57 protein-coding genes and 2 tRNA genes (1 of these 59 only partly in view) are annotated in these 54,865 nt (G+C 70.8%); 36 read left to right on the forward strand and 23 right to left on the reverse strand.

Features of this window, described 5'->3' with window-relative positions; translation table 11 throughout:
* The 8 genes from ACWD38_RS04605 to ACWD38_RS04640 all read right to left on the reverse strand — a co-directional run.
* Window positions 1-929: the beginning of a type VII secretion system-associated protein gene (locus tag ACWD38_RS04605; RefSeq protein ID WP_450123358.1), read on the reverse strand. 4,330 nt of this gene lie to the left of the window's left edge; 929 of the gene's 5,259 nt are visible here — the first part of the coding sequence; it begins with the start codon at window positions 927-929; the stop codon falls past the left edge of the window.
* 473 nt (window positions 930-1,402) lie between these two features.
* The gene (locus tag ACWD38_RS04610; protein WP_184477704.1) at window positions 1,403-2,164 is read right to left on the reverse strand and encodes a CbiX/SirB N-terminal domain-containing protein; all 762 of its coding nucleotides are present in this window, start codon (window positions 2,162-2,164) and stop codon (window positions 1,403-1,405) included.
* A gap of 4 nt (window positions 2,165-2,168) precedes the next feature.
* Window positions 2,169-3,515, reverse strand: coding sequence for a sulfate adenylyltransferase subunit 1 (locus ACWD38_RS04615; protein ID WP_450123359.1), 1,347 nt, complete (start codon window positions 3,513-3,515; stop codon window positions 2,169-2,171).
* Window positions 3,515-4,465 (reverse strand): sulfate adenylyltransferase subunit CysD, encoded by a 951-nt coding sequence (gene cysD, locus ACWD38_RS04620; protein WP_246456684.1) that lies wholly within the window; start codon window positions 4,463-4,465, stop codon window positions 3,515-3,517. The genes ACWD38_RS04615 and cysD overlap by 1 nt, the downstream gene beginning before the upstream one ends.
* A 135-nt stretch (window positions 4,466-4,600) precedes the next feature.
* Window positions 4,601-5,341 (reverse strand): phosphoadenylyl-sulfate reductase, encoded by a 741-nt coding sequence (locus ACWD38_RS04625; RefSeq protein ID WP_184477706.1) that lies wholly within the window; start codon window positions 5,339-5,341, stop codon window positions 4,601-4,603.
* Between the two features lie 14 nt (window positions 5,342-5,355).
* Window positions 5,356-5,523 (reverse strand): hypothetical protein, encoded by a 168-nt coding sequence (locus ACWD38_RS04630; protein ID WP_425503525.1) that lies wholly within the window; start codon window positions 5,521-5,523, stop codon window positions 5,356-5,358.
* The gene (locus ACWD38_RS04635; RefSeq protein WP_184477707.1) at window positions 5,520-7,232 is read right to left on the reverse strand and encodes a nitrite/sulfite reductase; all 1,713 of its coding nucleotides are present in this window, start codon (window positions 7,230-7,232) and stop codon (window positions 5,520-5,522) included. Before ACWD38_RS04635 ends, ACWD38_RS04630 begins: the two co-directional genes overlap by 4 nt.
* Window positions 7,233-7,354: 122 nt before the next feature.
* The gene (locus ACWD38_RS04640; protein ID WP_416309439.1) at window positions 7,355-7,447 is read right to left on the reverse strand and encodes a putative leader peptide; all 93 of its coding nucleotides are present in this window, start codon (window positions 7,445-7,447) and stop codon (window positions 7,355-7,357) included.
* A 114-nt stretch (window positions 7,448-7,561) separates the two neighbouring features.
* On the opposite strand from ACWD38_RS04640, the gene hemW reads away from it, so the two are divergent.
* On the forward strand, window positions 7,562-8,788 hold the full coding sequence (gene hemW, locus ACWD38_RS04645; protein WP_450123360.1) for a radical SAM family heme chaperone HemW: 1,227 nt from the start codon (window positions 7,562-7,564) through the stop codon (window positions 8,786-8,788).
* Window positions 8,789-8,814: 26 nt separating this feature from the next.
* Here the strand turns inward: hemW and ACWD38_RS04650 are convergent, their stop codons facing one another.
* Window positions 8,815-9,222 (reverse strand): PIN domain-containing protein, encoded by a 408-nt coding sequence (locus ACWD38_RS04650; RefSeq protein WP_450123361.1) that lies wholly within the window; start codon window positions 9,220-9,222, stop codon window positions 8,815-8,817.
* On the reverse strand, window positions 9,222-9,497 hold the full coding sequence (locus ACWD38_RS04655) for a ribbon-helix-helix protein, CopG family (protein ID WP_184477710.1): 276 nt from the start codon (window positions 9,495-9,497) through the stop codon (window positions 9,222-9,224). Before ACWD38_RS04655 ends, ACWD38_RS04650 begins: the two co-directional genes overlap by 1 nt.
* Window positions 9,498-9,687: 190 nt before the next feature.
* Between ACWD38_RS04655 and hrcA the strand changes: the two genes are divergently transcribed.
* The 17 genes from hrcA (at window position 9,688) to ACWD38_RS04740 (ending at window position 23,894) form a co-directional block, all read left to right on the forward strand.
* The gene (hrcA, locus tag ACWD38_RS04660) at window positions 9,688-10,713 is read left to right on the forward strand and encodes a heat-inducible transcriptional repressor HrcA (protein WP_184477711.1); all 1,026 of its coding nucleotides are present in this window, start codon (window positions 9,688-9,690) and stop codon (window positions 10,711-10,713) included.
* Window positions 10,714-10,776: 63 nt separating this feature from the next.
* Window positions 10,777-11,955 carry a molecular chaperone DnaJ gene (dnaJ, locus tag ACWD38_RS04665; protein WP_184477712.1) on the forward strand — a complete coding sequence of 393 codons (1,179 nt, stop codon included), beginning with the start codon at window positions 10,777-10,779 and terminating at the stop codon, window positions 11,953-11,955.
* 432 nt (window positions 11,956-12,387) lie between these two features.
* On the forward strand, window positions 12,388-12,759 hold the full coding sequence (locus ACWD38_RS04670) for a histidine triad nucleotide-binding protein (protein ID WP_184477713.1): 372 nt from the start codon (window positions 12,388-12,390) through the stop codon (window positions 12,757-12,759).
* Window positions 12,760-13,016: 257 nt separating this feature from the next.
* Window positions 13,017-14,063, forward strand: a complete 1,047-nt coding sequence (locus ACWD38_RS04675; RefSeq protein ID WP_184484826.1) for a PhoH family protein — start codon at window positions 13,017-13,019, stop codon at window positions 14,061-14,063.
* Window positions 14,060-14,617: an rRNA maturation RNase YbeY gene (gene ybeY / locus ACWD38_RS04680; RefSeq protein ID WP_184477714.1), complete on the forward strand. Its 558-nt coding sequence runs from the start codon at window positions 14,060-14,062 to the stop codon at window positions 14,615-14,617. Before ACWD38_RS04675 ends, ybeY begins: the two co-directional genes overlap by 4 nt.
* A gap of 105 nt (window positions 14,618-14,722) precedes the next feature.
* On the forward strand, window positions 14,723-16,048 hold the full coding sequence (locus tag ACWD38_RS04685; RefSeq protein ID WP_184477715.1) for a hemolysin family protein: 1,326 nt from the start codon (window positions 14,723-14,725) through the stop codon (window positions 16,046-16,048).
* Window positions 16,041-16,406 carry a cytidine deaminase gene (locus tag ACWD38_RS04690; protein ID WP_450123362.1) on the forward strand — a complete coding sequence of 122 codons (366 nt, stop codon included), beginning with the start codon at window positions 16,041-16,043 and terminating at the stop codon, window positions 16,404-16,406. Before ACWD38_RS04685 ends, ACWD38_RS04690 begins: the two co-directional genes overlap by 8 nt.
* A 47-nt stretch (window positions 16,407-16,453) precedes the next feature.
* On the forward strand, window positions 16,454-17,377 hold the full coding sequence (gene era / locus ACWD38_RS04695) for a GTPase Era (protein ID WP_184477717.1): 924 nt from the start codon (window positions 16,454-16,456) through the stop codon (window positions 17,375-17,377).
* Between the two features lie 129 nt (window positions 17,378-17,506).
* Complete coding sequence (locus ACWD38_RS04700; RefSeq protein ID WP_450123363.1) at window positions 17,507-17,974, forward strand: CD225/dispanin family protein; 468 nt, start codon at window positions 17,507-17,509, stop codon at window positions 17,972-17,974.
* A gap of 67 nt (window positions 17,975-18,041) precedes the next feature.
* Window positions 18,042-18,518, forward strand: coding sequence for a CD225/dispanin family protein (locus ACWD38_RS04705; protein ID WP_343071237.1), 477 nt, complete (start codon window positions 18,042-18,044; stop codon window positions 18,516-18,518).
* Window positions 18,515-18,934 carry a DUF2752 domain-containing protein gene (locus ACWD38_RS04710; RefSeq protein ID WP_450123364.1) on the forward strand — a complete coding sequence of 140 codons (420 nt, stop codon included), beginning with the start codon at window positions 18,515-18,517 and terminating at the stop codon, window positions 18,932-18,934. Before ACWD38_RS04705 ends, ACWD38_RS04710 begins: the two co-directional genes overlap by 4 nt.
* A 103-nt stretch (window positions 18,935-19,037) precedes the next feature.
* Complete coding sequence (gene recO / locus ACWD38_RS04715) at window positions 19,038-19,859, forward strand: DNA repair protein RecO (protein WP_184477720.1); 822 nt, start codon at window positions 19,038-19,040, stop codon at window positions 19,857-19,859.
* A 2-nt stretch (window positions 19,860-19,861) separates the two neighbouring features.
* Entirely contained in the window at window positions 19,862-20,461 is a 600-nt protein-coding gene (locus ACWD38_RS04720) for a GNAT family N-acetyltransferase (protein ID WP_343071687.1), read from the forward strand.
* 54 nt (window positions 20,462-20,515) lie between these two features.
* Window positions 20,516-21,361, forward strand: a complete 846-nt coding sequence (locus tag ACWD38_RS04725) for an isoprenyl transferase (protein WP_184477721.1) — start codon at window positions 20,516-20,518, stop codon at window positions 21,359-21,361.
* Entirely contained in the window at window positions 21,361-21,795 is a 435-nt protein-coding gene (locus ACWD38_RS04730; RefSeq protein ID WP_184477722.1) for a hypothetical protein, read from the forward strand. The genes ACWD38_RS04725 and ACWD38_RS04730 overlap by 1 nt, the downstream gene beginning before the upstream one ends.
* Before the next feature lie 294 nt (window positions 21,796-22,089).
* A complete protein-coding gene (locus ACWD38_RS04735; RefSeq protein ID WP_184477723.1) occupies window positions 22,090-23,115 on the forward strand; it encodes a permease in 1,026 nt (341 codons plus the stop codon).
* A complete protein-coding gene (locus ACWD38_RS04740; protein WP_184477724.1) occupies window positions 23,115-23,894 on the forward strand; it encodes a TIGR03943 family putative permease subunit in 780 nt (259 codons plus the stop codon). Before ACWD38_RS04735 ends, ACWD38_RS04740 begins: the two co-directional genes overlap by 1 nt.
* Before the next feature lie 66 nt (window positions 23,895-23,960).
* On the opposite strand, the gene ACWD38_RS04745 is transcribed toward ACWD38_RS04740, so the two are convergent.
* The gene (locus ACWD38_RS04745) at window positions 23,961-24,383 is read right to left on the reverse strand and encodes a Fur family transcriptional regulator (RefSeq protein WP_184477725.1); all 423 of its coding nucleotides are present in this window, start codon (window positions 24,381-24,383) and stop codon (window positions 23,961-23,963) included.
* Complete coding sequence (locus ACWD38_RS04750) at window positions 24,380-24,889, reverse strand: ArsR/SmtB family transcription factor (RefSeq protein ID WP_246456685.1); 510 nt, start codon at window positions 24,887-24,889, stop codon at window positions 24,380-24,382. The genes ACWD38_RS04745 and ACWD38_RS04750 overlap by 4 nt, the downstream gene beginning before the upstream one ends.
* Window positions 24,890-25,434: 545 nt before the next feature.
* Between ACWD38_RS04750 and ACWD38_RS04755 the strand changes: the two genes are divergently transcribed.
* From ACWD38_RS04755 to ACWD38_RS04780, 6 genes are all read left to right on the forward strand, one after another.
* A complete protein-coding gene (locus tag ACWD38_RS04755; RefSeq protein ID WP_184477726.1) occupies window positions 25,435-26,820 on the forward strand; it encodes a glycine--tRNA ligase in 1,386 nt (461 codons plus the stop codon).
* 248 nt (window positions 26,821-27,068) lie between these two features.
* Complete coding sequence (locus tag ACWD38_RS04760; RefSeq protein WP_184477727.1) at window positions 27,069-27,725, forward strand: YdcF family protein; 657 nt, start codon at window positions 27,069-27,071, stop codon at window positions 27,723-27,725.
* 91 nt (window positions 27,726-27,816) lie between these two features.
* Window positions 27,817-29,088 carry a deoxyguanosinetriphosphate triphosphohydrolase gene (locus ACWD38_RS04765; protein ID WP_450123370.1) on the forward strand — a complete coding sequence of 424 codons (1,272 nt, stop codon included), beginning with the start codon at window positions 27,817-27,819 and terminating at the stop codon, window positions 29,086-29,088.
* A gap of 150 nt (window positions 29,089-29,238) precedes the next feature.
* A complete protein-coding gene (locus tag ACWD38_RS04770; RefSeq protein WP_184477728.1) occupies window positions 29,239-29,424 on the forward strand; it encodes a hypothetical protein in 186 nt (61 codons plus the stop codon).
* A gap of 137 nt (window positions 29,425-29,561) precedes the next feature.
* Entirely contained in the window at window positions 29,562-30,659 is a 1,098-nt protein-coding gene (locus ACWD38_RS04775; protein ID WP_184477729.1) for a serpin family protein, read from the forward strand.
* Between the two features lie 83 nt (window positions 30,660-30,742).
* Entirely contained in the window at window positions 30,743-31,309 is a 567-nt protein-coding gene (locus ACWD38_RS04780; RefSeq protein WP_184477730.1) for a carboxymuconolactone decarboxylase family protein, read from the forward strand.
* 244 nt (window positions 31,310-31,553) lie between these two features.
* On the opposite strand, the gene sigJ is transcribed toward ACWD38_RS04780, so the two are convergent.
* Entirely contained in the window at window positions 31,554-32,456 is a 903-nt protein-coding gene (gene sigJ / locus ACWD38_RS04785) for an RNA polymerase sigma factor SigJ (RefSeq protein ID WP_184477731.1), read from the reverse strand.
* A 65-nt stretch (window positions 32,457-32,521) separates the two neighbouring features.
* Here sigJ and dnaG point away from each other — a divergent pair, with 65 nt between their 5' ends.
* The 5 genes from dnaG (at window position 32,522) to ACWD38_RS04810 (ending at window position 36,725) form a co-directional block, all read left to right on the forward strand.
* The gene (dnaG, locus tag ACWD38_RS04790) at window positions 32,522-34,417 is read left to right on the forward strand and encodes a DNA primase (protein ID WP_184477732.1); all 1,896 of its coding nucleotides are present in this window, start codon (window positions 32,522-32,524) and stop codon (window positions 34,415-34,417) included.
* Window positions 34,417-34,941: a hypothetical protein gene (locus tag ACWD38_RS04795; RefSeq protein WP_450123365.1), complete on the forward strand. Its 525-nt coding sequence runs from the start codon at window positions 34,417-34,419 to the stop codon at window positions 34,939-34,941. The genes dnaG and ACWD38_RS04795 overlap by 1 nt, the downstream gene beginning before the upstream one ends.
* Before the next feature lie 40 nt (window positions 34,942-34,981).
* On the forward strand, window positions 34,982-35,734 hold the full coding sequence (locus ACWD38_RS04800; RefSeq protein WP_184477734.1) for a trans-aconitate 2-methyltransferase: 753 nt from the start codon (window positions 34,982-34,984) through the stop codon (window positions 35,732-35,734).
* Between the two features lie 116 nt (window positions 35,735-35,850).
* Window positions 35,851-35,923: transfer RNA gene (locus ACWD38_RS04805), tRNA-Asn, on the forward strand.
* Window positions 35,924-36,086: 163 nt separating this feature from the next.
* Window positions 36,087-36,725 carry an HD domain-containing protein gene (locus ACWD38_RS04810; RefSeq protein WP_450123366.1) on the forward strand — a complete coding sequence of 213 codons (639 nt, stop codon included), beginning with the start codon at window positions 36,087-36,089 and terminating at the stop codon, window positions 36,723-36,725.
* A gap of 82 nt (window positions 36,726-36,807) precedes the next feature.
* Here the strand turns inward: ACWD38_RS04810 and argG are convergent, their stop codons facing one another.
* Window positions 36,808-38,229 carry an argininosuccinate synthase gene (argG, locus tag ACWD38_RS04815; RefSeq protein ID WP_184477736.1) on the reverse strand — a complete coding sequence of 474 codons (1,422 nt, stop codon included), beginning with the start codon at window positions 38,227-38,229 and terminating at the stop codon, window positions 36,808-36,810.
* Between the two features lie 261 nt (window positions 38,230-38,490).
* On the opposite strand from argG, the gene ACWD38_RS04820 reads away from it, so the two are divergent.
* Complete coding sequence (locus tag ACWD38_RS04820) at window positions 38,491-40,773, forward strand: prolyl oligopeptidase family serine peptidase (protein ID WP_450123367.1); 2,283 nt, start codon at window positions 38,491-38,493, stop codon at window positions 40,771-40,773.
* A 52-nt stretch (window positions 40,774-40,825) separates the two neighbouring features.
* On the opposite strand, the gene ACWD38_RS04825 is transcribed toward ACWD38_RS04820, so the two are convergent.
* Window positions 40,826-41,431: a TetR/AcrR family transcriptional regulator gene (locus tag ACWD38_RS04825; protein WP_184477738.1), complete on the reverse strand. Its 606-nt coding sequence runs from the start codon at window positions 41,429-41,431 to the stop codon at window positions 40,826-40,828.
* A gap of 25 nt (window positions 41,432-41,456) precedes the next feature.
* Window positions 41,457-42,473, reverse strand: a complete 1,017-nt coding sequence (locus ACWD38_RS04830; RefSeq protein WP_184477739.1) for an extracellular catalytic domain type 1 short-chain-length polyhydroxyalkanoate depolymerase — start codon at window positions 42,471-42,473, stop codon at window positions 41,457-41,459.
* A 710-nt stretch (window positions 42,474-43,183) separates the two neighbouring features.
* Between ACWD38_RS04830 and ACWD38_RS04835 the strand changes: the two genes are divergently transcribed.
* Window positions 43,184-43,387, forward strand: a complete 204-nt coding sequence (locus ACWD38_RS04835) for a hypothetical protein (RefSeq protein ID WP_184477740.1) — start codon at window positions 43,184-43,186, stop codon at window positions 43,385-43,387.
* A gap of 189 nt (window positions 43,388-43,576) precedes the next feature.
* Window positions 43,577-43,653: transfer RNA gene (locus ACWD38_RS04840), tRNA-Ile, on the forward strand.
* Between the two features lie 394 nt (window positions 43,654-44,047).
* On the opposite strand, the gene ACWD38_RS04845 is transcribed toward ACWD38_RS04840, so the two are convergent.
* Window positions 44,048-44,374: an FKBP-type peptidyl-prolyl cis-trans isomerase gene (locus ACWD38_RS04845; RefSeq protein WP_343071238.1), complete on the reverse strand. Its 327-nt coding sequence runs from the start codon at window positions 44,372-44,374 to the stop codon at window positions 44,048-44,050.
* A gap of 238 nt (window positions 44,375-44,612) precedes the next feature.
* Here ACWD38_RS04845 and ACWD38_RS04850 point away from each other — a divergent pair, with 238 nt between their 5' ends.
* The gene (locus ACWD38_RS04850) at window positions 44,613-45,245 is read left to right on the forward strand and encodes a pyridoxamine 5'-phosphate oxidase family protein (RefSeq protein WP_184477741.1); all 633 of its coding nucleotides are present in this window, start codon (window positions 44,613-44,615) and stop codon (window positions 45,243-45,245) included.
* Between the two features lie 63 nt (window positions 45,246-45,308).
* Here the strand turns inward: ACWD38_RS04850 and ACWD38_RS04855 are convergent, their stop codons facing one another.
* The 5 genes from ACWD38_RS04855 to ACWD38_RS04875 form a co-directional block, all read right to left on the reverse strand.
* A complete protein-coding gene (locus ACWD38_RS04855; protein WP_450123368.1) occupies window positions 45,309-45,776 on the reverse strand; it encodes a VOC family protein in 468 nt (155 codons plus the stop codon).
* Between the two features lie 109 nt (window positions 45,777-45,885).
* The gene (locus tag ACWD38_RS04860; RefSeq protein WP_184477742.1) at window positions 45,886-46,746 is read right to left on the reverse strand and encodes a DUF3592 domain-containing protein; all 861 of its coding nucleotides are present in this window, start codon (window positions 46,744-46,746) and stop codon (window positions 45,886-45,888) included.
* 108 nt (window positions 46,747-46,854) lie between these two features.
* Window positions 46,855-47,079 carry a YbdD/YjiX family protein gene (locus ACWD38_RS04865; RefSeq protein ID WP_343071239.1) on the reverse strand — a complete coding sequence of 75 codons (225 nt, stop codon included), beginning with the start codon at window positions 47,077-47,079 and terminating at the stop codon, window positions 46,855-46,857.
* The gene (locus ACWD38_RS04870) at window positions 47,076-49,214 is read right to left on the reverse strand and encodes a carbon starvation CstA family protein (protein WP_450123371.1); all 2,139 of its coding nucleotides are present in this window, start codon (window positions 49,212-49,214) and stop codon (window positions 47,076-47,078) included. Before ACWD38_RS04870 ends, ACWD38_RS04865 begins: the two co-directional genes overlap by 4 nt.
* Window positions 49,215-49,459: 245 nt before the next feature.
* Entirely contained in the window at window positions 49,460-50,281 is an 822-nt protein-coding gene (locus tag ACWD38_RS04875) for an LLM class F420-dependent oxidoreductase (protein ID WP_184477744.1), read from the reverse strand.
* Window positions 50,282-50,788: 507 nt separating this feature from the next.
* On the opposite strand from ACWD38_RS04875, the gene ACWD38_RS04880 reads away from it, so the two are divergent.
* The gene (locus tag ACWD38_RS04880; RefSeq protein WP_343071240.1) at window positions 50,789-51,313 is read left to right on the forward strand and encodes a SigE family RNA polymerase sigma factor; all 525 of its coding nucleotides are present in this window, start codon (window positions 50,789-50,791) and stop codon (window positions 51,311-51,313) included.
* On the forward strand, window positions 51,310-52,344 hold the full coding sequence (locus ACWD38_RS04885) for a hypothetical protein (protein ID WP_184477745.1): 1,035 nt from the start codon (window positions 51,310-51,312) through the stop codon (window positions 52,342-52,344). Before ACWD38_RS04880 ends, ACWD38_RS04885 begins: the two co-directional genes overlap by 4 nt.
* Window positions 52,345-52,401: 57 nt before the next feature.
* On the opposite strand, the gene ACWD38_RS04890 is transcribed toward ACWD38_RS04885, so the two are convergent.
* On the reverse strand, window positions 52,402-53,667 hold the full coding sequence (locus ACWD38_RS04890) for a hypothetical protein (RefSeq protein ID WP_450123369.1): 1,266 nt from the start codon (window positions 53,665-53,667) through the stop codon (window positions 52,402-52,404).
* 406 nt (window positions 53,668-54,073) lie between these two features.
* On the opposite strand from ACWD38_RS04890, the gene ACWD38_RS04895 reads away from it, so the two are divergent.
* The gene (locus ACWD38_RS04895; protein WP_184477747.1) at window positions 54,074-54,577 is read left to right on the forward strand and encodes a DUF3145 family protein; all 504 of its coding nucleotides are present in this window, start codon (window positions 54,074-54,076) and stop codon (window positions 54,575-54,577) included.
* Window positions 54,578-54,865 lie beyond the last annotated feature (288 nt).

The raw sequence follows: 54,865 nt of genomic DNA on the forward strand, positions 1-54,865 counted from the left end.
ACGGCGGCCAGCGGGCCGCCGGTGGCGCCGCCCCGCGCCGCGACGTGGCCGCGGATGAGGCCTTCCAGCGTGAACAGGATCAGCTGCGTGTCGTCGGTGAACTCGCCGGGGTGGTCGCCGCCGCGCTCGTAGTCGGTGACGCCGCGCTCGCCGAAGCGGCTGCGGATCTGCTCCACCGGGTACGTCTCGATCGGTGCGCCCAGCGCGTCGCCCGCGGCGGCGGCCAGCACGCTGCCGAGGAAGCGCTGCCCCCGGTCGCTGGTGATGGGGTCCGGGGCCTGCTGCTCGGCGGTCGGCACCTTCGCGGGCTGCGTGACGTCCGGAGCGGGGTTCGCGGGTGCGGGGGTCGGAGCGCCGCGGGTACCGGCCGACTTGATCAGGTCTTCGCCGGGGATGCGTGCCTTGACCTGGCTCGTCGGGTTGATCTGCAGGTCCATGCCGGTGGGGTTGCGCTCGACGAGCTGCCTGCCGGTCATGCGCTGCCAGGTCGTCCAGTTCGCCGGGAGGTAGGCGTCCGAGGTGAACAGCTGCAGCTGCCGGCGCCCCGAGTCGTGGTCCATGGTGAACAGGCCGCTGCCCTGAGGCTGTGCGAACAGGATCAGCTCGGCGTCCAGCAGCGCCGCGAGCAGGGTGGGGGCCTGCGCGTAGCCGGTGGTGGTCAGCTGCAGCGCGCGCTCGACGTCGTTGGTCGGTGCGGGCAGCCGCAGCGCGACGGGGGAGGGGCGGTAGTTCGGGTTCGGGGAGAAGTCGTCGGTGAGCTCGCCGCGTTCGTCGACCCGGTAGCCGCCGATGAAGCCCCAGGGCGGCACTTCCGCGTTCGGGTCGCTGAAGATCGGATCCACCACGTACAGCCAGGTGTTCGGCTGTTTGGCGGCCTGCTCCCGCATGGCCGGCGTGATCACCGGCCGGCTCGGCTGCTGGGTGTTCATCTCCCGCACTCGCCCCCGACTTGTCGTTGCACCTTGATCCTTGCCGCCGAGGTTCACTGGCTCACCCGAAAGTGTGGTTTCGCGCCGCGATACCGCTCGGCTGCGCTGCGACGCGCCACCGTCGCGTAGTTGATCCGCACTCTCTCATGGCCACTTGGGGTGAAGTTTAGTGTTCCACAAAAACACCCTGCGTCAGCGAGGGTGATCTCAGCCGGAGGGGTGAGGAACCGGGCGGCTCCGGACGAACCGGGCCACCCGGCGGCGACCCGAAGTCGGGGTAACCGGGCCGCCGCCGGGCGTCGGTGCGCCCATGTCGGGGCCGCACGAACCGCATCTTGCCCGGATGGTTGCGCACCTGGGCGAACTTGTCGGAATTCCGCAAGAACGGCCCAATCCGCTGCCCCGCTCGGCGCCGCGCGCTGGGCCGAACGTCGAACCGTGAATCCGGGGATTCCGCCATGTGAGTGGCCGGATCACGCGACGCCGGTGGTGTCCTCGTCGCGGTCCAGGGCCTGCGCGTGGCGGGTGAGGACGAGCTCGGCGACGGCGGGGGAGTCGGCCATCGGCGCGGCGATCAGCGGGGAATCCCCCGCGGCGTGGGTTTCGACGGCGTCGATGACGCGGTCGGTGAGCAGGCCGGGAGCGAGGAACCAGAACGCCACCGCGATCCGGCGGGCACCGCGTTCCCGCAGCAGGGAGATCGCGGCGGGCACGTCGGGTTCGGCGGCGGTCGCGAACGCGGCGACCGCGCCCGCCCACGAAGTCCGCTGCTGCCACCGCTCGGCGACCCGCGCGACGAGCCGGTTGGCCGGGGCGTGCGCCGAGCCGACCCCGGCGAGCACCACGCCCAGCTCGGAATCCGCCGTGGTGGCACCGGTTTCGGCGAGCCGGTCCAGCGCCGCCGACTCCAGCAGCGGGTCCGGACCGAGCACGTCCGCGGTGCGCAGCCGCAACCCCGGCAGCCGCGCGCCCGCCTCGGCGACGACGGCGGGCAGGTCCACCTTCGCGTGGAAGGCGCTGCCCAGCAGCAGCGGCACGATCACCGCTTCGCGGTGCCCGTCGGCGTGCACCGCGCTGAGCACGTCGCCCACCCGCGGCGCGGACAGGTCCAGGAAGGCGGCGCGCACGTCCAGGTCGGGGCGCTCGGCGCGCACCACGTCCAGCAGGGCGTGGACGGTGCGCGCCGAGCGAGGGTCCCGGCTGCCGTGCGCGACGGCGATCAGGGCGGGCCGCACCGCGTCAGCTCGCGACGGCCGCCGCGAGCGGAGCCAGCGGCAGCCCGATCAGGCCGGCGGCCAGCGTGGTGCCGTCCGCCGGGTCGATCACCAGGAACGAGCCGGTGCGCCGGGACTCGGCGTACTCGTCCACCGGCAGCGGCTCGGCGGTGCGCAGCTGCACGCGACCGATCTCGTTGAGCTGCAACGCATCCGGAGTGTCCACACTGGCCAGTTCCTGCTCGTCGAAGCGCGCCGACAGCTCCGTCACCATGGCCTGCACGGTCCGGGTGCCGTGCTTGACCAGCACCCGCGCGCCCGGCTGCAACGGCTTCTCGGCCAGCCAGCAGACGGTGGCGTCGAGCTCGTCGATGACCCGCGGCGCGGAGTCCGCCGCGGCGATCAGATCGCCCCGGGACAGGTCCACGTCGTCTTCCAGCAGCAACGTCACCGAACGCCCTGCCGCAGCGCGCGGCACCGGCCCGTCCGGAGTGTCCACTTGGGACACTCGAGTGCGGATGCCCGCGGGCAGCACGACGACCTCGTCGCCCCGCGCGATCACGCCCGCCGACACCTGGCCCGCGTAGCCGCGGTAGTCCGGGAGCTCGGCCGTGCGCGGCCGGATCACGTACTGCACCGGCATCCGGAACGGCGCGTCGAACGGGTCCGGCGCGACCGGCACCGTCTCCAAGTGCTCCAGCAGCGCGGGCCCCGAGTACCACGGGGTGCGCTCCGAGCGCTCCACCACGTTGTCGCCGTGCAGCGCCGACACCGGGATCGTGACCACGTCGTCGTCGGCGTAGCCGAGCGCGCGGGCGTGCCCGGCGAACTCCGCGGCGATGCGCTCGTAGATCGCGCCGTCGTAGTCCACCATGTCGATCTTGTTGACGGCGAGCACCAGCTGCGGCACGCCCAGCAGCGCCAGCACCGCCGCGTGCCTGCGGGTCTGCTCGATGACGCCCTTGCGCGCGTCCACCAGCAGGATCGCCAGCTGCGCCGTGGACGCGCCGGTCACCGTGTTGCGGGTGTACTGCACGTGCCCCGGGGTGTCGGCGAGCACGAACGTCCGCTTCGGCGTCGCGAAGTACCGGTAGGCCACGTCGATCGTGATGCCCTGCTCGCGCTCCGCGCGCAGGCCGTCCACCAGCAGCGACAGGTCCGGCGTCTGCAGGCCCCGGTCCGCGCTGGCGCGGTGCACCGCGTCCAGCTGGTCGGCCAGCACCGACTTCGTGTCGTGCAGCAACCGGCCCACCAGGGTCGACTTGCCGTCGTCGACCGAACCGGCAGTGGCCAACCGCAGCAGGTCCGTGTGCACCGGCAGCACCACTTCGGCACCGGAATCCGGTGCGGTGCGGGTCGTGGTCTCGGTCATCAGAAGTAGCCCTCCCGCTTGCGGTCCTCCATCGCGGCCTCCGACATCCGGTCGTCGGCCCGCGTCGCGCCGCGCTCGGTGAGCCGGCTCGCGGCGACCTCGGCGATCACGTCGTCCACCGTGTACGCCTCGGACTCCACGGCGCCCGTGCAGGAGCCGTCGCCGACGGTGCGGTAGCGGACGATCTTCTCCTCGACGGTCTCGCCGTCGCGGGCGCCGCCCCACGGTCCCGAGGTCAGCCACATGCCGTCGCGCTGGTACACCTCGCGGCGGTGCGCGTAGTAGATGTCCGGCAGCTCGATCTTCTCGCGCTGGATGTAGCGCCAGATGTCGAGTTCCGTCCAGTTCGACAGCGGGAACACCCGCACGTGCTCACCGGGACGGTGCCTGCCGTTGTAGAGGTTCCACAGCTCCGGGCGCTGGCGGCGCGGATCCCACTGGCCGAAGGCGTTGCGCAGGCTGAAGATGCGCTCCTTCGCCCGCGCCCGCTCCTCGTCGCGCCTGCCGCCGCCGAAGACCGCGTCGAACTTGTTCTCCGTGATCCCGTCCAGCAGCGGCGTGGTCTGCAGCGGGTTGCGGATGCCGTCGGGGCGCTCGGTGAGCCTGCCGTCGTCGATGTAGTCCTGCACCGAGGCCACCACGAGCCGCAGGTCGTGCTTCGCGACGAGCCGGTCGCGGAACGCGATGACCTCGTCGAAGTTGTGCCCGGTGTCCACGTGCAGCAGCGGGAACGGCACCGCCGCCGGGCGGAACGCCTTGATCGCCAGGTGCGCCAGCACCGTCGAGTCCTTGCCGCCGGAGAACAGGATCACCGGCCGGTCGAACTCCCCTGCCACCTCGCGGAAGATGTGGATGGCCTCGGACTCCAGGGCGTCGAGGTTGTCGACCTGCGGCGGTGCCCCCGTGGACACCGGGTCCTCCGGCAGGTCGAGCTGTTGCTCGGCGGTCATACCCATCCTCTCCGGGTGTGCGTGCAGGCGAGTCCTTGCACGGTGGTCCTAGTCCTGTGGCTCGTCAGCGAGGAAGCCGCTGCGGTTCCGCTGATCGATCCGCCGCGCGACTCGATCCGCAAGGACTCCTTCTGATCAGCCGTGCAGGCCGCATTCGGTCTTCGACGTTCCCGCCCAGCGCCCGCTGCGCGGGTCGGCGCCCGGCGCGGGCTTCGCCGTGCACGGCGCGCAGCCGATCGACGGGTAGCCGGCGGGCACCAGCGGGTTCACCAGCACGCCGTGCTGCTCGATGTAGGCGTTCATCTCGTCGTCGCTCCACGCCGCGACCGGGTTGATCTTGACGAGGCCGTTGCGGTCGTCCCAGGTCACGATCGGCGTGTTCGCCCGCGTCGGGGCCTCAACCCGGCGCACCCCGGTCACCCAGGCCTCGTAGCGGGCCAAGGTGTCGCGCAGCGGCACGACCTTGCGCAGGAAGCAGCAGCGCCCCGGATCGCGGTCGTGCAGCTTCGGGCCCTCCGCCGCGTCCTGCTCGGCCACCGACTGCGCGGCCTGCGCGTTGACGATGTTCACGTCGTAGACCTGCGCCACCGCGTCGCGGGTGCCGATGGTCTCGGCGAAGTGGTAGCCGGTCTCCAGGAACAGCACGTCCACGCCCGGCTGCTGCTTCGCCGCCAGGTCGACCAGCGCGGCGTCCTGCATGTTGGAGGCGACGATCAAGCCGTCGCCGAAGGTCTCGGCGGCCCAGCGCAGCGCCTCCTCGGCGCTCGCCTCGGCCAGGCGGGGAGCGGCCTCCTCGACCAGCGCGCGCAGCTCCTCGTCGCTGCGGCGCACGCCGATGCCGGTGGCGGGGATGTCCGTGGTGGTCTCAGCAGTCATGAGTCTCCGTCTCCTCAGCCGCTCGCCAGTCCGACGAGCCGTACGGTGAACACCCGCAGGCAGGCCGTGCATTTCCAGGCGCCCGCGGGTTCCGCCTCCGGAACCAGTTCCTCGTCGCCGCAGTAAGGGCAGTAGAACGGCACCATCCGGCCTTCCGGCGCGGCACCGCCGTCGGCACTCACTTGAGCGAGTCCTCTTCGGCGCGGCCCACCCACTGCGCGAACCGCTCGTCCTGCTCGCGCTGGGCGAGGTAGTTGCGCACCAGGCGCTCCACGTAGTCGCCGAGATCGGTCGAGGTCACCTTGTGCCCGCGGATCTTGCGGCCGAACCCGGCGTCGAGGCCGAGCCCGCCACCGAGGTGCACCTGGAAGCCCTCGACCTGGTTGCCCTCGTCATCGCGCACCATCTGGCCCTTGAGTCCGATGTCGGCGGTCTGCGTGCGGGCGCAGGCGTTCGGGCAGCCGTTGAGGTTGATCGTCACCGGGTCCTTGACGTCGCCCTGGACGTCGTCCAGCCGCCGCTCCAGGTCGTTGATCAGGTCGATGGCGCGCTGCTTGGTCTCGACGATCGCGAGCTTGCAGAACTCGATGCCGGTGCAGGCCATCACGTTGCGCCGCCACGGCGTCGGCGTGCTGTGCAGGCCGAGCCCGGCCAGGTCCGCGACCAGGCCCTCGACCTGCTGCTGCGGCACGTCCAGCACCAGCAGGTTCTGCTCCACGGTGGTTCGCACGCGGGCGGATCCGACGCGCTCGGCGGCCTTCGCGACCTCCACCAGCGTCGAACCGCTGACCCGACCGGCCTGCGACTTCACGCCGACGTAGAAGTTGCCGTCGACCTGCGGGTTCACCCCGAGGTGGTCGCGGTGCCCGCTCGGCGTCTCCGGCTTGGGACCGTCGAGCAGCTTGCGGCCGAGGTACTCGTCCTCGATGACCTGCCGCGTCTTCTCGGCGCCCCAGTCGTCGACGAGGAACTTCAACCGGGCCCGGTGCCGCAGCCTGCGGTAGCCGTAGTCGCGGAACAGGGAGGTCACCGCGTGCCACACCTCGGCGGCCTCCTCGATCGGCACCCAGGCGCCCAGCCGCACGGCCAGCTTCGGGTTCGTCGACAGGCCGCCGCCGACCCACAGGTCGAAACCGGGGCCGTGCTCCGGGTGCTCCACGCCGACCAGCGAGATGTCGTTGATCTCCGGCACGGTGTCCCAGCGCGGGGAACCGCTGATCGCGGTCTTGAACTTGCGGGGCAGGTTCGACAGCGACCTGTCACCGATGTAGCGCTCGGTGATCTCCTTGATCGCAGGGGTGGCGTCGATGATCTCGTCCGCCGCGACCCCCGCGACGGGGGAGCCCAGCAGCACTCGCGGGCAGTCGCCGCAGGCCTCGGTGGTGTAGAGGCCGACCGACTCCAGCTTCTCCCAGATCGTCGGCATGTCCTCGACCCGGATCCAGTGCAGCTGCACGTTCTGCCGGTCGGTGATGTCCGCGGTGTCGCGGGCGTAGGTCTGCGAGATCTCACCGACGACGCGCAGCTGCTCGGTGGTCATCGCGCCGCCGTCGACGCGGACTCGGAGCATGAAGTAGGAGGCGTCGAGCTCTTCCGGCTCGATGGTGCCGGTGCGGGCCCCGGGGATCCCGGCGGCGCGCTGCGTGTAGAGACCCCACCAGCGGAAACGTCCGCGCAGGTCGGCGGGGTCGATGGAGTCGAAGCCGCCGTGCGCGTAGATCGTCTCGATCCGGTGGCGGACGTTGAGCGGGTTGTCGTCCTTCTTCGACCGCTCGTTCGCGTTCAGCGGTTCGCGGTAGCCGAGCGCCCACTGACCCTCACCACGCGTCTTGCCCTTGCGGGCTGGGGCGCGGCGCTCGGTACGGCTTTGAGCTTCCGTCGGGGGGACCATGGCCCGACCTCCGTGGTGGTGGACGAGGCACTCGGGTCGACGCCGCGCGGAGGCCAGTCAGGAGGTCTCGCAGTCGGCGTGTCCCCGGCGCCGACTGGACAGTTCGGAACGCGACGGCGGGTTCAGCCCGTAAGACGGCACAGTGCGCTGGAGACCCGTCGCAGATCCAGGTAGCGACGAGCGACCAACAGCAGCCTTGTTGCGGGCGCACCCATGACGGCCAGCGTGCCACGCGTCCACCCTGTGGTCCAACGTCAACCGGATAGTGAGACGAGGGTCAAACTCCGGCGCGCTCCGGCTGCTCACGCGCACTTTGGGACACTGGACGGGTGCCTTCGCAGCCACCACCAGGTGAACCGGCTCCGCCGGACGGATCACTGCCCGCGAGCGCCCTGACCGGGCTCGGCGAGCGCCCCTTCGGCGTGTACGTGCACGTCCCGTTCTGCGCCACGCGCTGCGGCTACTGCGACTTCAACACCTACACCGCCGATGAGCTGGGCTCTTCGGGTGGTTTCGCGGACTGGCTGGACGGGCTGCGCGCCGAACTCGACCTCGGCGCGCGGGCGCTGGCCGCCGGCGGCGGGACGGTTCCGGCGGCCCGCACCGTGTTCGTCGGCGGCGGCACGCCGTCACTGCTCGGCGCGGAGCGGCTCTCCTCCGTGGTGTCCGCCATCCGGGATTCGTTCGGCCTCACCGCCGACGCCGAGATCACGACCGAGTCCAACCCCGAGTCGACCTCGCCGGAGTTCTTCGCCGGCATCCGCGAGGGCGGCTACAACCGGGTCTCGCTGGGCATGCAGTCCGCCGCCGAGCACGTCCTGCGGGTGCTGGAGCGCAACCACACTCCGGGACGAGCCGTGACCGCGGCGCGCGAGGCGCGGGCGGCGGGCTTCGAGCACGTGAACCTGGACCTGATCTACGGCACGCCGGGGGAGACCGACGACGACCTGCGGGCCTCGCTGCGCGCGGTGCTCGACGCGGGAGTGGACCACGTCTCGGCGTACTCGCTGATCGTCGAGGACGGCACCGCGATGGCCCGCAAGGTGCGCCGCGGCGAGCTGCCGATGCCGGACGAGGACGTGCTCGCCGACCGCTACGAGATCATCGATTCGACGCTGGCCGAGGTCGGTCTGCGCTGGTACGAGGTCTCCAACTGGGCCACCGGCGACGCCGCGCGGTGCGCGCACAACCTCGGCTACTGGCAGGGCGGTGACTGGTGGGGCGCCGGTCCCGGCGCGCACAGCCACGTCGGCGGCGTCCGCTGGTGGAACGTCAAGCACCCGGCCCGCTACTCGGCGCTGCTGGCGGAGGGCCGTTCCCCCGCGCACGCCAGGGAGCTGCTCGACACCGAGGACCAGCGGGTGGAGCGGATCATGCTGGAGCTCCGCGTCGCCGAAGGACTCCCGCTGTCCGCGCTCACCGCCGACGGGGTCCTGGCCGCGAAGCAGGCCGCCGAAGACGGCCTCCTGCGCCCGGACGCCCTGAGCACGGGCCGCTGCGTGCTCACCGACCGCGGCCGCCTCCTCGCCGACGCCGTCGTCCAACGCCTGCTGTGAGCATCAGCGCGGCGGAATCCCGCGTTCTAACCAGGGGCGCTGACCAAGATGCCGTTTTTCACGGTTGCGTCCGCAAGCCGCGCGGCGTAAGTGATCATCAGGTCCGCGTCCAGCGCGATGGCCGCGGCGAGATGGATCGCATCCAAAGACCGCAACAGGTCCGGCTCGACTCGGCGGGACAGATTCATGATCTCTGAGTCCAGCGGATGTTCGGCGATCCCGGACATGGCGGCGCGAAGATCGTCGGCCACTTCCTGGTACGACATGGAGCCTCTGTTGCGCAGTGCGCGGGCGACTTCCGTCCACGCCAGCGACGTCGAGACCAGCAGCACGCCCTCGCGGTGGAACCGGTCGATCTCCTCGGCAAGCGGTTCGGACTCGGCTTCCCGCACCGCTCTTTTGAGCAGGGCGCTGCTGTCCACGTAGACGCGCATCAGAAGCGGTCGTCACGGTCGAGCAGATCGCTGCTGTGCTGCCCGGGCGGGAGCGTCTTCGTGGGGACGACCTTCCGGTAGACGCCTCGCGGTGGGAGCACCTTTCCGGAGGTGATCAAGTGGTCCCATTCGTGCTGCGGGGCTCGCGCATCGCCGATCCCCAGGAACTGATCGACCGCCGCGCGGAGCAACTCCTGCTGGGAGCGGCCGGTCCGTTCCGCCTCTGCGCGCAGGGCGGCCTCGGCTTCGGGGCCCAGTCGAAGATTGAGAGCCATACCTGGATGGTACCGAAATCGGTGCCATATTCGGTACCACGATCGAGGGAGGTTGCGGCTCCCTCCTTCTCGAGGGAGCCATGCCGAGGCGGATTCCAGCTGAGGGCGTCGGGGCGTGGGGGCGAGCACCGTAAACTTGACGGGAGACGCACCGGGAGCGGTGTGCGGCCTGGGGCGATGCGGAGGTGACGTGGTGAACGCCGATCAACGGCGGTTCGAGGTCCTGCGGGCGATCGTGGCCGACTTCGTGTCGACCAACGAGCCGGTCGGCTCGAAGGCGCTGGTCGACCGCCACAACCTCGGCGTCTCCAGCGCCACCGTGCGCAACGACATGGCCGCGCTCGAAGAGGAAGGGTTCATCGTCCAGCCGCACACCAGTGCCGGACGGGTGCCCACCGACGCGGGCTACCGGCTGTTCGTGGATCGGCTGCACGAGATCAAACCGCTCACCGCCGCCGAACGCCGAGCCATCGACGCCTTCCTGGAAGGCGCTCTGGACCTCGACGACGTGATGCGCCGCAGCGTGCGGCTGCTGGCGCAGCTGACCCAGCAGGTCGCGGTGGTGCAGTACCCGACGCTGACGCGGTCGACGGTGCGCCACGTCGAGGTGGTCACGATCACCCCGGCGCGGCTGATGCTGGTGCTCATCACCGACACCGGCCGGGTGGACCAGCGGATGGTCGACCTCGGCGACGTGATCACCGACGATGACGTGGCCCGGCTGCGCAACGTGCTGAACTCGGCGATGACCGAGAAGCGGCTCGCGGACGCCTCGGCGGCCGTGGCGGAACTGCCGGACCAGGCGCCGCCGGAGTTGCGCGACGCCATGACCCGCGTCGCGAGCGTGCTCATCGAATCCCTCGTGGAACATCCCGAGGAACGCATGGTGCTCGGCGGCACGCCCAACCTCACCCGCAACGTCACCGACTTCCCCAACTCGCTGCGCCAAGTGCTCGAAGCGCTCGAAGAGCAGGTCGTGGTGCTGAAGCTGCTCGCGGCGGCTCGCGATTCGCGGACCGTCACCGTGCGCATCGGGATGGAGAACGAGGCCGAGGAGATGCAGACGACGTCGGTGGTGTCCACCGGCTACGGCACGCATGGGATGGTGCTGGGTGGCATGGGTGTCGTCGGCCCCACCCGGATGGACTATCCGGGAACGATGGCGGCGGTCCGCGCCGTTGCCGCTTATGTGGGTGAGATCCTGGCAGGCCGTTGACGCCTAGCCGGACGACTACTCGTCCACGTGAACTCGCAGACCTAGCAGAGGAAGATCGCACAGGTGGCCAGGGACTATTACGGGACCCTCGGGGTGGCCAAGGACGCTACGCCGGAGCAGATCAAGCGCGCTTACCGCAAGCTCGCCAGGGAATTGCACCCCGACGTGAACCAGGAGGCCAACGCCCAGGAGCGGTTCCGTGAGGTGACGACCGCCTACGAGGTGCTGTCCGATCCGAAGAAGCGCCAGGTCGTGGATCTCGGCGGTGACCCGCTGTCCCAGGGCGGCGGCGACGGTGGCATGGGCGGTGGTGACCCGTTCGCCGGTTTCGGCGGCCTCGGCGACATCATGGACGCCTTCTTCGGCGGCTCCGGTGGCGGCGGAGGTGGCGGGCGCGGCCCGCGCAGCCGCGTGCAGCCGGGCTCCGACGCGCTGCTGCGGCTGGAGCTGACGCTGGAGGAGTGCGCCAGCGGCGTCAACCGGGACATCACCGTGGACACCGCGGTGCTCTGCGACTCCTGCGACGGCGGTGGCTCGCGCGCGGGCAGCGCCCCGTCGACCTGCGACACCTGCGGGGGTCGCGGCGAGGTGCAGTCGGTGCAGCGCTCCTTCCTGGGCCAGGTCATGACTTCGCGCCCGTGCCCGGTGTGCCGCGGCTTCGGCGAGGTCATCACCGACCCGTGCCAGCAGTGCAGCGGCGACGGCCGGGTGCGCGAGCGCCGGACGATCACCGTCAAGATCCCCGCGGGGGTCGGCGACGGCATGCGGGTGCGGCTGGCCGGTGAGGGCGAGGTCGGACCGGGCGGTGGCCCGGCGGGCGACCTGTTCGTCGAGGTCGAGGAGCAGCCGCACGACCGGTTCATCCGGGACGGCGCGGACCTGCACTGCAACGTCGCGGTGCCGATGACGGCCGCCGCGCTGGGCACGGTGCTGACGCTGGAGACCCTCGACGACACCGAGGAGCTCACCGTGGAGCCGGGCACCCAGCCGGGCACCGAGCACGTGCTCACCGGTCGCGGTCTGCCGAAGCTGCGCTCCAACGGGCGGGTCAGCGGGCACGGCGATCTGCACGTGCACCTCGACGTGCAGGTGCCGACGCGGCTCGACGAGGAGCAGATCGAGCTGCTGCGCCAGCTGGCGACGCTGCGCGGCGAGGAGCAGCCGGAGCCGACGGTGACCGCGAACGGGAACGGCCAGCGGCAGGGGCTCTTCTCCCGGTTCAAGTCCTTCGGGCAGCGCTGAGTCCCGATCGTGATCTCGCCGCCGGCCCTGGTCCGCTCTCGCCTCGACGAGGCACCTGACCAGGCCCGGCGGCGACCGCCGTTCGGGTACTTTCGGCGACAATCGCTTCACTGGATTGGAGTAATGGCCACGCGTTCGTGCGTTTTCTAGCGCGCGGGGATGACGCGGGGTTACGGTGGCTCGGATGCCTGAGGATCACGGGATTCACCGCCTCAGGTAGCTCGCACAGCGAGCCCAACCGGGCGCTCGCCGGACACTCCCCCCTCGGTCCGGCGAGGCCGCGCCGTAGCCGGGCCACCCCCAGCCCCACTACGGCGCGGCACCCGGCTCGGGGGAATTCCTCCAGGCACGGCGCCGATCACGCGCGTCGCGCGAAGACCCGTCCGGCGGGCGGAAGTCCGGGACGCGGGGTGCGCGGATAGCCTTCCCGGCATGACCGACAGCGACCTGGATTCCCTGTTCCTGCGCATCATCGCCGGGGAGATCCCCGCGGACGTCGTGCACGACGGCGAGCGGGTGCTCGCGATCCGCGACATCAACCCGCAGGCGCCGACCCACGTGCTGGTCGTGCCGAAGACGCGCTACCGCAACGCGGCCGAGCTCGCCGCCGCCGACCCCGGCCTGCTCGCCGAGCTCGTCAGCGTCGCCGGCGACATCGCCGAGCGCGAAGGCATCGCCGAGTCCGGGTACCGGCTGCTGTTCAACACCAACGCCGACGCCGGCCAGACCATCTTCCACGTGCACCTGCACCTGCTCGGCGGCGAACCGCTCGGCGGGCTCACCGGCGGCCCGCTGAAGGGCTGACCGGTCGAGGAGGGCGGGAACGGCGACGCGTCCGCGTTGCCGGTTGCTCTACCATCGAGAGCAGGAAGAAACGACCGACTTCGCGCGCCGAGCGCAGAAAGCAGGCCCGAACACACGTGGCCGGAATCGCAGCGGGTGGATCCGCCCAGTCCGGACAACAGCAGTCCAGGGACGTTGAGAACCAGCAGGGCAGCGCAGCGCCGGACGGGACCGCGCGCAACGGCACGGCGCCGGAGCAGGACCTCTCCGCCCAGCGCCTGTCCGCGCAGCAGAACCGGCCGCAGGACCGGCCCGTCCAGTCGAAGGTCACCGTTCCGGACAGCGCCGTGCTCGCGCTCGTGGGCACCCGCGACGCGAACCTCCGCGAGGTCGAAGACCTCCTCGTCGCCGACGTGCACGTGCGCGGCAACGAGGTCACGTTGACCGGTGACCCCGGCGACGTCGCCTTCGGGGAACGGGTGTTCGCCGAGCTCATCGCGATGGTGGACAAGGGCGGCCAGCCCGGACCGGACGCGGTGCGGCGCGTGGTGGACATGCTCTCCGCCGACGACGGCGAATCGCCCGCCGACGTGCTCAGCCTGGACATCCTGTCCCGGCGCGGTCGCATCATCCGCCCGAAGACGCTGAACCAGAAGCACTACGTCGACGCGATCGACCAGAACACCGTGGTGTTCGGCATCGGTCCGGCGGGGACCGGCAAGACCTACCTGGCGATGGCGAAAGCCGTGCAGGCCTTGCAGTCCAAGCAGGTCAACCGGATCATCCTCACCCGGCCCGCCGTCGAAGCGGGGGAGCGGCTCGGGTACCTGCCGGGCACGCTCTACGAGAAGATCGACCCGTACCTGCGGCCGCTGTACGACGCGCTGCACGACATGATCGACCCCGAGTCGGTGCCGCGCCTCACGCAGGCGGGCACGATCGAGGTGGCGCCGCTGGCCTACATGCGCGGACGCACCCTCAACGACGCGTTCATCATCCTCGACGAGGCGCAGAACACCACGCCGGAGCAGATGAAGATGTTCCTGACCCGGCTCGGGTTCGGGTCCCGCGTCGTGGTCACCGGCGACGTCACCCAGGTCGACCTGCCCGGCGGGCAGCGCAGCGGCCTGAAGGTCGTGCGCGAGATCCTCGACGGGGTCGACGACGTGCACTTCGCCGTGCTCGACAGCGGGGACGTGGTACGTCACCGGCTGGTCACCGACATTGTCAACGCCTACGACCGCTGGCAGGCCGAGCAGGACGCGGACTCCGAGCAGTTCACGCGCCGCTCCGGTCGCGGCGGTCAGTTCCGGGAACACGCATGAGCATTGAGATCGCCAACGAATCCGGGGTCGAGGTCGACGAGGGCACCATCGTCGCCGTGGCCCGCTACGCGCTGGACCGGATGAGCGTGAGCCAGCTCGCCGAGCTGTCCATCGTCCTGGTCGAGCTGAACGTGATGTCCGACCTGCACGAGCGCTGGATGGACCTGCCCGGTCCGACCGACGTGATGGCCTTCCCGATGGACGAGTACGACTCGTCGCGCCGCCCGGACGCCGCCGGGTCCGGCCCGGCGCTGCTCGGCGACATCGTGCTGTGCCCGGCGTTCGCGAAGGACCAGGCGCGCAAGGCCGGTCACGAGCTGATCGACGAGCTGCACCTGCTCACCGTGCACGGCGTGCTGCACCTGCTCGGCTACGACCACGCCGAGCCGGAGGAGGAGCGCGAGATGTTCGGGCTGCAGAACCGGATCCTCGCCGACTACCGGACGGCTCGGGACGAGGCGGAGCGCGCCGCCGCGCAGCGAGACGCGGACAACCGGGTGCTGGGGGCCGTGGGACTGGACCAGGGCGCCGAGCCCGACGTCCCGCGCGACTGACGGTGGTGGCCGCACGAGTGGTGCCGCCGGTGAGCGGAACAGGACGACGACGGGCGGGCCGGCCGGGGGCGGGCTTCGCGGGGTGAAAAGGCGGAGATCGTGTTCATGAGTTCGGCCGCACTGGTCGTGTGGGCTGTGCTGTTGGTCCTGGGGGCCGGGGTGTTCGCGGCGGCCGATTCGGCCGTGGGCACCGCTTCGAGGGCGCGGGTCGAGGAGCTGGTGCGGGAGAACCGCGGCGGCGCCAGGCAGCTGGCGCTCGTGCTCGACGACCGGCCGCGGCACGTCAACCTGCTCATCCTGCTGCGCCTGGCGTGCGAGCTGGGGGCCACGGTGCTGGTCGCCGTGGTCGTGCAGCGCGGGGTCGAGTCGGACGCGCTGGCGGCGCTGTTCGCGATCCTGATCATGCTCGTCGTGTCGTACGTGCTGGTCGGAGTGGGGCCGCGGACCATCGGCAGGCAGCACCCGTACGGGGTGGGCCTGCTGGTCGCGGCACCGGTGCGGGTGCTGGCGAGGGTGCTCAACCCGCTCACCCGGCTGCTGATCCTCATCGGCAACGGGCTCACCCCCGGCCGCGGGTTCCGGGAGGGGCCGTTCTCGTCGGAGGTGGAGCTGCGGGAACTCGTCGACCTGGCCGGTGAGCGCGGCGTGGTCGCCGCCGGTGAGCGCGAGATGATCCACTCGGTGTTCGAGTTCGGCGACACCATCGCCCGCGAGGTCATGGTGCCCCGGACCGAGATCATCTGGATCGAGCAGACCAAGTCCGCCCGCCAGGCCCTGGCGCTGTGCCTGCGGTCCGGTTTCTCCCGCGTGCCGGTGATCGGGGAGAGCGTCGACGACATCGTCGGCGTGGTGACGCTGCGCGAACTGACCCAGGCCCTCGCCGAGCAGGGCGACCTGAACCAGGCGGGGCCGGACCTCGGCGAGCTGATGCGTCCGGCGAGCTTCGTGCCCGATACGAAGCGGCTCGACGAGCTGCTCAAGGAGATGCAGCTGTCCCGCAGCCACCTGGCCATCGCCGTCGACGAGTACGGCGGCACCGCCGGTCTGCTCACCATCGAAGACGTCATCGAGGAGATCGTCGGCGAGATCACCGACGAGTCCGACCTCGAAGAGCACCGGCCGATCGAGCACCTCGACGACGGCACGGTCCGGGTGTCGTCCCGGCTTCCGGTGGAGGACCTGGGCGCGCTCTACGACGTGGAGCTGGACGGCTCCGAGGTGGAGACCGTCGGCGGGCTGCTCGCCCAGCGCCTCGGCCGGGTCCCGCTGCCCGGTGCCGAAGCCGAGATCGAAGGCCTGCGGCTGCGCGCCGAAGGCGGCAAGGACCACCGCGGCCGGATCCGCATCAACGCGCTGCTCGTGCGCCGCGCGAACGGCGAATCCGCATCGCACCGCGGTGCCGACCAGGAAGGAAGCAGCACCCGTGGCTGAGCAAGTGCAGGAATCCGCGGCCCCGCAGGAACTGGCCCCGGAGGACGCCAAGATCGTGACGCTGGCCCGGTCGGCCCGCGCGCGCATCGGCGCCGCCGAAGGAGCCGCCGTGCGCGACACCGACGGCCGGACCTACGCGGGCTGCACGGTGGAACTGGCCTCGCTGCGGCTGACCGCGCTGCAGGTGGCGGTGGCCACCGCGGTCGCCAGCGGTGCCGAAGGGCTGGAGGCCGCCGCGGTGGTCACCGACGCGCCGGAGGTCTCCGCCGACTCCGCCGCCGCCGTGCGCGATCTCGCCCCGTCCGCTCCGGTGCTGCGCGCCGACGCGAGCGGTGCGGTCGCCGGAGTGCTGCGCTGAGCAGGGCCGGTTCGTCCGCGGGCGTGCCCGGCGGTGACAATGGGCGGGTGAGCAGCACTTCAGACGCAGGTTCCGCCGATGAGCACCGTTCCGGGTTCGCCTGCTTCGTCGGCCGCCCCAACGCGGGCAAATCCACGCTGACCAACAGCCTCGTCGGCTCGAAGGTGGCGATCACCTCCAGCAAGCCGCAGACCACCCGGCACGCGATCCGGGGCATCGTGCACCGGCCCGACGCGCAGCTGATCATCGTGGACACGCCGGGACTGCACCGGCCGCGCACGCTGCTCGGGCAGCGGCTCAACGACCTGGTCTACGAGACCTGGTCCGAAGTGGACGTCGTCGGTTTCTGCGTGCCCGCGGACCAGAAGGTCGGCCCCGGCGACAAGTTCATCGCCGAGCAGCTCGCCAAGGTCGCCCGCCGCACCCCGGTGCTCGGCGTGATCACCAAGACCGACCTGGCCACCAAGCAGCAGGTCGCCGAGCAGCTGCTCGCGCTGCAGCAGCTGATGGAATTCGCCGACCTGGTACCGGTTTCCGCGGTCGACTCCTACCAGATGGACACCCTGGGCGACCTGCTCGTGGGGCACCTGCCGGAGGGCCCGCAGCTGTACCCGGACGGCGAGCTCACCGATGAGCCGGAGGAGACGCTGATCGCGGAGATGATCCGCGAAGCCGCCCTGGAAGGCGTCCGCGACGAACTCCCGCACTCGCTCGCGGTGAGCATCGAGGAGATGAACCAGCGCGAAGGCCGCGACGACCTGGTCGACGTGCACGCGATCGTCTACGTGGAACGGCAGAGCCAGAAGTCGATCGTGATCGGCCGCAAGGGCGAGCGGTTGCGCGAGGTCGGTTCGCAGGCGCGCCAGCACATCCAGCGGCTGCTGGGCAGCAAGATCTACCTGGACCTGCACGTCAAGGTGGCCAAGGACTGGCAGCGCGACCCGCGACAACTGCGCAAGCTGGGGTTCTGATCACAAGTTCGCCGCGGATTTTCCGGAAACGCCCTCGGCGAACGTTCCACTCGATTACTTTCCTGCTCAGGTCGACGCGCCAGCCGCGCGACCGACATGACTTTCTGGGAATCGATCTAAGGAACCACCGTGACGAATCCGTACGGCGGCCCGCCCTCGGGGCCGAACCCGCAGCAGCCCCACGGCCAGCAGCCCTATGGTCAGCAGCCCTACGGACAGCCGGGCGGGCAGTACCCGCAGTCCGGTCCGCAGCCGGCTCAGCCCTACGGGCAGGCGCCGTACGGTCAGCAGCAGCAGCCCTACGGGCAGCCCGGTTATGGCGCGGGCGGCCCGCCGAACAACAACATCGGCTGGGGCATCGGCTCCATCTTCCTGTGCTGGCCGTTCGCGATCCCGTCGCTGATCAAGGCCACCTCGGTCCAGCAGCTGTGGCAGTCGGGGCAGGCCCAGCAGGCGCAGGAAGCCGCCGACGAGGCGAAGAAGTGGGGCAAGATCGGCATCATCGCCGGTGCCAGCCTGTGGGCCGCGCTGATCCTGTTCTACATCATCATTTTCGTCGTGATCATCGGTGCCGGGGCCAGCTCGTCCAGCTACTGAGGTCGTACGGCCTGCCGTCCTCGGACGGCAGGCCGTTGTTCCTGCTCCACCCCGTGAAAGGACCGCTGTGACCAACCCCGACCCCGGAGCCTCGGGCCCGATCGGTGATCCCGGGCAGACCGGGCAGCCCGGGGCCGATCCTTACGGTTCCTACCCGTCGCAATCCGATCCGGCGCAGGCGGCCCAGTTCCAACCGGTGCCGTACCAGCCGGCGGTCTACGGCCAGCCGAATCCCGCTTCGCTGCAAGCGCAGGCCGGGCTGGCACCCGGCGTGCCGATCAACAACAACCTCGGCTGGGCGATCGGCGCGATCATCGCCTGCTGGCCGTTCGGCATCCCCGCGCTGATCAAAGCGCTGAACGTGAACACCCAGTGGATGCAGGGCCGCCCCGACCTCGCGCAGCAGAGCGCGGACGAGGCGAAGAAGTGGGGCAAGATCGGCGTGTTCGTCGCGGCCGGATTCCTCGGCCTCTACGTCCTGTCCTTCATCGGGTACTTCATCTTCCTGTTCGCCGTCCTGGGCGTGGGACTCGCCGGATCATGATCAGCGCGCGGGGGCGGGCGATGGTGCTGCCCGCCGCCACCGTGCTCATCGGTGGCGCGGGCCTCGCAGCCGTGTGGTTCGCCGATCCGACCTCGGACGCGGGGTTCCCGCTGCCGCCGTGCCCGGTCAAGTGGCTGTTCGGACTCGACTGCCCCGGCTGCGGCTGCGCCCGCATGATCTACAGCCTGCTGCACGCCGACCTGCTGCCCGCGTTGCAGTACAACGCGCTCGCGCTGCTGTTCATCCCGTTCTTCGCGTGGTCCTGGACCGGCTGGGCCCTCGGCAGGTGGCGGGGCCGCGAAGTCAGGACCTGGGAGAACTGGCGGTGGTCGCCGATGGCGGCCCTCGTCCTGCTCGGGATCTGGTCCGTCGTGCGCAACCTCCCGTTCGCGCCGTTCACGTCGCTGTACGTCTGACGCACCGAGCCCGGCCGCGGTCGGACGTCGGTGAACACCCTGCGTTCGCAGGAAGCGACTCACCCGGAGCAGTCGGGTAGCCCGGTAGTGGGACGATGGCGGGGTGAGCCTCTACCGGGATACCGGCGTCGTGCTTCGGGTGCACAAGCTGGGTGAGGCCGATCGGATCATCACCCTGCTCACCCGCCGCTACGGGAAGGTGCGCGCCGTCGCCAAGGGCGTGCGCCGCACCACCTCGCGCTTCGGTGCCCGCGTCGAACCGTTCTGCCACGTCGACGTGCAGCTGCACACCGGGCGCACCCTCGACGTGATCACCCAGGTGCAGACACTGGACGCGTTCGGCGTGCACATCGTCGACGACTACCAGCGCTACACCGCGGGCTGCGCCGTGCTGGAGACCGTCGACCGCCTCGCCGCCGAAGAAGGCGAACCCGTGCTCCGGCTGTACCTGCTGGTCACCGGCGCGCTGCGGGCGCTGTCCGGCCGGGAGCGGGATCCGTCGCTGGTGCTCGACGCGTTCCTGCTGCGGGCGATGTACTACGCGGGCTGGGCGCCCGCGCTCAGCGAGTGCGCCCGCTGCGGCAGCGCCGGGCCGCACGCCGCGTTCAACGTGCAGGGCGGCGGCACGATGTGCGTCGACTGCAGGCCCACCGGCTCCGCCCGCCCCGCGGTGCAGACGCTGCCGCTGCTGGAAGCGCTGCTGCACGGCGACTGGGACGGCGCCGAGCAGAGCACCGAGGCGGTGCGCCGCGAGGGCAGCGGACTCGTCGCCGCGCACCTGCAGTGGCACATGGAGCGGCAGCTGCGCTCGTTGCCGCTGGTGGAACGCCAGGAGCACCGCCCGGCCGTGCCCGAGATCATCCGGGAGCGCGCGGCGGTCGTCGACACCGCGACCGCGGAGTCGGCGGACGGAGCCACCGGTTGATCGTGCGCAGCTGGCGTCCGCGCGACGCCGAGGCGGTGCACCGGATCTGCGTGGCCACCGGCGACGGCGGTGAACCCGTGCACCACATCCTGCGCGACCCGGACCTGGTCGCCTACGTCTTCGCCGACCCGTACCTGTTGCTGCACCCCGAACTGGCCTTCGTCGTCGAAGGCCGCGGCGCGGTGCTCGGGTACGTCGTCGCGGCGCTGCACACCGAGGAGTTCTACGCCCGCTGGCAGCTGGAATGGGCGCCGCGCTTCGCCGCCAGCCACCCGTCGGCGCGCGTCGTCGACGGCCGCAACGGCGACAGCCAGCTGCGGGCGTTCCTGCACCGCCCGCGGCTCATGCTGCCCGCGAACCTCGACCGCTACCCCTCGCACCTGCACATCAACCTGGTCGCGAGCGCCCGCGGGCAGGGGATGGGAAAGCGGTTGCTGCACGCGGTGTTCCAGCAGCTCGCCAACGCGGGCTCACCGGGCGTGCAGCTCGGCGTGAATCCGGGGAACACCAGGGCACAGGCGCTCTACCAGCGAACCGGGATGGTCCGGCTGCCGTCGGACACCCGGCTCGAAGTCCGCTACGGGACACCACTGAACGGGTGACATGCGGGTCCGGGAGAATGGACGACCGGCCGCGAACGAAGGAGAAGGCACACCATGCTGCGACGCCGTGGACGCGGGAGCGACGACCCGAGCGTGAAGGCGCCCGCGCCGCACGCCGAGGGAGCCACGCCGCCGGATCTGCCGGCCGAACTGGTCCCGAAGCACGTGGCCATCGTGATGGACGGCAACGGGCGCTGGGCCAACGAGCGCGGCCTGCCCAGGGTCGAAGGCCACAAGCGCGGTGAGCAGGTGGTGCTCGAACTCGCCAGGGGCGCCATCGAGATCGGCGTGAAGTGGCTGTCGCTGTACGCCTTCTCCACCGAGAACTGGAAGCGCAGCCCGGACGAGGTGAAATTCCTTATGGGCTTCAACCGGGACGTCATCGCGCGGCGCGTCGACGAGCTCGACGAGCTCGGCGTGCGCGTGCGCTGGGCGGGCCGCAAACCGCGGCTGTGGCGCAGCGTGGTGAACACGTTGCAGGCGGCCGAGGAGCGCACCAGTCGCAACGAAGTCATGAACCTGACCATGTGCGTGAACTATGGTGGCCGGGCCGAGGTGGGAGACGCCGCGCGGGAAATCGCCCGGCTCGCCGCCGCAGGCAAGATCAATCCAGAGAAGGTGGACGAGCGGACCGTGGCCCGGCATCTCTACCAATCGGAGATGCCCGACGTCGACCTGTTCATCCGGCCGTCCGGGGAGCAACGCACCTCCAACTTCCTGCTCTGGCAGTCCGCATACGCCGAGTTGGTGTTCCAAGACACCCTGTTCCCCGACGTGGATCGTCGTCACCTGTGGCGCGCGTGCGAGCAGTACGCACGCCGGGATCGGCGCTTCGGCGGCGCCGTCGATCGTGCCGCGCAGGACGAGAGCACCACCGAAACCGCCCAGGAGGGCATCTGATGACCCAGGAGGCCGCAACGACCGCGGAGCTTTTGACCGCGGCGAAAGAGGCGCTGGAGACCTATCACGAGGTGAACGTCGACGACGATGGCGCGTTGACCTTGCGGCACGGTGACGTGCCGTGCGCGGTGCAGGCGATGCAGCTCGCCGAAGGGCTCACCGTGCTCAGCTTGACCTGCGTCGTGGCGTGGGACCTGCCGTTGGACGACAAGCTCGCGCAGTCCACCGCGGAGCGGGCCGGGCAGGGCCTGTTCGGCACGCTCGGCGTGGTGCGCACCGAACGCGGCATGGACGTGACCTTGCGCTACGCGTTCCCGGCCGAGGGCATGGAGCCGCAGCCGCTGGGCACGTTGCTGATGCTGGTGGTGTCCACCGCATCGCAGCTGCGCGGGGAACTGCTGGCCGAAGTGGAAGAGGACACTCCGGTCGACTGATCGACAGGGGCGACGGGCCTTCTCCGGATTCCGGGGGAGGCTTTTTGCCTTCTCAGGGCAGGTTTCTTCGACGGTCTCCCGTCCTGGCGGACACGCGTCGGCGTGTCGGATCAGCGGGGTTCGAGATCGCCGGATACGGGCGGGGTGCGGGAACTCCGGGTGAACGCGTCGCCGACGTGATCACGGGACGTGCCGAGCCGCTGGGCGGAACGGGCGACCGGTCCTCGGACGGATGGTGCGCGGCGGTTCGGAGACCGGGGTAGCTGCGAACGATTGTCAGTTGCTGCTGGCACGATGAGGCCCGTGACCACGACCTTGCGCCGCTCCGGCCGTGATCCGGTGCGGCGCCGCCGGGTCACCTCGATGGAAGTGCTGTGCGCGCTGCTACTGGCGGCGCTGCTGTTCCAAGCGCCGATCAGCGCCCTGCTGGACGCGCCGGGCCTGCGCACCGGGTCGACGGTGTTCGTCGCGGTGTGCGTGCAGGCGCTGCCGTTCCTGGTCCTCGGCGTGCTGATCAGCGGTGCCATCGCGGCGTTCGTGCCCCCGAGCGCGCTGCGGCGGTTGCTGCCCGGCCGCCCCGGAGCCGCGGTGCCCGTCGCCGGTCTCGCCGGAGTGGCGTTGCCGGGGTGCGAGTGCGCCTCGGTACCGGTGGCCCGCCGCTTGATGCAGCAGGGCGTGGCGCCCGCCGCGGCGCTGGCGTTCCTGCTGGCCGCGCCCGCCGTCAACCCGATCGTGCTGGTCTCGACCGCGGTGGCGTTCCCCGGTGACCCGCTGATGGTGCTCGCCCGGTTCCTCGGCTCGTTGCTGACCGCCTGCGCCATGGGCTGGTTGTGGCTGCGCGTCGGCAAGGCCGACTGGATCGCGGAGCGCGCGCTGCGGCGCGTCGAGCAGCGCTCCGCGCCGGGCGCGGGCCGCTGGGCGCTGTTCACCGAGACCGCCCGGCACGACCTGGTCGAAGCCGGCGGGTTCCTCGTCCTGGGCGGGCTCACCTCGGCGGTGTTCAACGTCCTGGTGCCCGCGGAGTGGATGAGCTCGCTCGGCGGTCAGCTGGTGCTCGGGGTGCTGGTGATGGCGGTGCTCGCGGTGGTGCTCGCGCTGTGCAGCGAAGCGGACGCGTTCGTGGCGGCCTCCATGGCCGGGCTGCCGCTGATCCCGAAGCTGGTGTTCCTGGTGGTCGGGCCCGCCGTGGACCTCAAGCTCATCGCCTTGCAGGCGGGCACTTTCGGGCGCTCGTTCGCGCTCCGGTTCGCACCGCTGACGTTCATCGTCGCCATCGCCTGCTCGGTGCTGGTCGGCCTGTTGCTGCTGGGAGGCGCGTGATGCGGAGAGAAACGCAGAACCTGCTGCTGGTGCTGCTCGGCGGCGCCCTGCTCAAGATCGCGTTCACCGGGACCTACCTGCGCTACGTCAAACCTGCGCTGTTCCCGTGGCTGGTGGGCGCGGGATCGGTGATGGTGCTGCTGGCCGCCGTCGCCATCGTGCGCGACATCCGGGTGGCGCGGGAGCAGGCGCGCGCGGAGGACCCGTTCGCGCCACCTCCGTCGACCGGGCACGCCGAGCACGAGCACGGGCACGAGCACCGCACCCGGAGTCCGTGGATGCTGCTGCTGCCGGTGTTCGCGATCTTCCTGATCGCCCCGCCCGCGCTCGGCGCCGATTCGATCGGCCGCGGCGGCCAGCAGGCCGCCGCCCCGGAACGGCCGGGCGACGACGCGCTGTTCGACGCGCTGCCACCGGGACCCGCTCCGCTGCTGACGGTCTCCGAGTTCATCACCCGCGTGGTCTGGGACGGCAGCGGTTCGCTGGACCGGCGAGCGATCCGGTTGCGAGGTTTCGTGGTGCACCCCGAGGACGATCCGGCGCGCACCCAGCTGGCCCGGATGCGGATCAGCTGCTGCGCGGCGGACGCCGCACCGGTGCTGATCGACCTCGCGGGCCCCGCCGCCGGAGCGTTGACGGCGACACCGCCGGACACCTGGATCGAGGTGACCGGGACGTTGCGCGCGGGCACCGCGACCCCGGCTAACGGCCAGGTGCCGACCTTCGACATCACCGCGGTGCACGGCATCCCGGCACCTGATGATCCCTACGAGTATTAATCGACGATCATGCTCGCCGCGGGCGCTCGCGGGAACGCGCGCACCGGCGGCCGGGTCAGGCGGCGCTCACTCGGCGGCGGCGCACTCCGGGCAGACGCCGATGATCTCCACCGTGTGCCCGACGTTGGAGAAGCCGTGCTCGCTGGCGATCCGCTCCGCCCACTGCTCGACCGGCGGATCGGCCACCTCCACGGTCCGTCCGCAGTGCCGGCACACCAGGTGGTGGTGGTGCTCGGTGGAGCAGCGCCGGTAGATGGCCTCGCCGGATTCGGTGCGCAGCACGTCGATCTCGCCCGCGTCGGCCAGCGTCTGCAGGGTGCGGTAGACGGTGGTCAGGCCGATGCCCTCGCCGCGGCGGCGCAGCTGCTCGTGCAGGTCCTGCGCCGATCGGAAGTCGTCGACCTCGCTGAGCAGGCGGGACACCGCCGCCCGTTGCTTGGTCGCCCGCAGCCCTGGCACGCCGGCCGCGGAACGCTCACCGGTGGTCACGCTGTCTCCGTTTCCTCTGCAGTGTCCTGGGCCGAACGCGCGCCGCGTCCGCGCGGGCGCGTGCCCGACAGTTCCTCCGCGTGCGTGGCGGCATCGACGACGATGTGCGCGAGGTGCTCGTCGACGAGCCGGTACATCACTTCCCGCCCGTGCCGCTGCCCGTACACGACCCCAGCCGACTTCAGCACCCGCAGGTGCTGGCTGATCAACGGCTGGGTGACGCCGAGCGCGTCGACCAGCTCGTGCACGCACCGCTCGGCCGTGCGCAGCTGCAGCACGATCGCGATGCGCACCGGCGCGGCCAGCGCGCGCAGCAGTTCACCGGCCTCGACCAAGGTCTGCTGATCGTGCACGGGCACCAGTCGCGGCGCCCCCCGCTCCGGGGAGTGCACGTGTTCTTCGGCTCGGTCCGGGTGACCGTTGCCCGCCTCGGCCACCGGCGACGCGGCCTCGGCCGGGTCGGTACCGGCCGGTTCGCCGAGCGGGTCGGGGCTGACGGCGGGCATGGTGTCCTTTCCGGCGGGCCTGGAGACGTCGGGAGCCGCCTTCGAGTGAGGCGGTGGCGCTCCACCGTCCATCCTACGGGTCGGGCGAAACGCGCAAGCACCTCGCGGGGGCCGCCCGATCCATCGCGGAACCGATCATGGCAGCGCACATTCCCGCACCGCACGGCGGGCACCACCGGCCGGCCGGTGGGACACCGCCCGCGGCGCGGCGGAGATCGCCTGCGAGATGGGTGGGGCCACCGATGCGGCAGACCTCATCGGTACGCTGGGAAACCCCAGGACGGAACGCGTGCGATGGCATAGCCTGCGCAGCATCGGAGATCGTCGAACCGCCGGACTCCGAGCCTGGACGGCCTTCCGCTCGGGGACCGCCGAGGCGGCGAAGGCCACCGGGAGCACCCGCCCGACACAACCCGGCACCGGGAACCGACGAGCGCAGTCGGGCCCCGACCGCAGACAACCCCCGTCGAGCACCCGACCACCGCGGTCGAGCCTCGGCCCGAAGCAGATCGTCGAGTCCCTCGACCTGAGATTCCGGAGTGACCGTGCCCGCCGATCAGATCGACACGATCGTCAACCTTTGCAAGCGCCGTGGCTTCGTCTTCCCGTCCGGGGAGATCTACGGCGGTACGAAGTCGGCGTGGGACTACGGGCCGCTGGGCGTCGAGCTCAAGGACAACATCAAGCGCCAGTGGTGGAAGTCGATGGTGCAGGGCCGCGACGACGTCGTCGGCCTCGACTCCTCGGTGATCCTGCCGCGCGACGTGTGGGTCGCCTCCGGCCACGTCGGCGCCTTCCACGACCCGCTGGTCGAGTGCATCTCCTGCCACCACCGGTTCCGCGGTGACCACTTGGTCGAGGAGTTCGCCGAGCGCACCGGCAAGGAGGTCGCCGAGGGCGACCTGTCGCAGATCCCCTGCCCGAACTGCGGGAACCGCGGCCAGTTCACCGAGCCGCGCGAATTCAACATGATGCTCAAGACGTTCCTCGGCCCGGTCGAGAGCGAAGAGGGCATGCACTACCTGCGCCCCGAGACCGCGCAGGGCATCTTCGTGAACTTCGCGAACGTCATGACCACCGCGCGCAAGAAGCCGCCGTTCGGCATCGGCCAGATCGGCAAGTCCTTCCGCAACGAGATCACGCCCGGCAACTTCGTGTTCCGCACCCGTGAGTTCGAGCAGATGGAGATGGAGTTCTTCGTCGAGCCGGGCGAGGACGAGCAGTGGCACCAGTACTGGATCGACGCCCGCACCGAGTGGTACACGAGCCTCGGCATCGACCGGGACAACCTGCGGCTCTACGAGCACCCCAAGGACAAGCTCTCGCACTACTCGAAGCGCACCGTCGACATCGAGTACCGGTTCCGCTTCGCGGGCAGCGAGTGGGGTGAGCTGGAGGGCGTCGCCAACCGCACGGACTTCGACCTCACCACGCACTCCAACCACTCGGGCGTGGACCTGTCGTACTTCGACCAGGCCAGCAACTCCCGCTACCGCCCGTACGTGATCGAACCCGCCGCGGGCGTGGGCCGGCCGATGATGGCGTTCCTGGTGGACGCCTACCACGAGGACGAGGCCCCGAACGCCAAGGGCGGCGTCGACAAGCGCACCGTGCTGAAGCTGGACCGCCGGTTGTCACCGGTGAAGGCCGCGGTGCTGCCGCTGTCGCGCAACTCCGAGCTGTCGCCGAAGGCGCGGGACCTGGCGGCGCAGCTGCGCCGGAACTGGAACATCGAGTTCGACGACGCGGGCGCCATCGGCCGCCGCTACCGCAGGCACGACGAGATCGGCACCCCGTTCTGCGTGACGGTCGACTTCGATTCGCTCTCCGACCACGCGGTCACCGTGCGCGAACGCGACACGATGTCCCAGGAGCGGGTGGCGATGGACAAGTTGGAGGAGTACCTCGCCGTCCGGCTCATCGGCTGCTGACGGATTCGACGAGCACTTGCGGACGGGCCGCGCGGTGAGTCGCTCGGCGCAACCTCGGTGGCTTCCTCGCCGCGGGACCGATTTCCCGGGTGGTTCCCCACCCGGCGAAGTCGCCGTCCTCGCGAGGAAGCCGCCGAGAGCCCGCCGGTGGCCGGCCCGCTGCGGTGGTCGCCGTGCACCGGATTCGCCGCTGACCAGGTCGAAGATCATTCCGCAAGAACTCCTCACTCTTTTGGAACGCGTGCCCCATGTCTGAAGTCGGTTCCGCCCACCGCGGCTCTCGGAGCGGCCGGGTGCTGCGCCGCACCGCGCTCGGTGCGGTCCTGATGGTGCTGCTGCTGGTGGGCGGCACCGGATTCCGCGTGTGGCAGGTGGCGCGCACCGACGACCGCCGCCCGGTGGACATGATCGTGGTGCTGGGCGCGGCCCAGTACCACGGCAAGCCGACCCCGGTGCTGCGCGCGCGGCTGGAACAGGCCCTGGAGCTCTACGAGCAGGGCCTCGCCGAGCACGTGGTGACCGTCGGCGGCAGCCAGGAGGGCGACGAGTACACCGAAGCCGAAGCGGGCAAGTTGTGGCTGGCCAAGAAGGGCGTGCCCGACTCGAAGATCAGCATCGAGCCAACCGGCAGCGACACCCTCGGCAGCTTGCGGGCCGTGGGCGCGATGGCGAAGGAGAACCACTGGAACTCCGCGCTGATCGTCAGCGACCCGTGGCACTCGCTGCGGGCGCGGACGATGGCGGGCGACTTCGGCCTCGACGCGTGGGCCTCGCCGACCCGGTCGGGGCCGATGGTGCAGACGCGGTCGACCCAGCTGCACTACATCATCCGGGAGACCGGTGGGCTGCTGTTCTACCGGTTGACCCACGCCCCGGCGGAGGTCGTCGGCGACGGCTTGGGCTGAGCATTCCCCTCCGGTGCGCGTTCAACGCGTGTTGGCGGGCGTTTCAGCTGGCGGGGCGTGCCGAGGCCGTAGGCTGGGCGCGGTGAACGCCTTGCCGCCCGGGTACGGAGAGCACGACCTCGCCCGGTTGTCCGCCGAACCGCCGAAGGCCGCCGCGCTGCCGGGAGCGCACCAGGAGGCCCGCACCCCGTTCGCGCGGGACCGGGCTCGGGTGCTGCATTCGGCGGCGCTGCGCCGCCTGGCGGGCAAGACCCAGGTAATGGGTCCCGAAGAGGGCGACGTCCCGCGCACCCGGCTGACGCATTCGCTAGAGGTGGCGCAGATCGGCCGCGGGATCGCCGTGACGCTGGGCGCGGACGCCGACCTCGTGGACACCGCCGGACTGGCCCACGACATCGGGCATCCGCCGTTCGGCCACAACGGTGAGCAGGCGCTCAACGAGCTCGCCGATTCCTGCGGCGGCTTCGAGGGCAACGCGCAGACCCTGCGGATCTTGACGCGCCTGGAGCCGAAGCTGCCGGACGAACCGGGTGCCGGCAGCGGCCTGAACCTGACCCGCGCCTGCCTGGACGCGGCGACGAAGTACCCGTGGCCGCGCCGCCCCGGCGAGGTGAAGTTCGGCGCCTACCCGGACGACCTCGCGGTGTTCACCTGGATGCGCCAGGGCGCGGTGGGCGATCGCCGCTGCTTGGAGGCGCAGATCATGGACTGGGCCGACGACGTGGCGTACTCGGTGCACGACGTGGAGGACGGGGTGCACTCGGGCCGCATCTCGTTGCGGGAGCTCTCCCGGCCGGGGGAGCGCTCGGAGATCGTGCGGTTGGCGGCGAAGCACTTCTGGGCCGACGGCGATGCCGGTGAGCTGGACGTCGCGGCGGGCGAGCTGGCGGTGCTGCCCGCGGTCGCGGCGGTGGCCGACTACGACGGCACGCTCGGCGCGCAGGTGGCGTTGAAGCGGTTGACCAGCGAACTCGTCGGCCGGTTCACCTCGGCGGCGGTGTCGGGCACCGCCGAGGCGCACGGGCCGGGCCCGTTGACCAGGTACGCGGCGGACGTCGTGGTGCCGCGCCGGGTGGCGGCGGAGGTCGCGGTGCTCAAGGCGGTGGCGGTGCACTTCGTGCTCAGCGATCCGCGTCGGCTGCGGATGCAGGAGCGGCAGCGGGAGCTGCTGGCGGAACTGGTCGAGGTGCTGGTGCGGCGGGCGCCGGAGGCGCTGGACCCCGCGTTCCGGCCGGACTGGTCGGCGGCGGCGGACGACGCGCGGCGGTTGCGGGTCGTGCTGGACCAGGTCGCGTCCCTCACGGATGCGCAGGCGGTGTCCTGGCATGCACGCCATGTACGCAGCGGAGCCAAGTCGGTGTGAAATACGTCTGATCGGGGGGTGTTGAGCCCGGGTCGTCCGGCATAGTGTTCACCCAGCGTGTCGGCCGTTCGGGACCCCCGACCTGAACGGCCGACTGCTGTGCGTGCGGCGCGATCCCCGACCCGTCCCCGTGCCGCAAGGAGATCCTCGATGCCGAACCGGCACTACATCCAGAAGCTCGTCGCCGACGGCGAGCCGTACGTCAACACCGACAACCTCGCCGACTGGGTGACCGACCTGCGCTGGCGCGACCCCGAAGCCCGGCGCGCGGCCGAGTACATCGCCCAGGAACTGCGGCTGATGGGCTTGTCCGACATCGAGGAGTCCCTGCGCTGATCGGCGCGGCGCACGGCTCGCGGGCTGTGCTGATCGGGTTCCGAACGTTCGGGCGGCCCCGCCGGGACGGTCCGGGTGGCAGACTCGGTCGCAGTCCTGAGTGAGCAGCCGACGCGCTGAACGGAGTCCACGCGGCCGTGACCGAGCATCTCGATTTCAGCCTGGCCCTGCACCACCGGCTCGCCCCGGAGGCGAACCGCCCGTTCACCTGGTCGCCGTACTCGGTGGCCGGCGCACTCGGGCTGGCCGCCGCGGCGGCGGGCGGCGACACCAGCGGTGAACTGCTGTCCGCGCTGCGCGCCGACAGCCCCGACGCGGTGCGCGGCTCGTTGTCCCCGGCGGCGGAGCTCTCCGGCACCGGCTCGGCCGAGCCGCCGGAGCTGGCGGTCGCGAACACGCTGTGGGCGCACGACGAACTCCCGGTGCACGACGCGTTCCTGCGGTCGCTGAAGGAGTGGCCGGGCAGCGCCGTGCGCACCGCGCCGTTCCGCAGCGCTCCGGACGACGCCCGCCGGTTGATCAACTCCGATGTCGCGGAGACGACGCGCGACCTGATCCCCGAGCTGCTGGAACCCGGCACGGTCGACGCCGACACGGTGGCGGCCCTGGTCAACGCCCTCTACCTCAAGGTGTCCTGGCGCGAGGCCTTCGACGCCCACAAGACGGCGGACCAGCCGTTCCGCGCCCCGGCGGGGGAGCGGTCGGTGCCGACGATGACCGCGACCCGCCGCTTCGGTTACGCGGCGACCGGTGGCTGGCAGGCGGTGACCTTGCCTGCGGCCGGCGGAGTGGAAGCCGTGGTCCTGCTGCCCGACGAGGACCTCGCCACCGCGGAACCGGCGCTGGGCGCCGCCGAACTCGGCACCCTGCTCGCCTCGGTGCGCGACGAGCGGGTGGAGCTGTTCCTGCCGCGCTTCGACGTCGACTCGGACGCCGAGCTCAACGCCCCGCTCGGCCACCTCGGAGTGCACAAGCTGTTCACGCCCGGTGCCGACTTCAGCCCGCTCACCGACGCGCCGCTGAAGATCTCCACGATCGTGCACCAGGCGGTGCTGCGGGTCGACGAGTCCGGCTTGGAGGGCGCGGCGGCTACGGCGGCGATGATGCGGCTCACCGCGATCGTGCGCGAACCCGACCCGATCCGGGTGCGGATCGACCGGCCGTTCCTGTTCCTGGTGCGGCACCGGGAGTCCGGCGCGGTGTACTTCCTGGCTCGCGTCGTCGACCCGTCCTGACCCGCGTTGTCACGTTCCCGGGCGCCGTCTCGTCCCGGTGGTGAGTCCCCGCACCCGGCGGGGAACGGCACCTGGGAGTGACCATGCCGCGCATCGACCCCGTTCCGGCGCACCGAGCGGGCCCGCTGACCAAGTTCCTCTACCGGTACCTCCGGCGTCGTTTCGGCGCGGTGCCGGAGCCGATGGCGGTGACCGCGCAGCACCCGAAGCTGCTGCTGGCCGCCGGTGTCGGGGAGCTGGCGGTGGAGCGCGCCGTCCGCGTCCTGCCCGCGAGCGTCCGCGAGCTCGCCGTGTTCCGGACGGCGACCCGGATCGGCTGCTCGTGGTGCGTGGACTTCGGCACCATGCTGCAGCGCGACGAAGGACTCGACGTCGAACGGCTCAAGGAGATCGACGACTACCGGACGTCGCCGCGGTTCACCGAACTGGACCGGCTGGTGATCGACTACACCGACGCGATGACCGACCTGCCGATGACGGTGACCGACGAGCAGGTCGCGGAGCTGGACCGCAGGCTGGGCCACCAGGGCGCGGTCGAGCTGACCTACATGATCGCGCTGGAGAACCAGCGCACCCGGTTCAACCACGCCCTCGGCATCACCGCCCAGGGCTTCACCTCGGGAGAAGCCTGCCGAGTCCCGATGCCCTGACCCACCGGACTCCGCTCCGTCACCACCCCGCCGAGCGTCAGCCCCGCCCCCTTGCAATTTCGCGAGGAATTGAATTCGGCGCCCCGCAGGAAAGTGCGTTCGGGAGAGAGGGTTCGCAGCTCACCGGGGTTCCGCGAGTGTTCGTTCGTGAGCGGAGGGGAATTGATCTCGCGAGAAATTTCGGGAGGGGTTTCCCGGGTGGCCACGGGCGGGGGTCGCTTGTGCGGGTGGCGGGGCGGTCCGGTCAGAGGGCGAGGCGGGTCAGCTTGTCCGGGTTGACCAGGTCGTGCAGCTCCGCGATGCGGTCGTCGTCGACGGTGAACACGAGCACGCGCTGCGGCGAGGTGCGGCCGGTGGCATCGGTGGGATCGCCCGGCACGAACATCCCGAGGTCACCGTTGACCAGCACCGGACGCACCCCTTCCAGCGCGGCCGTGCCGTACTTGGTGACCAGGCCGAGCATGAACCGGGCGATCTTGCCGCCGCCGCGGATCGGGCGCCGCGCCGTGGACGCCTTGCCGCCGCTGTCGCCGAAGAACGCGGCCTCCGGGTGCAGCAGCCGGGTCAGCTCGGTCAGGTCGCCCGCGTGAACGGCGGTCAAGAACCGCTCCACCACCTCCTGCTGGCGCGGCAGCGGAGCGCGGGGCGGTGCGTCCGCGGCCAGCGCCCTGCGAGCTCGGGACGCGTGCTGGCGCGCGGTGGCGGCGGGGCAGCCGAGCAGCTCGGCGATCTCGGCGAACGGCACCTGGAAACCGTCGTGCAGCACGAACGCGAACCGCTGCTCAGCGGGCAGCTCGTGCAGCATCCGCAGCGCGGCCATCCGCAGGTCGTCGCGTCCGACCACGGCCTCCAGCGGATCCCGAGCGTCGAGCGGCGTCACCACGGGTTCCGGCAGCCACGGCCCCACGTACCGCTCCCGCCGGTGCGCCGCCGACCGCGTCCTGTCCAGGCAGATCCGACCGACCACGGTGCTCAGCCAGGCCCCGAGATCGCGGATCTCCGCCGACTCGCGGGCCAGCCGCAGCCACGCCTCCTGCACGGCGTCCTCGGCGTCGGCGAACCGGCCGGTGAGCCGGTAGGCGAGCGCGGTCAGCCGCGGGCGGTGCGCGTCGAACTCGGCGGCTCGCGCCGGACCGGCATTGGTCATGCGCCGATTGTGCTCCCCGCGGGGACACCCGTCGGTGTGTTGTGCGCGACGCCTAGACTGGCGGTGTGGCTGGGAGGATCCGAGATAGCGACGTCGCCGAGGTACGTGATCGCATCCGGATCGACGAGATCGTCGGCGAGTACGTGGCGCTGCGCAACGCCGGCGGGGGCGCGATGAAGGGGCTGTGCCCCTTCCACGACGAGAAGACGCCGTCGTTCAACGTGCGCCCGAGCCACGGCACCTTCCACTGCTTCGGCTGCGGTGAGGGCGGTGACGTCATCGCGTTCCTCATGAAGTCCGAGCACCTCGGTTTCGTCGAATCCGTGGAGCGGCTGGCCGACCGCGCGGGCGTCCAGCTGCACTACGAGGGCGGGGTGCCGAGTGAGAAGCGCGATCGGGGGACCCGCGCGCGGATGGTGGAGGCGCACCGCGTCGCCGCCGAGTTCTACGCCGAGCACCTGCGTTCGCCGGAGGCGTTGCAGGGCCGCGAGTACCTCGCGGAGCGGGGCTTCGACGAGGCCGCCGCGACCCGGTTCGGTTGCGGATTCGCCCCGTCCGGGTGGGACAAGCTGACCAAGCACCTGCTGGGCAAGGGCTTCGAGCTCGACGAGCTCTACAAGTGCGGCCTGTCGAAGGAAGGTCGCCGCGGCCCGCTGGACCGGTTCCACCGCAGGCTGCTGTGGCCGTTGAAGGACCTGGCGGGCGACGTCGTCGGCTTCGGCGCGCGCCGGATCTTCGACGACGACCCGATCGAGGCGAAGTACGTCAACACCTCGGCGACGCCGATCTTCAACAAGTCGCAGGTGCTGTTCGGCATCGACCTGGCCAAGCGGGACATCGCGAAGCGGCATCAGGCGGTGGTCGTCGAGGGCTACACCGACGTCATGGCGATGCACTTGGCCGGTGTCCCGACGGCCATCGCGTCGTGCGGGACGGCGTTCGGCGACGACCACATCTCGGTGCTGCGGCGGCTGATGATGGACGACAACGCGTTCCGCGGCGAGGTCATCTTCACCTTCGACGGCGACGCCGCCGGGCAGAAGGCGGCGTTGAAGGCCTTCGACGGCGAGCAGCAGTTCGCGACGCAGACCTACGTGGCGATCACGCCGGACGGCATGGACCCGTGCGAGCTGCGCCAGGCCAGCGGGGACACCGCGGTGCGGGACCTGGTGGCGCGGCGGAAACCGCTGTTCGAGTTCGCCATCCGCAGCCTGCTCACCGAGTACGACCTGGATTCGGTGGACGGCCGGGTGGACGCGCTCCAGCGCACGGTGCCGCTGGTCGCGCAGATCAAGGATTTGGAACGTCGCGACGGCTACGCGGTGCAGCTGGCCGGTTGGGTCGGCTGGAACGACGAGAACCAGGTGGTGCGCCGAGTCCGCGAGTCGGCGGGCGCCCCGGTGAAGCAGCAGCCGCGACGTCGCCAGCAGCGCAATCCGGATCAGGATTCGCTGGGCGTGGACGTGGAGTTGCCGAAGCGGCCACGCCGGGACGATCCCCGCTGGTGCCAGCGGGAGACGTTGAAGCTCGCGCTGCAGGTGCCCGCGCTGGCGGGCCCCGTCTACGACTCGCTGCCGGACGAGGCGTTCACCGAGCCGTCCTACTCGCGGCTGCACCAGGCGATCGTCGCGGCGGGCGGCACGATGTCCGGCCTGTCCGGTGCCGGTCTGGTGGACGCGGTGGGGCGGGAATGCCCGGACGAGGTGACGCGGCGCCTGCTCACGCTGCTGGCAGTGGAGGCCCTGGACACGAAGTCCGAAGAGGATCCGCGCTACGTGGCCGGGGTGATCGCCCGCTTGCAGGAGATCATGGTCGGCCGCGAGATCGCGGACATCAAGTCGCGAGTGCAGCGGATGTCCCCGACGGAGCAGCCGGAGGAGTACAACTCGCTGTTCGGGGACATGCTGGCGTTGGAGCAGTACCGCCATTCGCTGCTGCACCAGGCCTCGGGAGCGTTGTGATGGCGTGGTTGCGCGGTTTCGTCGCCCGCTTGTCCGGCACGGCGGAGCTGCCCGTGGACTTCGCGGGTGAGCTCACCGGCGACGAGCGGGTGCTGGCGGTGGCGCGCTCGGCCGAGGGCCCGCTGGTCGCCACGCACCTGGGCTTGTGGTTGCCGTCGGGGCGCCGCCTCGGCTGGCACCTGGTGAGCAAGGCGACCTGGAACGACGGCGCGCTGACCTTGATCGAGTCCGCGGAGTCCGGTCCGGCGGGCGAGGCGGTGCTGCTGCGGGACCTGCCGCCGCAGCGCGTCGCGCTCACCGAGCCTGGCAGGTTGCCGGAGGTCGTGCACGAGCGCGTGACCGGCTCCATCCGCAGCACGCAGCACCGGGAGTTCCCGGCGGGCGGCGCGCGGTTCGTGCAGCGCAAGGTGCCGGGCCGCAACGGCCTGGTGCTGCAGGTCCGCGCCGACCCGGGCACGGACGAGGACGCGCTCGCGCCGGTGGCCGCCGAGGTGGCGCAGCGGCTGCGCGGCGCTGCGCGCTGACGGCTGGACAACCCAACAGTACGGTCGTACTGTTTTTCGGGTGTGGGATCCACAGAAGTACCTGTCGTTCAGCGAGCACCGCGACCGCCCCGCGCACGACCTGATGGCCCGCGTCCCGGCGCGCCGAGCCCGCCGGATCGTCGACCTCGGCTGCGGCGCCGGCAACCTCACGCGGCTGCTCGTCGACCGCTGGCCGGGAGCCGAGGTCGAGGCCACCGACTCCTCGCCGGAGATGGTCGAGGCCGCGCGGGCCAACGGGATCGACGCGCACCGGCAGGACGTCCGCGACTGGGAGCCGCGGCCCGATTCCGACGTCGTGCTGTGCAACGCGGTGCTGCAATGGGTCCCCGAGCACGTCGACCTGCTGCGCTCCTGGCTCCCGGCGCTGCCCGCGGGCGCCGCGTTCGCCTTCCAGGTGCCCGGCAACTTCGATTCCCCGTCGCACCGCGAGATCCGCGACCTGCTCGGCGAGCAGGGGTGGGAGGTGCCGGGGCTGCTGGGCGCCGACGCCGTGCGCTCACCCGCGGAGTACGCCGAGGTCGTCGCCGACCTGGGCCTGTCGGTCGACGCGTGGGAGACGACCTACGTGCACCGGCTCAACGGCCCGGACCCGGTCCTGGAGTGGATCAGCGGCACCGCGCTGCGGCCGGTGCGGGCCGCGCTGGACGCCGAGCAGTGGACGGCGTTCCGCGCCGAACTCGGCGCCCGGCTGCGCGCGGCGTACCCGGCTCGGCCGGACGGCACGACGTGGCTGCCGTTCCGACGGATCTTCGTCATCGCCCACCGCCGCTGAGCATGGCGCTGTGACCTGCGGTGTTCGTGGGTCCAGGGGGGGTGTGAGAAGGGCTTGGCGGATGGGTTAAAGTAGTACACGTCAGCGAGCAAGGGGCTGGCGAGCACAACCGACATTCCTCCATAGCTCAATTGGCAGAGCATTCGGCTGTTAACCGGAGGGTTACTGGTTCGAGTCCAGTTGGAGGAGCACTTCACGAAACCCCAGGTCAATGACCTGGGGTTTCGTGCGTTCAAGGGTGCTTTCGCGGAGGTCGGCGCAGCCCCGGCGAGCGCGCGACCGCCGTGGCGACGCGGCGGCCCGCGCGCGACCCTGGTCCCGGTCAGCAGAACCGAGACGAGGGGCGGCACCGATGAGTTCGACCATCGCGGGCGTGGAGATCCCGGACAGCGCGCTGGCCCGGGAAGCCACCGAGCTGGTGCGCGACGTCGCCTCGCCGCTGCTGTACGACCACTCCCGGCGGGTGTTCCTGTGGGGTGCGCTGCGCGGACGCGACGAGGGCGTGCGGTTCGACGCGGAGCTGCTCTACGTCGGGGCGATGTTCCACGACCTCGGCCTGACCGAGCGGTACCGCCGCGCCGACCAGCGATTCGAGCTCGACGGGGCCGACGAGGCCCGCGCTTTCCTGCGCGGGCACGGCATCGACGAGCCGCGGGCCGAGCGGGTGTGGACGGCGATCGCGCTGCACACCACTCCTGAGATCCCGCTGCACATGGCCGCCGAGATCGCCCTGGTCACGCGGGGAGTGGAGCTGGACGTGCTGGGCATCGGCCACGACGCGGTCACCGCCGAGCAGCGCGCCGCCGTGGTCGAGGCGCATCCGCGCCCGGACTTCAAGAACGGCATCCTCGCCGCGTTCACCGCGGGCGTCGAGCACCGCCCGGCGACGACGTTCGGCAACGTCAAGGCGGACGTGCTGGCGCACTGCGTCCCCGGATTCGTGCGCGGCGACTTCGTCGAGGTCATCAAGAACTCGCCGTGGCCGGAATGAGCCCCGGCCGAACTCCGCCACGACGCACGCGGGGCCGGCGCGACGCTGCGGTCGCACCGGCCCCGGTGTGTTCGGCGGCGGGTCAGTCCGTGCCCACCTCGATGGCGGCGTGGTCGAGCGCCTCGGACTCGACGCCGTCCTCGCCGGTGCGCGCCGCGATCGCGGAGGCTCCGCCCGGAGCCAGCTCGCCGACGAGTTCGCCCCACGCGGTGAGCGAACCGTGGCCGCCGCCCTCGTAGAGCTCCAGCATGCTGCGGGAGTCGGCGATGTCCAGGTTGCGCATGGACAGCTGGCCGATGCGGTCGTTCGGGACGAACGCCTGGTCCTTGCTGCGCTCCATGGACAGCTTGTCCGGGTGGTAGCTCAGGCGCGGGCCGTCGGTGTTGAGGACCGTGTAGTCCCAGCCGCGGCGCAGCCGCACCGTGACGCTGCCGGTGATCGGGTAGCCGATCCAGCGCTGCAGGGACTCCCGCAGCATCAGGGCCTGCGGGTCGAACCAGCGGCCCTCGTAGAGCAACCGGCCGAGGCGGCGGCCCTCGGAGTGGTACATCGCCACGGTGTCCTCGTTGTGGACCGCGTTGAGCAGCCGCTCGTAGGTGATGTGCAGCAGCGCCATGCCCGGCGCCTCGTACACGCCGCGGCTCTTCGCCTCGATGATCCGGTTCTCGATCTGGTCCGACATGCCGAGGCCGTGCCTGCCGCCGATGGTGTTGGCGGCGTGGACGAGGTCGACGTCGGAGTCGAAGGACTTCCCGTTGATCCGCACCGGGCGGCCGTGCTCGAACTCGACGGTGACGTCCTCGGCCGGGATGTCGACGGCGGAGTCCCAGAAGGGCACGCCCATGATCGGGTCGACGATCTCGAGCGGGGTGTCGAGGTATTCGAGCTTCTTGGCCTCGTGGGTGGCGCCCCAGATGTTGGCGTCGGTGGAGTACGCCTTCTCCGCGGAGTCGCGGTAGGGCAGTTCCCGCTCGACCAGCCAGGCGGACATCTCGTCGCGCCCGCCGAGCTCGTTGACGAAGTCCTCGTCCAACCAGGGCTTGTAGATGCGCAGGTCCGGGTTGGCCAGCAGGCCGTACCGGTAGAAGCGCTCGATGTCGTTGCCCTTGTAGGTGGAGCCGTCGCCCCAGATGGACACGTCGTCCTCGCGCATGGCGCGCACCAGCAGCGTGCCCACCACCGCGCGACCGAGCGGCGTGGTGTTGAAGTACGCCTGCCCGCCGGAGCGGATGTGGAAGGCGCCGCAGGCCAGGGCGGCGAGGCCTTCCTCGACCAGCGCGGCGCGGCAGTCGATCAGCCGCGCGCGCTCGGCACCGTAGACGCGCCCGCGTTCGGGCACGTCGGACAGGTCCGGCTCGTCGTACTGGCCGATGTCGGCTGTGTAGGTGTACGGCAGGGCGCCGCGTTCGCGCATCCAGGCCACCGCGACCGAGGTGTCCAGCCCGCCGGAGAAGGCGATGCCGACCCGCTCACCCACTGGAAGATTATTCAGGACCTTCGACATGTATTCATGGTAACAAGCCCCGCCGGGCTTCTCGAGAAGTGTCCTCGTATCTGGTGCAAGGTGCGTGCGGTCCGGCGCCGGAGCCGCCGGTTTCGTCGGAGATCATCACGTATAAATATGCAAATCCGAGGTGATGGCTGCATACGAACGGAGCAGTCCCGAGTCCGGCACGGGCGTTCCGGCTGGTCGGGGCAGGAGTGACCTGGATCATCCGCCCGGAGGCTTGAGCCTGCCGCGACGGCCGGGTGTTCGCTCGGAGCCATGACCCCGAACCACGGAACCGAGCCGGCGATCCGGCTGACGAACGCGGACTACGCCCGCGCGGAGATCATGCAAGACCCGTACCGGGCGCGGCGCGTGCCCGGCGGCTCGGTGCGGCCGCGGTGGCTGTCCGGCGGACGCCGCTTCTGGTACCGGGCGGGCGCCCGCCACGTCGTGGTGGACCCGGCCGAAGGCACCCGCCGCGACGCGTTCGACCACGACCGGCTGGCCGCGGCGCTGTCGGTGGCGGCGGGCCGCGCGGTCGCCGCGGACGACCTGCCGATCACCTCGGTCGACCTCGACGTCCCGGAGCACGAGGACTGGACGGTGCGGTTCTCGGCGTTCGAGTCCCGCTGGGAGTGGTCCGACGGCGCAGGCACCTGCACCCGCGTCGAGGACGCCGAGCCGCTGCCCGGCGAGGTCGTGTCGCCGGACAAGGCGTGGATCGCCTTCCGCCGCGACGGCGACATCGTGGTCCGCTCCCGCGACGGCGAGCAGGAGTTCGCGCTCACCGACGACGCCGAGCCGCACTTCGACTACGGCGGACTTCCCGAAGCGCTGGGCATGCGCGCGCTGATGCGCAACCTCGGCCTGCCGGCGCCGCTGGCGGTGTCCTGGTCGCCGGACTCGACCCGCCTCCTGGTGCACCGGCTCGACCAGCGCGACCTGCCCGAGCAGGTGCTCGTGGAGTCCGCGCCCCGCGACGGCGGCAGGCCCGTGGAACACCGGTCCCGCTACCCGATGCCCGGCGACGCGGCGCAGGCGACGATGCAGTGGGCCGTGCTGGACGTCGCCACGCGCGGTGTCGTGCGACAGCAGGACGAGCCGTACGTGATCGTGCATCCGGCGAGCATCGCCTACCAGTGGTGGTCGGGGGAGAAGGGCGACGCGGTGCACTTCCTGCGTCACTCCCGCGACGCCCGCACCTTGGAGCTGCGCCGCCTCGACCCGGCCACCGGCGCGGTGACCACGCTGATCAGCGAGAGCGGTGAGACGCGGGTCGACCCGACCCCGCAGCTCGGGGAACCGGCGATGGTGCACGTGCTGGATTCCGGCGAGATCCTCTGGTGGTCGCAGCGCGACGGCTGGGGGCACCTCTACCTGCACTCCGCCGACGGCGAGCGCGTCGCGCAGGTGACCTCCGGGCAGTGGCCGGTGCGCAAGGTCCTGTGGGTGGACCAGGACGCGCGGCAGGTGTGGTTCCTGGCCGCCGGGCTCGTCGACCACGATCCCTACGTCCGCCAGATCTGCCGGATCGGTTTCGACGGCACCGGTTTCACCCGCCTCACCGACGACGACCTCGATCACGACGCGGTGAGCCCGGCGGAGGGCGGTTACCTCGTCGACCGGGCCTCCACCGTGAGTTCCCCGCCCCGCTCGGCGGTGCTGGGCGGGGACGGGCAGGTCCTGGTCGAGCTCGAAGCACCGGACGCGGGAGGGCTCGAAGCCCTCGGCTGGCGCCCGCCGGAGCGGTTCCGCACGACCGCCGCCGACGGGAAGACCTCCATCCACGGACTGCTGTGGCGCCCGCACGGCTTCGACCCCGGCCGCCGCTACCCGGTGATCGACTGCATCTACCCCGGCCCGCAGGTCCACCGGGCCGGACCCGCGTTCGACAGCGCCGTACCGGGCGAAGCGGAAGCGCTGGCAGCACTGGGATTCGCGGTCGTCGCCGTCGACGGGCGGGGCACCACGGGCCGCGGCAAGGCGTTCCACGACCACTCCTACGGCGCCCTCGACGACGCCGGTTCGCTCGTCGACCACATCGCCGCGATCCGCGAACTCGGCCACCGGCACCCGTGGCTCGACACCGAGCGGGTCGGCATCACCGGACACTCCGGCGGCGGGTTCGCCACCGCGCGCGCCATGCTCGCCCACCCCGAGTTCTACTCGGTCGGAGTCGCCCTGGCCGGGAACCACGACATGGGCGTCTACGTCCCCATGTGGCCCGAGCAGTACCACGGCGAGATCGACGACGAGAGCAAGCGCGCGTTGTCGAACCCGGCGCTGGCCGCGAACCTGCAGGGCAAGCTGCTGCTGATCCACGGCGAGCTCGACGACAACGTGCTCCCCGCGCACACCCTGCGTCTGGTGGACGCGCTCATCGAGGCCGACAAGGACGTCGACGTGCTGCTGATCCCCGGCGACGAGCACGCGCTGCTGCGCCGCAAGCACTACGTCACGCGCCGCACGTGGGACTACTTCGTGCGCCACCTGCACGGCACCGAACCGCCCGCCCACCGCCTCGCCCCGCACCCGCTTCCGCTCGGCGAAGGTTCCTGACCCGAGGTCGGTGCGCCGCCCGACCGGACGGGCGGCGCACCGACCCGGTGGTTCACGGCAGGGCCAGGCCGGCCGTGATGAAGTCGCGGTAGTGCGCCACGACGCGCGCCCTCGGCACCTCGGGGTGGGCGAGCCACCAGCGGCCGAGCTGTTCGCCGACGCCGCTGATCGCGTAGGCGAAGGCGGTGGCGCGCTCCTCGTCGAAGGACGCGAAGTGGCCGACCATCTCGGCGATCCGGGTGATGGTTCCCAGCCGCATGGCGGCGATTCCCGCGGCCAGTTCCGCGGAGAGCGCGGTGCTGGGGGTGAACAGGATCTTCCAGCGCTGGGGGTCGTGTTCGAGGATCTCGAAGAAGATGTCCCCGGCCCGCCCGATGACCGCTCCGGCACCCGCCCCCGACTCGATCATGATCTCAGGTTCGCGGATCCGGCTCTCCAGCTCGGAGCGAGCTCGTCGCACGCAGCCGAGGAACACCTCGTCCTTGGTCGCGTAGTGCGAGTACACCATCGGCCGGGTCACCCCGGCGCTGCGAGCGATGTCCTCCATCGAAGTGCCCTCGATCCCGCGTTCCGCGAACAGCCCCTCGGCGATGTCGAGCAGCTGGGCGGCACGCGCTTCGCGGGACAGGCGGGTTCGACGCGGCGCGGGGCCGGTCATGCGCGGACCTCCGCTGGGGACGACGTCATCGTGCTCCTCCTCGCATCGGGTGGGCGGCGGCGAATTCCCAGATGACGCGCGCCATGTCCGGCCCGGCCCGGTCGGTGAACAGACCGCTGGCCGCGGGCCCGGACCAGGCGTGCGCCATGCCCGAGACCAGGTAGTGCTCGATCAACGGGGCTCCGGACGCGGTGTAGGTCGAGTGGACGTACGGGTGGCGCCCCGGTGGATTCTGCCGCTGCACCGCATCCGGTACGGCGTCGACGTCCCCGTCGAGCCGGCCGTCGTCGACGAGGTCGTTGACCGCGGCCCAATGCTCGACCAACCGCGTGGCCACGAACGGCGGGACTGCCTCATCGCGGTCGCCTTGGAACACGAGCAGCGGGACCCGGCGGGCGCGCGGCCCCATCTGGGCGTGGGCTTGCCCGGCCGTGTAGGTGGGCGGTACCCGGCCGGGATCTTCCGCGTCGACCTGGTCCAGGGCGTATTCGCCTCCGGCCACCGACGTGGCGGTGGCGAACACGTCGGGATAGGTGGCGCCCAGGATCACCGCCGTGCCCGCGCCCGACGACGCCCCCGCCACGTGCACCCGAGCGGGATCGGCGTTGAACTCCGAGACGACGCGGCGGGCGACCCCGGCGAGCAGTTCGGGCTCGCCGCGGCCTCGGTGCTGGTGCCGGGAGTCGTTGGAGTTCCAGCAGTTCAGCTTGTCCGCGAACGGGGTCTGCGTCGGGTAGACGACGATGAATCCCGCTTCGTCGGAGAGCCGGTCGAACCGCGTCGTGCCCTTCATCGAGTTCCACCCGAAGCCGGTCATCCCGCACCCGTGCAGCGCCATCACGACCGGTGGACGGAGGTCGTCGCGGTAGTTCGCCGGTAAGTGGACCTGGTAGAGCACGCGGCCTTGGTCGCTGGAGTACGTCCCCAACCGGTCGCGGTCACCGGAGGAACCGGGCAGCCCGAACTGGAACCCCAGCGACAGGAGCACGACGAGCGCGAGCGCCACACCGCTCGACACCAGGAACTTGCGAGATCTGAGCAAGGGAGGAACTCCGGTTCAGGAGGGCGTTTCCGGTGGTATACGGCTTGTCCAGTAGAACTATACACACTGTCAAGTTGTGAGTGATCGTTCCGCGTTGCCGGACGAGAGATAGCGGCGCCCGAAAAATCCGCTCTAGTGCGAAATTTCCTGTTGTGTCAGGAGAAGTGGAGGCCCGCGCGACCGTCCGCGGCGTCCCGGAGGGCGGTGGTGGCCGAAGCGGGGCTTCGGCGGGCGGCTGGTATGCTGATCGCAGAGTCTGAAGCCGGTTGAACCAGGCAGAATCAGGGTTCGCGAAGGCACGAAGAGGTGTCGACATCCCTGGATCGGCCTTCGTCGAACGGCGCTCAGATCAGTCGGCTAACCAAGGGTTGACGAACCGCGAAGGGGTGCCAATTCGGCACCTTTTTTGATGTTCATGGAACCAGTTCCACTCTTTCGGGCGATTCAGTCTCGGGTTGATCAGGGTCGGGTAACGATTCTGATGAGCTCGCCGATCTGATTCGTGCAGCTCGACGACACCCCGCTTCCCCCTGAGGTTTTCCCGCAGGTCACAGCGGGCATGGATGATCAGGATCGGCCCGTGGTCCCAGCCGCGTGGCATGAACCAAATCGATTCATGATGCATGAGAACCAACGAAACTCCCACTGCTCTCCGTCCTCGGGGCAGTGGTGCACAAACGGGGACGACAAGAAGGACGGGGGAAGTCGGGATGTCCGCTCCAGGAATCGGCAAGGAAAACCACTTCGCACTGCCCGATCTGGCCACGGTGGCGCAGCTGCCGAAGCCGATCAGGGCTCTGGTCTATTTGGTCATGCTGTCGCTGCTGACGGTGGCGGGGATCAGCGCCCTGCTGGCCACCATCGTGATCATCGGTCAGCTGACCGGTGCCTTCAGCATCACGGCGTTCATGTGACGCTGCGACGAGAACGGGCCGGCACCCACGGGTGCCGGCCCTTTTTGCTGCCACGAACGGATTCCCCGCCACCGCCCCGCATCACGGCCCAGGTCTAGCGGTTTCGCCCGGTCGAGCGGGCAACCCAACGAGCTTCTCGCCGCCCAGCCTCGCTACGATCACCCAGAGGAGCGTTTCATCACGCCATCGGGGGCAGTAGCTCAGTTGGTCAGAGCAGCGGACTCATAATCCGTCAGCCGTGGGTTCAAGTCCCACCTGCCCCACCACCTGACCTGCGGCGGAGCTTGCAGCAAGATCCAATTTCGTGGGATTCGGTTCGGGTTCGGGTTCGTGCGGTGCCGGATGCTGACGAGGCCGAATCGGGAAGCACTGCAGGACACTCCGCGTGAGCGTTTATTCCGCAGTGACGTTGGCTTCCGGCAAGCGGACGTACTCGCGCGATGCGGTGAGGGGGCAGGCGAGGCCGACCGGAAGCGGGCCGAGCGCCTGCTGAACAAGTTGCTGTCGCAGGCCTATGGGAGGCATTCGTCGGCGATGTTGTCCTGCACCCTTGGCGAGTGGCTGCGGACGAACGAGATCGAGCAGTGCACCCGCGAAACGTACGAGGGTTCCGGTTCCCGCCCGGGTGTCGGCCGGGGCGGGGCCCCGGCCGACTTCGGGTCACTTGACCTCGAGGAGTTCCACGTCGAAGTGCAGGGTGGCGTTCGGCGGGATGATCGGCGGGACGCCGCGCTCGCCGTAGGCCATGGAGGGCGGGATCACCAGGGTGCGGGTGCCGCCGACGCGCATGCCGGTGACGCCGCGGTCCCAGCCCTCGATGACCTGGCCGGAACCCAGGGTGAAGTTCAGGCCTTCGCCCCGGTCGTGGGACGAGTCGAACTTCGAGCCGTCGCTGAGCGTGCCCGTGTAGTGCAGGGTCACGTCGTTGCCCGGCTGGGCCTCGGTGCCGTCGCCGACCTTGGTGTCCTCGACCTGAAGATCGCTCACATCATCCTCCTCGGTTTGCGGACCGCTCAGTCTGCCTTGCAGGGAACGCCGGTGAGGGGGCGGGTCCGCGGTCTCGCGAGGGGAAAAGCGGGGCCGAGTTGTTCGAGTCGGAAATGGCCGGCTGCTTTTCGCACTTCTGGATCGGTGGTGTGGGGTGGTTCATTCTGCTCGCGCGTTGTGCCGGCCCCGGCCGCGTGGTCATCGTGAACGGGGCGTTCGTTTTCCGGGGAGGTGGGCGATGAGCAGGTACGCGCGGCTGGCGTTCACCGACGCGGTGCGGAACATGCAGGTGGAGCAGGGGAGCCGGCCGGTGCACCGGAAGGAGCTGGGTGCGGCGGTAGGGCTCGAAGCCGATCCGCTGGGGGATCGGGAGCGCGATTTCATCGCGGCGCGCGACGGTTGTTATCTCGCTTCCGTCGGGGAGACCGGGTGGCCTTACGTGCAATTCCGCGGTGGTCCCGCCGGATTCGTGCACGTCCTGGATTCCGGCACTCTCGGATACGCCGATGTGCGGGGGAACCGCCAGTACATCACCGATGGGAACGTGCGCGGTGACGATCGGGTGGCGCTGTTCTTCATGGACTACGCGACGCGCACCCGGCTGAAGCTGTTCGGGCACGCCGAGGTGCGCGACGTCGCCGAGGAACCGGAGCTCGCGGCCCGGTTGGACGAACCACGTACCGAGGGCCGGGTCGAGCGGCTCGTGCTGATCCGAATCGAGGGCTACGACTGGAACTGCCCGAAGCACATCCCGCACCGCTATTCGGAGGCCGACCTGGCCGCGGTGCACGTTCGCCTGAATCGCGCCGAGAACGAGAACGCCGCTCTCCGCGCCCGCCTCGCCGCCCTCGGCGAGTCCCTGCCGGAGTGAGTGAACGGACCGTTCGTCCGATCTCGTTGGACGAACGGTCCGTTCACTCCGAAGCCACGTCGGCTACGCGTAGGCGCGGCGGAGGGCGGCGAGGTCGAGCTTGTGCATGGTGAGCATTTCCCGCATGACGCGGTTGGAACGCTCGGGGTCGGGGTCGCGCAGCATGTCGGTGAGCTCGGTGGGGACGATCTGCCAGGACAGGCCGTAGCGGTCCTTGACCCAGCCGCACGGTCCCTGTTCGCCGCCCGCGACGAGCCGCTCGGTCATCCGGTCCACTTCTTCCTGCGAGTTGCAGTCCACGTGCAGCGAGATCGCTTCGGTGAACGAGAACTCGGGGCCGCCGTTGAGGCCGAGGAACTGCTGACCGGCCAGTTCGAACGTCACCAGCAGCACCGTGCCGGGGGCACCGGGGCCCGCTTCGCCGTAGTGCTGGATCTCGGTGATCCGCGAATTCGCGAAGATCGACGTGTAGAACCGCGCCGCCTCTTCCGCCTGGCCGTCGAACCACAGGCACGTGGTGATCTTCTGCATGACGTCCTCCCCGCTCGCACCGCGCCGAACGCGCCGCACCTGACAGGAAGACCGTGCTCGCCCGCAGGACTCATCGCAGGCCGAGGGCGAGGCCGCAGCTGTCCGAACGTCAGAGATACGTGGGGATCATCGTGAGGAGGAACAGCAAGAGCAGCACGGCGGGCACGTTCGCCCGAAGCACGGGTGCCCACGACGCGTTCTCAGCCTGCTGCGGCCGATCACGGTGGTAGACGACGGGAATTCGGGCGCCGGCGCGCTTGGGAACGCGCCGACTCGCGAACTGGATTCGTCGTCCGTCGTGATCTTCGAAGTCGACGAGCCAGGCCGCCGACTGCGAAGCGTCGGTCCTGCGGACCACCACGCCCTCCGTGTGGATCCCGGTCCGGTGCAGTAGCGCGAAGCTGGTGATCCGCAGAACCGGAAGGGTCAGCGCGAGAAGCAGGATGCCCGCGCAGACGGCGGTGGTGAACATGGACGTGGACGCCGAGCTCGAGTCGGCGGGAGCTTGCGGGGCGGGAGCCTGCGGGGCGGGGGGAGCCAGCGGGGCGGGATCCGAAAGCAGGGTGACCGCGAACGCGACGGCCCCGAAGCAAAGAAGTGCGCCTAGCATGAACGCGAAGGGCGCGATCTTCCACGGTGTGCCTTCGGTCGCCGCCAACCTCGAAGTCCCAGGATCCTCCGGCAGGTAGAGCACGTCCGCTTGGTCCCCGACAGGGGTGAAGGTGTCGTGGGAATCGGTCGGCGTCAAGGTGAACTGGCCGCCCTGCTGATCGCTGTAGCCGTACAGCGGCTGATCGATCGTGTGTCCTCGCTCATGACCGATTACGGTCGCCGTCGTCCGAACGCCGTGGTCCCGCAATCGTCGGGTGACTCGCACTTCGCGCCCGCCGTGCCACAGGACGGCGATGCCTACGGCGAGCAGGAACACGCAGACGATCAACCCGGGTACGTGATCCTCAGTGATCGTCACGAAGCACCCCGCAGATCGTGTCGACGCGTACGTCGCGATCTCACCAGAGGATTCGCCGCGGCCGCCAGGAACCGTGCCCGAACGGCCGCAGGGCGCTGCCCGCCCGGCTCAGCAGCAGCGGGAGCCGGGGTGGGTGTCGCCGCGGTCGACGTGGCGCCGCCAGAACTCGCGCTCGCCCAGCGGCGTGCTGCTCGCGTGGTGGTGGCGGTGGTGCTCCAGGTACCGCTCGTAGGCGGTTTCGCCGACGATGCCGCGGGCGATCTGCCAGGCCTCGCGGGCGGAGCGTCCCAGCCGGGACAGCACCGCCCGCGAGGAAGGCGTCCGGGAACTCACGTGCCCGCGCCCACTTCCTGGCGGTCCTCCGGTTCGCGGCGTTCCCGCTGGATGCGCCGCTCTTCAGCGGTGGGGATGAGACCGGCCGGTGCCCACAGCTGCGACTCGGTGTGCGGCGTTTCGGTGTCCTTCAGCGGCTGAGTGCTGCGCAGCGCCTGAATCCACACCCGGATCGCGTCGACCAGCACGATGAGGATCAGCACCGCGAACAGCACGCTGAGCACGCCGCACACGGTGGAGTTCGTGACCACCTGGCGCATCTCCTCGACGGAGCCCGCCGAGCCCTTGCTGGTCTGCCCGGCGTCGATCGCCGCCTGGTACGCGGCGCGCTGGGAGAAGAAGCCCAGCTTCGGGTCGGCGGAGAACACCTTCTGCCAGCTCGCCGTCAGCGTCACGACCGCGTCCCAGGCCAGCGGGACGATCGTCACCCAGGCGTACTTCGCGCGCCCGGACTTGATCAGGACCGTGGTGGCCACCGCCAGCGCCACCGCCGCGAGCAGCTGGTTGGCGATGCCGAACAGCGGGAACAGCTGGTTGATGCCGCCCAGCGGGTCGTTCACGCCGGTCCACAGGAAGTAGCCCCAGCCGCCGACGATGGCGGCGCTGGAGATCCAGATGCCGGGCTTCCAGGTCACGTCGCCGAAGCGCTTCCACACGTTGCCGACGGTGTCCTGGATCATGAACCGCCCGACGCGGGTCCCGGCGTCGACGGTGGTGAGGATGAACAGCGCCTCGAACATGACCGCGAAGTGGTACCAGAACGCCCGCATCGCGTCCCCGCCGAGGACCTGCGAGAACACCTCCGAGAGCCCGAGCGCGAGCGTCGGGGCGCCGCCGCTGCGGCCCACCAGCGTCTCCTCGTCCACGGCGGCGGCCGCGGCGGCGAGCTGTTCGGGGGTGATCTGGAAGCCCACTCCGGCGACGGCTTGCGACGCGGACTGCAACGTGTCGCCGAGCGCTGCACTGGGCATGTTCATCGCGTAGTACATGCCGGGGTCGATGATGCAGGCCGCGGCCAGCGCCATGATCGCCACGAACGACTCGGTGAGCATCCCGCCGTAGCCGATGACGCGGACCTGCGACTCCTTCTCGATCAGCTTCGGCGTGGTCCCCGAGGACACCAGCGCGTGGAAGCCGGAGAGCGCACCGCAGGCGATCTGGATGAACACGAACGGGAACAGCGTGCCCGCGAAGACCGGGCCCTGGCCGTTCCAGGCGAACTCGGTGATCGCCTCGGTCTTCATCACCGGCATCGCGATCAGGATCGACACCGCCAGCATCACGATGACGCCGACCTTCATGAACGTGCTCAGGTAGTCCCGCGGCGCCAGCAGCATCCACACCGGCAGCACCGAGGCGATGAAGCCGTACACCACCAGCGCGAGCACGACCTGGTTGCCGGAGAGCGTGAACGTCTCGGCCAGTGCGGAATCGGCGACCCAGCTGCCGCCGATGATGCTCAGCAGCAGCAGGACGATGCCGATGATCGAGGTCTCGATGATCCGGCCGGGCCGCAGGTAGCGCAGGTAGATGCCCATGAACAGGGCGATGGGGATGGTCATCCCGATGGAGAAGGTGCCCCACGGCGAGTCCTTCAGCGCGCCGACCACGACCAGCGCCAGCACCGCCAGCAGGATGATCATGATCGCGAGCACGGCGATCAGCGCCGCGATGCCGCCGACCGGGCCGATCTCCTCGCGGGCCATCTGGCCGAGGCTGCGGCCGTCGCGGCGGGTGGAGAAGAACAGCACCACCATGTCCTGCACGGCGCCGGCGAACACGACGCCGACGATGATCCAGATCGTGCCGGGCAGGTACCCCATCTGCGCGGCCAGCACCGGGCCGACGAGCGGGCCCGCGCCCGCGATGGCGGCGAAGTGGTGCCCGAACAGGACTCTGCGGTCCGTGGGCTGGAAGTCGGTGGCGTTGTTCAGCCGCTCCGCCGGTGTCGCGCGGGTGTCGTCCACCCGCAGCACCCGGTAGGCGATGAACCGCGCGTAGAACCGGTATCCGATCGCGTAGGAGGCGAGCGCGGCGAACACCAGCCAGGCGGCGGAGATCTCCTCGCCGCGGCCGAGCGCGATGACTCCCCAGGAGATGGCGCCGATCACGGCCACCAGCACCCACACGACGATCTGCTTCGGACTCCACTTGCGTTGCGGCGACGCCTCGTCCGTCGGCGCCGTCGTCGTCGTGTTCCCCACCGTCCCCGGTCTCCGTTCCGCGATCAAAGCAGTTGTGCATGCAACTTGCCGTTGTGATCGCACCGATCTGCAAAGCAGTCGCAAGGATCTGCCTGCGATGTCCCCCATGTCCAGTGCAAGACCGGGAAGTAACCAGGATGTAAGGGGCCGTCGCCGCACCGGCGGCCCCTCACGGCTCAGCTGTGCTCGGTCACCACACCGGCCAGCAGGTCGAGCCGCTCCAGCGACTCGTCCCGCGGCTTGGTCGGCAGGTAGAACAAGATCCGATCCACCCCGGCCTCCGCGTACTCCTCGACCACCGAGTCCTTCGGCGCCGCGTACAGCGACACCGGGACCCGCCAGCCCGCGTGCTCGCGCACCTTCGCGATCAGGTCGCCGAGGTTCTCGGTGCCCGCGCGGGGCAGCCAGCCCCCGCCGTACTCGGCGACCCGGTCGAAGGAGCGCTTGCTCTCGCCGCCGATGTAGATCGGCGGATGCGGTTGCTGCACCGGCTTCGGCCACGAGTAGATCGGGTCGAAGTCCACGTGCTCGCCGTGGAACTCGGCGAGCTCCTTCGTCCAGATCTCCCGCATGGCCCGGATCCGCTCGTCCATCAGCGCGCCGCGCCTGCCCGGATCGGTGCCGTGGTTGCGCATCTCGTCGCGGCTCCACCCCGCGCCGATGCCGAAGATCGCCCTGCCTCGGGAGACGAGGTCGAGGCTGGCGACCTCCTTCGCGGTGGTGATCGGATCGCGCTGGATCATGAGCGCGATCCCGGTGCCCAGCAACAGGTTCTCGGTCACCGCGGCCGCCGCGGTGAGGCTCACGAACGGGTCGAGCGTGCGGTAGTAGATCCGCGGCAGGTCACCGCCGCCGGGATACGGGGTGTCGCGGCTCGCGGGAACGTGGGTGTGCTCGGCGAGGAAGAGCGAGTCGAAACCGCGGTCCTCCAGCGCGCGCCCGAGTTCCGCTGGGCCGATGCCCTCATCGGTGTTGAACGTCGAGATGCCGAACTTCATGGCCGGTTGAGGCGGCCGGGAGGCCGCCTATCCTCCCATCGCGTGCCGGGTGTGGAACCGTGCTGTCCCGCTGCCGAACGGTAGTCGAACGAAGACCCGGCGGCATCGGCTGCCAAACGGGCGAGTGAGGGTGCCGATGATCGGCTGACCAGCGACGACGTCAAACGGGTGATCTTGTGGTGTGGTGATTCTTACCCGCTGTCGAGGCCCGGGGGAGCGGCCCGCGGGGCCGTTGCGGTCCTTTGTGGAGCAACGCGCCGCCGGGGCGGCGAGCGAGCCCGTGCGCGGGCGAATCGGCCACCCGGACGAGGCACCCGCGCGCTCGGGGCCGCCGCGGTCGGCGGCCGATCCGGACGATCACTCCGCGACCGCACTCGTGGCGGACGGTAAGCTGCGCCTCTCCGCCGGTCGGAGCTTCGATCGGGAAATCTGGTCCGCGTCGGCTGCCAACCGCGAAGGGGGTCTCGGGCGTCATGCAGAGATGTGACGGTTTCGATCGCATTGCCCGTGACCGCCTGGCCGGGCGACGGGCTGGCGGCCATGGATGAACTGACGACCAAACTCACCGAGCTCTACCAGGACAACTACCGGCAACTGCTGCGGATCGCGGTGCTGCTCGTCGATGACCGGGCTTCGGCCGAGGACATCGTGCAGGACGCGTACGTGCGGGTCTTCGACTCCAGGACGCGGCTGCGCGACCCGGACAAGGCGCTGGCGTTCCTGCGGCAGGCGGTGCTCAACCGGGCTCGGTCGGTGCTGCGCCGCCGCATGGTCGCCAAGCGCTACCAACCCCGGATCGCCACCGAGGACTCGCGGCCGGACGACACCGGACGCGGCCTGGACCGCGCAGTGCTCGCGGACGCCCTCACCCACCTGCCGCGCAGGCAGCGGGAAGCGGTGGTGCTGCGGTACTACGCCGACTTCAGCGAGGCGCGGACCGCGCAGCTGATGGGCGTGAGTCAGGGTGCGGTCAAGTCGTACTGCTCGCGGGGAGTGGCTCGGCTTTCGGATTTGCTGCGGGAGCGGGTGTGAGGGATCCAGACGACACGCAGGCCGTCGACGAGCTGCGCAGCGGGCTGCGCGCGCTGGTGGACGACGTCGAGCCGCGCGGCGACACGCTGCCGCGGCTGCTCGCGGCCCGCCAGCGCCGATCGCGGCGACCGTCCCGGCGCCCGCTGATCGCCGCGGGAGGGGTGGCGGTGGCCGCCTCCGCGGTGTTCCTGGTCGCGCTGGCGGTGGTGCCCGGCACCAGTCCGCGCCAGGCGGAGCCGGTCAGCATCGCGCCGAACAGCTACGTCGCGGCGCCGGAACCGGGCACGCTCGCCTCGTTCGACGTGCTCACCGGCAAGCAGCACGAGGTGCTCGCCGACGTCGGAGGACCCGTGCAAGGCGGCCTCGCCGCCGACGGCGACCGCGTCTACGCGACCGTCCCGGCCGCGGGCGGCAGCGACATAGTCGTGCTCGGGCCCGATCGGATCATCAGGCCGGTCGCGCACCGCACCGGCACGGACACCGCGCTGGCGGCCGGCGGTGGTCGGCTCGCCTACGCGGAGGGCGACGACGTGGTGGTCGACGGAACCGGCGGGCCGCAGCGGATCGGGTTGCCCGCGGGCGAGCAGGCGCTCGACCTGGCGGTGGACCGCGAGGGACGGCTCGCGGTGCTCACGTCCCGGTCCGAGATCCACGTGGTGGCTCCCGGCGCCACCGAACTGGGCGCTCCGATGCCGACGCCTCCCGCCGGGGCGTGCGCCCCGCAGGCGGTGGCCTGGTCCGACAGCGACGTCGCGGTGCTCACCCCGGCCGAATGCGGCAACCCGCCCGCCGAGCGGATGCGGATCAGCACGCTCGACCGGGACAGCGGCGCCGCGGTCGGTGGCGGCGTCCCGTTCGACACCGGCGGCGCGCTCGCCGCGGAGCAGGTGCAGCTGTCCGTGGACCGGGTTGGACGGTACCTGGTGTCGGTCGCGGACGGCAGGCAGTGGCTGGTGGACGGTGCGGACGTGCGCCCGGTGGCACCGGCGTGCGCCGACGCCGGGTGCGTTCCCGCGACCTTCTGGGGCTGATCACGGGCGACCGGTGGAATCCGCGCTCGGCGGGTTCCACCGGTGCCGCGCGGCGGCCTACTCGGGCGCGCGCAACCGCAATCCGCGTTCGGCGAGCACGCGCAGCGAGACGTCGTCCGGATCGGACTTCCCGGAGGCCCAGGCCGCCTGCACGATCCGCACCTGGGAGCCGGTCTGCTGCACCGCCCGCGCCGCGCCGTCGAACTCGGCGGGCGGACCGGGTTCGGCGGCCGGGTCGGAGAGACCGCCGGAACCCGGAGTGTTCAGCAGTTCCCGCAGGTTCCGCGCCGGTGTCGCGTCACCGAGGTCCACCACCGCGAGGGACGTGGTGGCCGCCCGGCCCGCGGCTTCGCTGTCGAAGACCTGCCTGGACAGCGACTCGCACGGATGCCGCTGGAACCAGGCCCGCACGTCGCCGAACGAGGCTTCGGCGCAGTCGCCGCCGAGGTCGGCCGCGGTGCGCTCGAACGAGACCCCGTCCACCTGCTGCGCGGTCATGTCCCGGGTCGAGCCCGAAGCACCCGCCCACACCGAGGACAGCACCGCCCCGGCGAGCACGGCGGCGGCCGCGCCGAGCGCGGTCAGCACCGTGCGCCGCGACAGGCCGCCCAGCCGAGCGCGCAGCCCGGCCGGTGCCGCGGCCGGAACCGGCGCCGGTTCCTCGTCGCGCACCTTCGGGATCAGCAGCGTGTTCGCCGACGCGAGGTCGGGGGTCACGGAATCGGGGAAGCCCTCCGCGGTCAGCTCCGCGACGGAGAGCCGGCCCGCGCGTTCGTCGAGGATGCGCAGCACCTTCCGCGCCGGCTCGACGCCGCAGGCGCGTTCGTAGGTGGCGAGTTCGCGGACGGCGGCGAGCATGCTCGTCGTGGACGGGTACAGCACCCGCACGCCGCGGTGCAGGTCGTTCGTCGGCTGGGTGATCCGGGCGACGTAGGGGCCGAGCGCGACGATGGCGGCGACGGGCATCGGCTCCGCGTCGCGGGACTGCAACGCGCGGGCCAGCGCGGCGGCCGATTCCAGCGCTTCCAGCGCCGGGTTCATCGCGGCGGTCTGGCGCAGCAGCGGCCAGCCGTCGACCGTCCACGGGGTCTGCACCGGCGCCTCCACGGCGAGCGCGGACTCCGGGAGATCGGTGCCGACGACGACCACGATGCCGCGCGGCAGCACCAGGACCGCGTCCAGCGTGCGCGGCGCGCCCGGCGGTTCGGCGCCGAAGACGGCGACCCCGCCGAAGACACCGCTGCCGGGACCCCACGCCGCGATGGCCGCCCGGATGTCCGCGCCGATCTTGGTCGGCTCCTTGCCGAGCCGCACCACCCGCATGGTCGTCTCCGTTCCCGCGATCGAGCTCCACTCGCCCGGTCGGTCTACGGCCGCCGGGTCCGGCAGGCATTGTCGCCTACTGCGCGTGCTCCCCCATTCGAGTGGTATCCGACACTCGTCCGCACCTGCGGGACTGGGCCGTCCGGGGCACCGGTTCGTCCGCTCGGGCGGCCCTGGAACTGCGAGGACCTCGCTCCGGCAGGAACGGGGGAGTCCCGCGAACGGTATCGGAACGACGTGCCCCGGTCGGGCAGTTCATCAACTTCATGTGGCGGGCGTGGTCAACGCCCGTGCAGAATGACGCCGCACACCACCGATCCACCGCGACGCGGATGATCGGCGGCCGGGCCACCGCCGGACGAGGTCGTAGGGGAAGACGTCCCTCGTCGAACAGCGGAGGTCAGCAGTGAGCACCCGTGGCAGCACCAGTGGCGTGGTCTACGTCCACTCGTCGCCGTCTGCGGTCTGTCCGCACATCGAGTGGGCCGTCGCCGGCGCACTCGGCATGCGGACCGAACTCCGCTGGACGGCGCAACCCGCGGCGCCTGGGCAGTTGCGCGCCGAACTCACCTGGACCGGGGAACCCGGAACGGGGTCCCGCTTGGTCACCGCGTTGCGCGCGTGGCCGATGCTCCGGTTCGAGATCACCGAGGACCCCAGTCCGGGCATCGACGGGCAGCGGTTCTGCCACGTCCCCGGACTCGGCCTGTGGAACGCACGCACCAGCGCCAACGGCGACATCGTGGTGAGCGAAGACCAGCTGCGCACCCTCGCCGCCAACAGCCGGGGCTCCGAATCGTTCACCCACCGCGTCGACCAGCTGCTCGGCGCGGCGTGGGACCAGGAACTGGAACTCTTCCGCCACGCCGGAGACGGAGCCCCAGTCAGCTGGCTCCACCGAGTCGGCTAACCCCACCAAACCAAGCAAAACCCATGCCCCGGGCAGCGAAGCCAAGCCTGCCTCGCGGCCAAAGGCCGTGCCTTTGCGGCGAAGCCGCGCACTGTGCAGCGAAGCCGTGCTTTGGGCTGCGAAGCAAGCCTGCTTTGCGGCCGTAGGCCGTGCCTGTATGTGCGGAGCACATAGCCCACGTCGAGAAGTCGACCACCCGCGGGTTCTCAGTCGGTCTCTCGCGAGGACAGCTTTTTGCCGCGTGGCGGGGCCACACGGGGAAAAGATACCGCAGCGAGAGACCGACTG

It is taken from the genome of Saccharopolyspora sp. NPDC002578, from assembly GCF_053592695.1.

Coding starts and splice junctions, on each gene's coding strand:
- ACWD38_RS04730 (WP_184477722.1), top strand. CDS start 21,361: ATGACCCAGGAGGCCGCAACGACCGCGGAGCTTTTGACCGCGGCGAAA.
- ACWD38_RS04615 (WP_450123359.1), bottom strand. CDS start 3,515: ATGACCGAGACCACGACCCGCACCGCACCGGATTCCGGTGCCGAAGTG.
- ACWD38_RS04635 (WP_184477707.1), bottom strand. CDS start 7,232: ATGGTCCCCCCGACGGAAGCTCAAAGCCGTACCGAGCGCCGCGCCCCA.
- ACWD38_RS04855 (WP_450123368.1), bottom strand. CDS start 45,776: ATGCAGAAGATCACCACGTGCCTGTGGTTCGACGGCCAGGCGGAAGAG.
- ACWD38_RS04735 (WP_184477723.1), top strand. CDS start 22,090: ATGAGGCCCGTGACCACGACCTTGCGCCGCTCCGGCCGTGATCCGGTG.
- ACWD38_RS04740 (WP_184477724.1), top strand. CDS start 23,115: ATGCGGAGAGAAACGCAGAACCTGCTGCTGGTGCTGCTCGGCGGCGCC.
- ACWD38_RS04710 (WP_450123364.1), top strand. CDS start 18,515: ATGATCAGCGCGCGGGGGCGGGCGATGGTGCTGCCCGCCGCCACCGTG.
- ACWD38_RS04890 (WP_450123369.1), bottom strand. CDS start 53,667: ATGCGGGTGGTGCGGCTCGGCAAGGAGCCGACCAAGATCGGCGCGGAC.
- ACWD38_RS04625 (WP_184477706.1), bottom strand. CDS start 5,341: ATGACTGCTGAGACCACCACGGACATCCCCGCCACCGGCATCGGCGTG.
- ACWD38_RS04725 (WP_184477721.1), top strand. CDS start 20,516: ATGCTGCGACGCCGTGGACGCGGGAGCGACGACCCGAGCGTGAAGGCG.
- argG (WP_184477736.1), bottom strand. CDS start 38,229: ATGTCGAAGGTCCTGAATAATCTTCCAGTGGGTGAGCGGGTCGGCATC.
- ACWD38_RS04655 (WP_184477710.1), bottom strand. CDS start 9,497: ATGGCTCTCAATCTTCGACTGGGCCCCGAAGCCGAGGCCGCCCTGCGC.
- ACWD38_RS04795 (WP_450123365.1), top strand. CDS start 34,417: ATGGCGTGGTTGCGCGGTTTCGTCGCCCGCTTGTCCGGCACGGCGGAG.
- ACWD38_RS04640 (WP_416309439.1), bottom strand. CDS start 7,447: ATGGGTGCGCCCGCAACAAGGCTGCTGTTGGTCGCTCGTCGCTACCTG.
- ACWD38_RS04780 (WP_184477730.1), top strand. CDS start 30,743: ATGCCGCGCATCGACCCCGTTCCGGCGCACCGAGCGGGCCCGCTGACC.
- ACWD38_RS04770 (WP_184477728.1), top strand. CDS start 29,239: ATGCCGAACCGGCACTACATCCAGAAGCTCGTCGCCGACGGCGAGCCG.
- sigJ (WP_184477731.1), bottom strand. CDS start 32,456: ATGACCAATGCCGGTCCGGCGCGAGCCGCCGAGTTCGACGCGCACCGC.
- ybeY (WP_184477714.1), top strand. CDS start 14,060: ATGAGCATTGAGATCGCCAACGAATCCGGGGTCGAGGTCGACGAGGGC.
- ACWD38_RS04650 (WP_450123361.1), bottom strand. CDS start 9,222: ATGCGCGTCTACGTGGACAGCAGCGCCCTGCTCAAAAGAGCGGTGCGG.
- ACWD38_RS04825 (WP_184477738.1), bottom strand. CDS start 41,431: ATGACCGGCCCCGCGCCGCGTCGAACCCGCCTGTCCCGCGAAGCGCGT.
- ACWD38_RS04750 (WP_246456685.1), bottom strand. CDS start 24,889: ATGCCCGCCGTCAGCCCCGACCCGCTCGGCGAACCGGCCGGTACCGAC.
- ACWD38_RS04875 (WP_184477744.1), bottom strand. CDS start 50,281: ATGAAGTTCGGCATCTCGACGTTCAACACCGATGAGGGCATCGGCCCA.
- ACWD38_RS04850 (WP_184477741.1), top strand. CDS start 44,613: ATGAGCAGGTACGCGCGGCTGGCGTTCACCGACGCGGTGCGGAACATG.
- ACWD38_RS04820 (WP_450123367.1), top strand. CDS start 38,491: ATGACCCCGAACCACGGAACCGAGCCGGCGATCCGGCTGACGAACGCG.
- ACWD38_RS04810 (WP_450123366.1), top strand. CDS start 36,087: ATGAGTTCGACCATCGCGGGCGTGGAGATCCCGGACAGCGCGCTGGCC.
- cysD (WP_246456684.1), bottom strand. CDS start 4,465: ATGACCGCCGAGCAACAGCTCGACCTGCCGGAGGACCCGGTGTCCACG.
- ACWD38_RS04670 (WP_184477713.1), top strand. CDS start 12,388: ATGACCGACAGCGACCTGGATTCCCTGTTCCTGCGCATCATCGCCGGG.
- ACWD38_RS04835 (WP_184477740.1), top strand. CDS start 43,184: ATGTCCGCTCCAGGAATCGGCAAGGAAAACCACTTCGCACTGCCCGAT.
- ACWD38_RS04685 (WP_184477715.1), top strand. CDS start 14,723: ATGAGTTCGGCCGCACTGGTCGTGTGGGCTGTGCTGTTGGTCCTGGGG.
- ACWD38_RS04760 (WP_184477727.1), top strand. CDS start 27,069: ATGTCTGAAGTCGGTTCCGCCCACCGCGGCTCTCGGAGCGGCCGGGTG.